The sequence below is a fragment of the Pseudomonas antarctica genome (assembly GCF_900624995.1).
Lineage (GTDB): Bacteria > Pseudomonadota > Gammaproteobacteria > Pseudomonadales > Pseudomonadaceae > Aquipseudomonas > Aquipseudomonas antarctica.
The window spans coordinates 1-54,828 of sequence record NZ_UYXQ01000027.1 but is presented as its reverse complement, the minus strand read 5'-3'; the positions used below and the strand labels follow the sequence as shown (position 1 = coordinate 54,828).

The 54,828-nt window shown below is 58.5% G+C and carries 47 protein-coding genes, 2 tRNA genes and 1 pseudogene; 31 read left to right on the top strand and 19 right to left on the bottom strand.

All coding sequences use genetic code 11. The annotated features are described in order from the left end of the window. Positions 1-130 (top strand): annotated as a pseudogene (locus tag E0F99_RS16090) (MFS transporter); the annotation flags it as partial. Positions 131-150: 20 nt separating this feature from the next. Here E0F99_RS16090 and E0F99_RS16085 read toward each other — a convergent pair. After that, on the bottom strand, positions 151-459 hold the full coding sequence (locus E0F99_RS16085) for a YhbY family RNA-binding protein (protein WP_017139256.1): 309 nt from the start codon (positions 457-459) through the stop codon (positions 151-153). Between the two features lie 106 nt (positions 460-565). Between E0F99_RS16085 and rlmE the strand changes: the two genes are divergently transcribed. The 16 genes from rlmE to E0F99_RS16005 all read left to right on the top strand — a co-directional run bounded on the left by rlmE (position 566) and on the right by E0F99_RS16005 (position 16,789). Then, positions 566-1,216: a 23S rRNA (uridine(2552)-2'-O)-methyltransferase RlmE gene (gene rlmE, locus E0F99_RS16080; protein WP_083356718.1), complete on the top strand. Its 651-nt coding sequence runs from the start codon at positions 566-568 to the stop codon at positions 1,214-1,216. A gap of 200 nt (positions 1,217-1,416) precedes the next feature. Further along, positions 1,417-3,327, top strand: a complete 1,911-nt coding sequence (gene ftsH, locus E0F99_RS16075) for an ATP-dependent zinc metalloprotease FtsH (RefSeq protein ID WP_083356719.1) — start codon at positions 1,417-1,419, stop codon at positions 3,325-3,327. Between the two features lie 8 nt (positions 3,328-3,335). After that, positions 3,336-4,187 carry a dihydropteroate synthase gene (gene folP, locus E0F99_RS16070; protein WP_083356720.1) on the top strand — a complete coding sequence of 284 codons (852 nt, stop codon included), beginning with the start codon at positions 3,336-3,338 and terminating at the stop codon, positions 4,185-4,187. A 16-nt stretch (positions 4,188-4,203) separates the two neighbouring features. Further along, positions 4,204-5,541 carry a phosphoglucosamine mutase gene (glmM, locus tag E0F99_RS16065; RefSeq protein ID WP_083356721.1) on the top strand — a complete coding sequence of 446 codons (1,338 nt, stop codon included), beginning with the start codon at positions 4,204-4,206 and terminating at the stop codon, positions 5,539-5,541. Positions 5,542-5,607: 66 nt separating this feature from the next. After that, positions 5,608-6,363, top strand: a complete 756-nt coding sequence (tpiA, locus tag E0F99_RS16060; protein ID WP_083356722.1) for a triose-phosphate isomerase — start codon at positions 5,608-5,610, stop codon at positions 6,361-6,363. A 4-nt stretch (positions 6,364-6,367) separates the two neighbouring features. Next, on the top strand, positions 6,368-6,751 hold the full coding sequence (gene secG, locus E0F99_RS16055) for a preprotein translocase subunit SecG (RefSeq protein WP_083356723.1): 384 nt from the start codon (positions 6,368-6,370) through the stop codon (positions 6,749-6,751). Positions 6,752-6,773: 22 nt separating this feature from the next. After that, positions 6,774-6,859, top strand: a tRNA-Leu gene (locus E0F99_RS16050). 96 nt (positions 6,860-6,955) lie between these two features. After that, positions 6,956-7,032: transfer RNA gene (locus E0F99_RS16045), tRNA-Met, on the top strand. Positions 7,033-7,172: 140 nt separating this feature from the next. Continuing rightward, positions 7,173-7,631, top strand: coding sequence for a ribosome maturation factor RimP (rimP, locus tag E0F99_RS16040; protein WP_003235029.1), 459 nt, complete (start codon positions 7,173-7,175; stop codon positions 7,629-7,631). A gap of 47 nt (positions 7,632-7,678) precedes the next feature. After that, positions 7,679-9,160, top strand: a complete 1,482-nt coding sequence (gene nusA, locus E0F99_RS16035) for a transcription termination factor NusA (protein ID WP_083356724.1) — start codon at positions 7,679-7,681, stop codon at positions 9,158-9,160. A gap of 27 nt (positions 9,161-9,187) precedes the next feature. Next, a complete protein-coding gene (infB, locus tag E0F99_RS16030) occupies positions 9,188-11,713 on the top strand; it encodes a translation initiation factor IF-2 (protein ID WP_083356725.1) in 2,526 nt (841 codons plus the stop codon). Between the two features lie 159 nt (positions 11,714-11,872). Then, positions 11,873-12,268, top strand: coding sequence for a 30S ribosome-binding factor RbfA (gene rbfA, locus E0F99_RS16025; RefSeq protein ID WP_057725021.1), 396 nt, complete (start codon positions 11,873-11,875; stop codon positions 12,266-12,268). A gap of 3 nt (positions 12,269-12,271) precedes the next feature. Beyond that, complete coding sequence (gene truB, locus E0F99_RS16020; RefSeq protein WP_083356726.1) at positions 12,272-13,189, top strand: tRNA pseudouridine(55) synthase TruB; 918 nt, start codon at positions 12,272-12,274, stop codon at positions 13,187-13,189. Between the two features lie 115 nt (positions 13,190-13,304). After that, entirely contained in the window at positions 13,305-13,574 is a 270-nt protein-coding gene (gene rpsO / locus E0F99_RS16015; RefSeq protein WP_003177875.1) for a 30S ribosomal protein S15, read from the top strand. A 194-nt stretch (positions 13,575-13,768) separates the two neighbouring features. Further along, positions 13,769-15,874: a polyribonucleotide nucleotidyltransferase gene (pnp, locus tag E0F99_RS16010; RefSeq protein WP_083356727.1), complete on the top strand. Its 2,106-nt coding sequence runs from the start codon at positions 13,769-13,771 to the stop codon at positions 15,872-15,874. A gap of 294 nt (positions 15,875-16,168) precedes the next feature. Beyond that, complete coding sequence (locus tag E0F99_RS16005) at positions 16,169-16,789, top strand: BON domain-containing protein (RefSeq protein WP_083356728.1); 621 nt, start codon at positions 16,169-16,171, stop codon at positions 16,787-16,789. Positions 16,790-17,020: 231 nt separating this feature from the next. Here E0F99_RS16005 and E0F99_RS16000 read toward each other — a convergent pair whose 3' ends face one another. From E0F99_RS16000 to dksA, 14 genes are all read right to left on the bottom strand, one after another. Continuing rightward, positions 17,021-19,954 (bottom strand): DUF748 domain-containing protein, encoded by a 2,934-nt coding sequence (locus tag E0F99_RS16000; RefSeq protein WP_083356729.1) that lies wholly within the window; start codon positions 19,952-19,954, stop codon positions 17,021-17,023. An 87-nt stretch (positions 19,955-20,041) separates the two neighbouring features. After that, positions 20,042-21,058 (bottom strand): class I SAM-dependent rRNA methyltransferase, encoded by a 1,017-nt coding sequence (locus E0F99_RS15995; protein WP_083356730.1) that lies wholly within the window; start codon positions 21,056-21,058, stop codon positions 20,042-20,044. A 60-nt stretch (positions 21,059-21,118) separates the two neighbouring features. Next, positions 21,119-21,988, bottom strand: coding sequence for an oxygenase MpaB family protein (locus E0F99_RS15990; RefSeq protein WP_083356731.1), 870 nt, complete (start codon positions 21,986-21,988; stop codon positions 21,119-21,121). Positions 21,989-22,003: 15 nt separating this feature from the next. Next, entirely contained in the window at positions 22,004-23,941 is a 1,938-nt protein-coding gene (acs, locus tag E0F99_RS15985) for an acetate--CoA ligase (RefSeq protein WP_083356732.1), read from the bottom strand. Positions 23,942-24,046: 105 nt separating this feature from the next. Further along, positions 24,047-25,711 (bottom strand): glucose-6-phosphate isomerase, encoded by a 1,665-nt coding sequence (gene pgi / locus E0F99_RS15980; RefSeq protein ID WP_083356733.1) that lies wholly within the window; start codon positions 25,709-25,711, stop codon positions 24,047-24,049. Between the two features lie 220 nt (positions 25,712-25,931). Next, a complete protein-coding gene (gene panC, locus E0F99_RS15975) occupies positions 25,932-26,804 on the bottom strand; it encodes a pantoate--beta-alanine ligase (RefSeq protein ID WP_083356734.1) in 873 nt (290 codons plus the stop codon). After that, positions 26,801-27,601 (bottom strand): 3-methyl-2-oxobutanoate hydroxymethyltransferase, encoded by an 801-nt coding sequence (gene panB, locus E0F99_RS15970; RefSeq protein WP_083356735.1) that lies wholly within the window; start codon positions 27,599-27,601, stop codon positions 26,801-26,803. Before panB ends, panC begins: the two co-directional genes overlap by 4 nt. Before the next feature lie 307 nt (positions 27,602-27,908). Further along, a complete protein-coding gene (gene folK / locus E0F99_RS15965; RefSeq protein ID WP_083356736.1) occupies positions 27,909-28,394 on the bottom strand; it encodes a 2-amino-4-hydroxy-6-hydroxymethyldihydropteridine diphosphokinase in 486 nt (161 codons plus the stop codon). Positions 28,395-28,396: 2 nt separating this feature from the next. Then, a complete protein-coding gene (locus E0F99_RS15960) occupies positions 28,397-29,800 on the bottom strand; it encodes a polynucleotide adenylyltransferase PcnB (protein WP_083356737.1) in 1,404 nt (467 codons plus the stop codon). Positions 29,801-30,509: 709 nt separating this feature from the next. Beyond that, positions 30,510-31,949: a sigma-54-dependent transcriptional regulator gene (locus E0F99_RS15950; RefSeq protein WP_083356739.1), complete on the bottom strand. Its 1,440-nt coding sequence runs from the start codon at positions 31,947-31,949 to the stop codon at positions 30,510-30,512. 22 nt (positions 31,950-31,971) lie between these two features. Continuing rightward, on the bottom strand, positions 31,972-34,926 hold the full coding sequence (locus E0F99_RS15945; RefSeq protein WP_162276181.1) for a sensor histidine kinase: 2,955 nt from the start codon (positions 34,924-34,926) through the stop codon (positions 31,972-31,974). Next, positions 34,910-35,086, bottom strand: a complete 177-nt coding sequence (locus tag E0F99_RS15940) for a hypothetical protein (protein ID WP_003176118.1) — start codon at positions 35,084-35,086, stop codon at positions 34,910-34,912. The genes E0F99_RS15945 and E0F99_RS15940 overlap by 17 nt, the downstream gene beginning before the upstream one ends. Before the next feature lie 62 nt (positions 35,087-35,148). Continuing rightward, positions 35,149-36,036, bottom strand: coding sequence for a tRNA glutamyl-Q(34) synthetase GluQRS (gene gluQRS / locus E0F99_RS15935; RefSeq protein ID WP_083356741.1), 888 nt, complete (start codon positions 36,034-36,036; stop codon positions 35,149-35,151). An 83-nt stretch (positions 36,037-36,119) separates the two neighbouring features. Beyond that, entirely contained in the window at positions 36,120-36,560 is a 441-nt protein-coding gene (gene dksA / locus E0F99_RS15930; protein WP_034100675.1) for an RNA polymerase-binding protein DksA, read from the bottom strand. Between the two features lie 321 nt (positions 36,561-36,881). Between dksA and E0F99_RS15925 the strand changes: the two genes are divergently transcribed. Together E0F99_RS15925 and sfsA are read left to right on the top strand one after the other, a co-directional pair. Further along, a complete protein-coding gene (locus E0F99_RS15925) occupies positions 36,882-38,054 on the top strand; it encodes a pyridoxal phosphate-dependent aminotransferase (protein ID WP_083356742.1) in 1,173 nt (390 codons plus the stop codon). Beyond that, entirely contained in the window at positions 38,054-38,767 is a 714-nt protein-coding gene (gene sfsA / locus E0F99_RS15920) for a DNA/RNA nuclease SfsA (protein ID WP_083356743.1), read from the top strand. Before E0F99_RS15925 ends, sfsA begins: the two co-directional genes overlap by 1 nt. Here sfsA and E0F99_RS15915 read toward each other — a convergent pair. After that, positions 38,764-39,081 carry a Rieske (2Fe-2S) protein gene (locus E0F99_RS15915; protein WP_083356744.1) on the bottom strand — a complete coding sequence of 106 codons (318 nt, stop codon included), beginning with the start codon at positions 39,079-39,081 and terminating at the stop codon, positions 38,764-38,766. The two genes, sfsA and E0F99_RS15915, sit on opposite strands and share 4 nt — an antisense overlap. 156 nt (positions 39,082-39,237) lie before the next feature. On the opposite strand from E0F99_RS15915, the gene E0F99_RS15910 reads away from it, so the two are divergent. The 3 genes from E0F99_RS15910 to E0F99_RS15900 are packed head-to-tail and all read left to right on the top strand — an operon-like array spanning position 39,238 to position 41,917. Beyond that, a complete protein-coding gene (locus E0F99_RS15910; RefSeq protein WP_083356745.1) occupies positions 39,238-40,116 on the top strand; it encodes a heme/hemin ABC transporter substrate-binding protein in 879 nt (292 codons plus the stop codon). Beyond that, positions 40,113-41,150, top strand: a complete 1,038-nt coding sequence (locus E0F99_RS15905; RefSeq protein WP_083356746.1) for a FecCD family ABC transporter permease — start codon at positions 40,113-40,115, stop codon at positions 41,148-41,150. Before E0F99_RS15910 ends, E0F99_RS15905 begins: the two co-directional genes overlap by 4 nt. Continuing rightward, positions 41,150-41,917, top strand: a complete 768-nt coding sequence (locus E0F99_RS15900) for a heme ABC transporter ATP-binding protein (protein ID WP_083356747.1) — start codon at positions 41,150-41,152, stop codon at positions 41,915-41,917. The genes E0F99_RS15905 and E0F99_RS15900 overlap by 1 nt, the downstream gene beginning before the upstream one ends. A 243-nt stretch (positions 41,918-42,160) precedes the next feature. On the opposite strand, the gene E0F99_RS15895 is transcribed toward E0F99_RS15900, so the two are convergent. The 3 genes from E0F99_RS15895 to E0F99_RS15885 all read right to left on the bottom strand — a co-directional run bounded on the left by E0F99_RS15895 (position 42,161) and on the right by E0F99_RS15885 (position 44,631). Next, on the bottom strand, positions 42,161-42,433 hold the full coding sequence (locus tag E0F99_RS15895; protein WP_083356748.1) for a TfoX/Sxy family protein: 273 nt from the start codon (positions 42,431-42,433) through the stop codon (positions 42,161-42,163). A gap of 203 nt (positions 42,434-42,636) precedes the next feature. Beyond that, complete coding sequence (locus E0F99_RS15890) at positions 42,637-42,981, bottom strand: pentapeptide repeat-containing protein (RefSeq protein WP_083356749.1); 345 nt, start codon at positions 42,979-42,981, stop codon at positions 42,637-42,639. A gap of 93 nt (positions 42,982-43,074) precedes the next feature. Further along, positions 43,075-44,631, bottom strand: a complete 1,557-nt coding sequence (locus tag E0F99_RS15885; RefSeq protein ID WP_083356750.1) for a bifunctional aminoglycoside phosphotransferase/ATP-binding protein — start codon at positions 44,629-44,631, stop codon at positions 43,075-43,077. 118 nt (positions 44,632-44,749) lie between these two features. On the opposite strand from E0F99_RS15885, the gene mrcB reads away from it, so the two are divergent. From mrcB to msrQ, 9 genes are all read left to right on the top strand, one after another. Then, positions 44,750-47,074 (top strand): penicillin-binding protein 1B, encoded by a 2,325-nt coding sequence (mrcB, locus tag E0F99_RS15880; RefSeq protein ID WP_083356751.1) that lies wholly within the window; start codon positions 44,750-44,752, stop codon positions 47,072-47,074. 16 nt (positions 47,075-47,090) lie between these two features. Further along, positions 47,091-47,825: a tetratricopeptide repeat protein gene (locus E0F99_RS15875; RefSeq protein ID WP_083356752.1), complete on the top strand. Its 735-nt coding sequence runs from the start codon at positions 47,091-47,093 to the stop codon at positions 47,823-47,825. Then, positions 47,825-48,154: a YqcC family protein gene (locus E0F99_RS15870; RefSeq protein WP_083356753.1), complete on the top strand. Its 330-nt coding sequence runs from the start codon at positions 47,825-47,827 to the stop codon at positions 48,152-48,154. The genes E0F99_RS15875 and E0F99_RS15870 overlap by 1 nt, the downstream gene beginning before the upstream one ends. Positions 48,155-48,585: 431 nt before the next feature. After that, entirely contained in the window at positions 48,586-50,310 is a 1,725-nt protein-coding gene (locus tag E0F99_RS15865) for an acetolactate synthase 3 large subunit (RefSeq protein ID WP_083360363.1), read from the top strand. A 2-nt stretch (positions 50,311-50,312) separates the two neighbouring features. Then, entirely contained in the window at positions 50,313-50,804 is a 492-nt protein-coding gene (gene ilvN, locus E0F99_RS15860; protein ID WP_083356754.1) for an acetolactate synthase small subunit, read from the top strand. Between the two features lie 46 nt (positions 50,805-50,850). Then, positions 50,851-51,867 (top strand): ketol-acid reductoisomerase, encoded by a 1,017-nt coding sequence (ilvC, locus tag E0F99_RS15855; protein WP_083356755.1) that lies wholly within the window; start codon positions 50,851-50,853, stop codon positions 51,865-51,867. Positions 51,868-52,011: 144 nt separating this feature from the next. Beyond that, entirely contained in the window at positions 52,012-52,869 is an 858-nt protein-coding gene (gene pssA / locus E0F99_RS15850) for a CDP-diacylglycerol--serine O-phosphatidyltransferase (RefSeq protein ID WP_083356756.1), read from the top strand. A 63-nt stretch (positions 52,870-52,932) separates the two neighbouring features. Further along, complete coding sequence (msrP, locus tag E0F99_RS15845; RefSeq protein ID WP_083356757.1) at positions 52,933-53,946, top strand: protein-methionine-sulfoxide reductase catalytic subunit MsrP; 1,014 nt, start codon at positions 52,933-52,935, stop codon at positions 53,944-53,946. After that, positions 53,946-54,566, top strand: coding sequence for a protein-methionine-sulfoxide reductase heme-binding subunit MsrQ (msrQ, locus tag E0F99_RS15840; RefSeq protein WP_083356758.1), 621 nt, complete (start codon positions 53,946-53,948; stop codon positions 54,564-54,566). Before msrP ends, msrQ begins: the two co-directional genes overlap by 1 nt. The last annotated feature ends 262 nt before the right edge of the window (positions 54,567-54,828 follow it).

Below are 54,828 nucleotides of genomic sequence, written 5' to 3'. Positions count from 1 at the left end.
GCGTGTGTGGCTTCCGCAAGCGTTGCGCTGGCAGCTATTCAGCTATCTTGTGCTAGGGTTCTGCGGCCTGGTGCTGGTTTTGCAACCGGCGCCGGGATGGAGTGGCGGGGCGCGCGAAGCGCGCCCGTGACCCTTGTTGTCATTTGAAAGCTACTTGAAGCGGTGTACGTTCGACAGTTGCTTGTTGACGCTGAAGTTCTTGCGATACAGCAGCGCCATCTTGCCGATGACCTGAACCAGGTCCGCTTTGCCGACCTTGCACAGTTCTGCGATGGCGGCCAAGCGCGCTTCGCGGTCAAGGATGTTGACCTTGATCTTGATCAGTTCGTGATCGCCCAATGCGCGTTCAAGTTCGGCTAACACACCTTCAGTCAAACCGTTGTCTGCCACAATCAGAACTGGTTTCAGATGGTGGCCAATGGATTTGTACTGTTTCTTCTGCTCTTGAGTGAGCGGCATAATCTGACCCCTGCGTCTGATCTTGTAAAAAGCGGCGGCCAGTTTACCCGAGCGAGTCCGGGACCGCCCAGTTAATCACGACCCGTTTTATTTTTCGAGGTGGCCCGTGGCCCGTTCCAAAACTAGCCTTAAGTGGCTGCAAGAGCATTTCAACGATCCTTACGTCAAAAAGGCGCAAAAGGACGGGTACCGTTCGCGGGCCAGCTACAAGCTGCTGGAGATCCAGGATAAGGACAAATTGATCCGTCCAGGCATGAGCGTTATTGACCTGGGCGCGGCCCCTGGTGGTTGGTCCCAAGTGACCAGTCGTCTGATTGGTGGGCAAGGCCGCTTGATCGCTTCCGACATCTTGGAAATGGATAGCATCCCGGATGTGACCTTTGTTCACGGCGACTTTACCCAGGACGCTGTGCTCGCTGAAATCCTGGAAGCTGTGGGAAATTCGCAGGTAGACCTTGTGATTTCTGACATGGCCCCCAATATGAGTGGATTACCGGCCGTCGATATGCCGCGCGCAATGTTTCTGTGTGAGCTGGCGCTTGATTTGGCGGGTCGGGTGTTGCGCCCTGGTGGTGATTTTCTGGTGAAAGTCTTCCAGGGTGAAGGCTTCGACGAGTACCACAAGAACATCCGCAAATTATTCGACAAGGTGCAAACGCGCAAGCCTGACTCTTCCCGGGACAGGTCCCGAGAGCAATACCTGCTGTGCCGCGGCTTTCGCGGTGTGGAAGGTGCGGAGAGTGAAGAGCGTTTTTGAGGAATTCGAAGAGGGCGATAGGTTTTTTTATATCGCTTTCGTCACGAAGCTTTACGAATATTGTGTAGTCAAAGTTTCACAAAGGGTTACAGACGGCGCCTGCCAGAGTTGTAGGTAATGTAGTAAGTTAGGCCGGTGAATATCATGCGAAGCGCGCGCCAGTAGCGGAGCTTGCTTCAGAGGGTAGTTAATTGAACGATATGGCAAAGAATCTGATCCTGTGGTTGATCATCGCGGCTGTCCTGGTGACGGTGATGAACAACTTCTCCAGCCCTAACGAGCCGCAGACCCTCAACTATTCCGACTTCATCCAGCAAGTTAAGGATGGCAAGGTCGAGCGCGTAGCGGTTGATGGTTACGTAATCACCGGTAAGCGCAACGATGGCGACAGCTTCAAGACCATTCGTCCGGCCATCCAGGACAACGGTCTGATCGGCGACTTGGTGGATAACCACGTGGTTGTTGAAGGCAAACAGCCTGAGCAGCAGAGCATCTGGACTCAACTCCTGGTGGCCAGCTTCCCGATCCTGGTAATTATCGCCGTGTTCATGTTCTTCATGCGCCAGATGCAAGGTGGTGCGGGAGGCAAGGGCGGGCCGATGAGTTTCGGCAAGAGCAAGGCGCGCCTACTCTCTGAAGATCAGGTGAAGACCACCCTGGCTGACGTCGCAGGTTGCGACGAAGCCAAGGAAGAAGTGGGCGAACTGGTTGAATTCCTGCGTGATCCGGGCAAGTTCCAGCGCCTGGGTGGCCGTATTCCTCGCGGCGTGCTGATGGTTGGTCCTCCGGGTACCGGTAAAACCTTGCTGGCCAAGGCCATTGCCGGCGAAGCCAAAGTACCTTTCTTCACCATTTCCGGTTCTGACTTCGTCGAAATGTTCGTCGGTGTCGGTGCCAGCCGCGTTCGCGATATGTTCGAACAGGCCAAGAAGCACGCGCCATGCATCATCTTTATCGACGAAATCGACGCCGTTGGTCGCCATCGTGGTGCCGGCATGGGCGGCGGTCATGATGAGCGTGAACAGACCCTCAACCAGTTGCTGGTAGAGATGGACGGTTTCGAAATGAATGACGGCATCATCGTCATTGCCGCCACCAACCGTCCGGACGTATTGGACCCGGCGCTGCTGCGTCCAGGTCGTTTCGACCGCCAGGTTGTGGTTGGCCTGCCGGACATCCGTGGTCGCGAACAGATTTTGAAAGTGCACATGCGCAAAGTGCCAATGGGCGAAGACGTGGCTCCGGCCGTAATTGCTCGTGGTACTCCAGGCTTCTCCGGTGCCGACCTGGCCAACTTGGTGAACGAGGCCTCGTTGTTCGCGGCTCGTACCGGCAAGCGCATCGTTGAAATGAAAGAGTTCGAGCTGGCGAAAGACAAGATCATGATGGGCGCTGAGCGCAAATCGATGGTCATGTCCGAGAAAGAGAAGCAGAACACCGCTTATCACGAAGCTGGTCATGCCATTGTGGGTCGCGTTGTGCCTGAGCATGACCCAGTCTACAAAGTGTCGATCATTCCTCGTGGTCGGGCGTTGGGTGTCACTATGTTCCTGCCGGAAGAGGACCGTTACAGCCTCTCCAAGCGTGCACTGATCAGCCAGATCTGCTCGCTGTACGGTGGTCGAATTGCCGAGGAGATGACCCTGGGCTTTGACGGTGTGACCACCGGCGCCTCCAACGACATCATGCGTGCCAGCCAGATTGCGCGGAACATGGTGACCAAGTGGGGCTTGTCGGAAAAACTTGGCCCGTTGATGTACGCCGAGGAAGAGGGCGAAGTGTTCCTGGGTCGTGGCGGTGGCGGTCAAGCGGCCAGCTTCTCGGGTGAGACGGCCAAGCTGATCGACTCCGAGGTGCGCAGCATCATTGACCAGTGCTACGGCACGGCCAAGCAGATCTTGACCGACAACCGCGACAAGCTGGATGCCATGGCTGATGCGCTGATGAAGTACGAGACCATTGATGCCGACCAGATCGACGACATCATGGCGGGTCGTACACCTCGTGAGCCTCGCGATTGGGAGGGCGGTTCAGGTACTTCTGGCACTCCACCAGTGGTTCAGAACGAACGCCCTGAAACCCCGATCGGCGGCCCGGCAGCTGACCACTAAGGTTTGAAATGACTTCTGCGTCGTCCTCCACCCGGTTGCCTTGCGGCAACCGGGTTCTTGATTTGGCCCATACACACGTCATGGGCATTCTTAATGTAACCCCCGACTCCTTTTCCGACGGTGGCCGTTTCAGCCAGTTGGATGCCGCATTGCGCCATGCCGAAGCGATGGTGGCCGCTGGCGCGACGTTGATTGATGTCGGTGGCGAGTCGACTCGTCCTGGCGCTCGTGTTGTTTCTCCTTTGGAGGAGCTGGAGCGTGTGGCGCCGATTGTCGAGCGTATCGCCCGTGAGTTGGATGTGATCATCTCGGTTGATACATCGACACCAGCGGTTATGCGTGAGACGGCGCGTCTGGGGGCGGGGCTGATCAATGATGTGCGCTCCCTGCAGCGCGACGGCGCCCTGGATGCCGCGGCGGCAACCGGTCTGCCAGTGTGCCTTATGCATATGCTGGGAGAGCCCGGCAACATGCAAGACAGCCCACACTATGACGACCTCGTTGGCGAAGTGAGCGGGTTCCTTGCAGAAAGGATCGCTCAGTGCGCCACTGCGGGGATCGCCGCCGACAAGATCATCCTTGATCCCGGGTTTGGTTTTGCCAAGACCCTTCAGCACAATTTAAGCCTGTTCAAACATATGCAAGCCTTGCATGTCCTGGGTCGGCCCTTATTGGTCGGCGTTTCGCGCAAGAGCATGATAGGGCTGGCCTTGAACCGTCCCGTAGGCGAGCGGCTGTACGGTGGGTTGGCGCTGGCAGCGCTTGCCGTGACCAAAGGTGCGCGTATTTTGCGCGTGCATGACGTCGCCGAGACGGTCGATGTGGTGCGTATGCTTGCTGCTGTAGAATCAGCCGAATAAGAATGATGGAGCACTTATGACTAAAAAATATTTTGGCACCGACGGTATTCGTGGTCGGGTCGGCGAATTCCCGATTACTCCTGATTTCATGCTCAAGCTGGGTTGGGCGGCAGGCATGGCGTTCCGCAGCATGGGCGCGTGCCGCATCCTGGTGGGCAAAGACACCCGAATTTCGGGGTATATGTTTGAATCGGCGCTGGAGGCGGGTTTGTCTGCCGCCGGTGCTGATGTAATGCTGCTGGGCCCTATGCCGACACCGGCGATCGCCTACCTGACGCGTACCTTTCACGCTGAAGCCGGTATCGTGATCAGTGCCTCGCACAATCCCCATGATGACAATGGCATCAAGTTCTTTTCGGGCCAGGGCACCAAGCTGCCGGACGAGATTGAGCTGATGATTGAAGAGCTGTTGGATGCGCCGATGACGGTGGTCGAGTCCAGCAAGCTGGGCAAGGTCTCGCGCATCAATGACGCCTCTGGCCGTTATATCGAGTTCTGCAAAAGCAGCGTGCCGTCCAGCACCAATTTTGCCGGGCTGAAGATCGTTGTCGATTGCGCACACGGTGCAACCTACAAAGTCGCCCCGAGTGTATTCAAGGAGCTCGGCGCCGACGTGACAGTGCTGTCGGCCCAGCCTAATGGTTTGAATATCAACGATAACTGCGGCTCTACCCACATGGAGCAGCTGCAGGCGTCCGTTCTGGCTGAGCATGCTGACTTGGGTATCGCCTTTGATGGCGACGGTGACCGCGTGTTGATGGTGGATCATACCGGTACCGTAGTTGATGGCGATGACCTGCTGTTTATCATTGCCCGCGACCTGCATGAGCGTAACAAGCTGCAAGGTGGCGTTGTCGGTACACTGATGAGCAATCTAGGGCTTGAGCTGGCCTTGGCGGAGCTGGGGATCCCATTTGTTCGCGCCAATGTCGGTGACCGCTATGTAATCGCCGAGCTGCTGGAGCGTAACTGGCTGGTGGGCGGTGAGAACTCCGGGCATGTTGTCTGCTTCCAGCACACCACCACGGGCGATGCCATTATTGCTGCGCTGCAAGTGTTGCTGTCCTTGCGTCGTCGCGAAGAGAGTCTCGCTCAGGCGCGTCAGGCGTTGCGCAAGTGCCCGCAAGTTCTGCTCAATGTGCGTTTCGCCGGTGGTGAAAACCCGATCGAGCACCCTGCTGTCAAAGACGCCTGCGAGCGCGTGACCCAGGCAATGGCGGGGCGTGGGCGCGTGTTGCTGCGCAAGTCCGGCACAGAGCCTTTGGTGCGTGTCATGGTCGAAGGTGAAGACGAAGCACAGGTTCGCGGCCATGCCGAGGACCTGGCAAAACTGGTAACTGAAATTTGCGCCTGAATTCGGCTTGCCAGTGATGATGTGGTTGGGTAACATCTGCGCCCACTTTGACCGACGAGGTACAGCATGCGTCGCACTATGGTAGCTGGTAACTGGAAGATGCACGGTACCCGCGCCAGTGTCGCTGAGCTGATAAACGGCCTTCGTCACTTGGCCTTGCCTAGCGGTGTTGATGTCGCGGTTTTTCCGCCTTGCTTGCATATCAACCAGGTGGTTGATGGCTTGAAAGGTAAGTCGATTCAGGTCGGCGCGCAGAATTCTGCGGTGGAGCCCATGCAAGGTGCGTTGACCGGTGAGATTTCGCCGAGTCAGCTGGTAGATGCGGGTTGTTCCTATGTGCTTGTCGGGCACTCCGAGCGCCGTCAGATGATGGGCGAACGTGATGGGACACTCAATCGCAAGTTCGCAGCAGCACAGGCTTGTGGCCTGATTCCGGTGTTGTGCATAGGGGAGACCCTTGAGCAGCGTGAGTCGGGCAAGACTCTTGAGGTTGTCTCGCGTCAGCTGGGCAGCATCATTGAGGAGTTGGGTGTTGGTGCATTTGCAAAGGCAGTAATTGCTTACGAGCCGGTCTGGGCCATTGGCACCGGGCTGACTGCTACACCGCAACAGGCGCAGGATGTGCACGCAGCCATCCGCGCGCAGTTGGCGGCAGAGAATTCTGAAATCGCACAAGGTGTGCGGCTTCTATACGGCGGCAGCGTGAAGGCGGCCAATGCGGTCGAACTGTTCGGCATGCCGGATATCGATGGGGGGCTCATTGGTGGAGCTTCCCTGAATGCAGATGAGTTCGGTGCGATCTGTCGCGCCGCGGGAAACTGAAAAAATGCTGGAAACAGTCGTAGTCGTTTTTCATCTGTTGGCTGCCTTGGGCGTAATTGCCCTGGTTTTGTTGCAACAGGGTAAAGGTGCGGATGCTGGTGCGTCTTTCGGTGCAGGTGCTTCAAATACTGTGTTCGGAAGCCAAGGTTCCTCTACCTTTCTTAGTAAGTTTACTGCTATACTTGCCGCCGGTTTCTTCATAACCAGCTTGGGGTTAGGTTACTATGCTAAAGAGAAAGCTCATGTGCTGACTCAAGTAGGCCTCCCAAACCCAGCAGTGTTGGAAGTACCAAAAGCAAAACCGGCTTCTGATGATGTCCCGGTGCTTCAAGAGCAAAAGTCGGCTACTCCAGCGACTGACGTACCTCCAGCTCAAGAGCAGAAGTAAGAAGGGTTGTAAACGCTGTATTGCCGAGGTGGTGGAATTGGTAGACACGCAACCTTGAGGTGGTTGTGCCCATAGGGTGTAGGGGTTCGAGTCCCCTTCTCGGTACCAATTATCAGGAGAGCCCGCTGTTGCGGGCTTTCTTGTAGGTGGAAGGTTACATTGACCCTGTAAGGGATCGGTCGTATACTTCCGCCCCAGCTTTGTCGCGGGGTGGAGCAGTCTGGTAGCTCGTCGGGCTCATAACCCGAAGGTCGTCGGTTCAAATCCGGCCCCCGCAACCAGTTTTAGCGGAGCCCCTTTTAAGGGGCTTTTTGTTAGCTGGACACTTTCAACGCCGCTGTTCGACGGCGTTTCAAGGATGGGCGTTTCGCCCATTTTTTTATTTTGCACAGCATGCACATACATGCACGAGGGGGTTCAGGTGTCGAGCAAGCTAGAAGAGTTGCAGGCCTTGTTGGCCCCGGTGGTCGTGGCCCTAGGCTATGAATGCTGGGGTATTGAGTTTTCGGCTCAAGGTCGCCACTCAATGTTGCGCGTTTATATTGATAAAGAGGGCGGCGTGCTGGTGGACGATTGTGCCATTGTCAGCCGTCAGATCAGCGGTGTGCTGGATGTTGAAGATCCGATCTCTGTTGAATACACCCTCGAAGTTTCCTCGCCTGGCATGGAACGCCCACTGTTCACTATTGATCAGTTTGCAAAATTTGCCGGTGAACAAGTGAAGATCAAGCTGCGCTCTCCCTTTGAGGGGCGACGCAACTTTCAGGGCCTTCTGCGCGGTGTAGAAGAACAGGATGTCGTGGTGCAGGTAGAAGACCATGAATTCCTGTTGCCGATCGATATGATCGACAAGGCCAACATTATTCCCAGTTTTGACTGAGACGCGGATCCCGCGGATCCAATGGCTTGCGAAAGGCGAGGCGTACGATGAGCAAAGAAGTACTGCTGGTTGTTGAGTCGGTATCCAATGAAAAGGGCGTACCGGCAAACGTGATTTTTGAGGCGCTGGAGCTGGCCCTGGCCACTGCTACCAAAAAGCGTTTTGAAGACGAAGTTGATCTGCGTGTGGAAATCAACCGCCACACCGGTGCCTATGAGACTTTCCGTCGCTGGACAGTCGTCGAAGAAGCCGATCTTGATGATCCGGCCATCGAAACCTGGCCAAGCAAGGTTGCGCAAACGCACCCTGGCGCCAATGTCGGTGATGTCGTCGAAGAAAAGATCGAATCGATCGAATTCGGCCGTATTGCTGCACAGACTGCCAAGCAGGTCATCGTGCAGAAGGTTCGCGAAGCCGAGCGCGCTCAGGTCGTTGACGCTTATCGCGAGCGCTTGGGTGAAATCATCTCCGGCACCGTGAAAAAAGTTACCCGCGACAACGTGATCGTCGACTTGGGCAACAACGCTGAAGCGTTGCTGGCTCGCGAAGACATCATCTCTCGCGAAACTTTCCGTGTCGGCGTGCGTTTGCGTGCGCTGCTCAAGGAAATCCGCACCGAGAACCGCGGCCCTCAGTTGATCCTGTCGCGTACCGCGCCGGAAATGCTGATTGAGCTGTTCCGTATCGAAGTGCCGGAAATCGCCGAAGGCCTGATCGAAGTCATGGCAGCGTCCCGCGACCCGGGTTCGCGCGCCAAGATCGCGGTCCGTTCCAAGGACAAACGCATCGACCCGCAGGGCGCTTGCATTGGTATGCGTGGTTCGCGCGTCCAGGCAGTGTCGGGCGAATTGGGCGGTGAGCGTGTGGACATCGTCCTGTGGGACGATAACCCGGCGCAGTTCGTGATCAACGCCATGTCGCCGGCTGAAGTGGCGGCAATTATCGTCGACGAAGATGCCCATGCAATGGACATCGCCGTTGGCGCAGACAATCTGGCTCAGGCCATTGGTCGTGGTGGTCAGAACGTGCGTCTGGCCAGCCAACTGACCGGTTGGACCCTGAACGTGATGACCGAATCGGACATCCAGGCTAAGCAGCAAGCTGAAACCGGTGACATCCTGCGCAACTTCATCGACGAGTTGGAAGTCGACGAAGACCTGGCACAGGTGCTGGTAGATGAAGGCTTCACCAGCCTGGAAGAGATTGCCTACGTACCGTTGGAAGAAATGCTCAACATCGACGGCTTTGACGAAGACACCGTCAACGAGCTTCGCGCTCGCGCCAAGGATCGTTTGTTGACTAAAGCCATCGCTACTGAGGAAAAGCTGGCAGACGCCCATCCGGCCGAAGACCTGCTCTCGCTTGAGGGTATGGACAAGGATTTGGCGATGGAACTGGCGGTGCGCGGCGTAATTACCCGCGAAGACCTGGCCGAGCAGTCTATTGACGATCTGCTCGACATCGACGGCATTGACGATGATCGTGCCGGCAAGTTGATCATGGCCGCCCGAGCCCATTGGTTCGAGTAACTAGGCGCGGCCTGAGGAGAGAAGTGCATGACGCAAGTCACGGTGAAACAACTGGCCGATGAGGTCAAAACACCGGTAGAGCGCCTGTTGCAGCAGATGCGTGAGGCAGGTCTGCCGCACACCGCCGCCGACGAAGGTGTGAGCGACAGTGAGAAGCAGTCTTTGCTGACTCACTTGAAGAGCAGCCACAAGGCGAAAGTGGAAGAACCGCGCAAGATTACATTGCAGCGCAAAACCACCAGCACCCTGCGTGTTGCTGGTAGCAAGAGCATTAGCGTTGAAGTACGCAAGAAGAAAGTCTTCGTACAGCGCAGCCCGGAAGAAATCGAAGCCGAGCGCAAACGCGAACTGGAAGAACGTCGCGCAGTAGAAAATGCTGCTCGTCAGAAGGCTGAAGAAGAATCCAAGCGTCGCGCCGAAGAAGAAGCGCGTCGCCAGCCTGCTGCTGCGCAACCTGCTGGTACTGAAGCGGTCGCCGCGCCTAGCGCACCTGTTGAAGCTGTGCGTGAGGCCGCTCCGGTTGCCGCCGCACCTGCTCCTGCAGCAGACGCTCGCAAGCGCGACGAGCCTCGGCGTCCGGACAAGCCACGTGCCGACGATAACAATCGTCGCGGTGGTGGTGGCGATGGCGAGCGTAAAAACGCTCCACACCGTGCCTCGGTCAAAGAGAAAGCGCCTGCTCCACGCGTTGCCCCACGTACTACTGACGAAGAAAGCGATAGCTTCCGTCGTGGTGGTCGCGGCAAGGCCAAGCTGAAAAAACGCAATGCCCACGGTTTCCAGAGCCCAACCGGCCCTGTCGTGCGTGATGTGCAGATCGGCGAGACCATTTCTGTTGGCGACCTCGCCAATCAGATGTCGGTGAAGGCTGCTGAAATCATCAAGTTCATGTTCAAACTGGGTACCCCAGCGACCATCAACCAGGTACTTGATCAGGAAACTGCTCAGCTTGTGGCTGAAGAGTTGGGCCATAAAGTGACCCTGGTGAGCGACACTGCCTTGGAAGATTCCCTGGCCGAGTCCCTGAAGTTTGAAGGTGAAACCTTCTCCCGTGCGCCAGTTGTGACCGTAATGGGCCACGTTGACCATGGTAAGACTTCCCTGCTCGACTACATCCGTCGTGCCAAGGTAGCTGCTGGCGAAGCCGGCGGTATCACCCAGCACATCGGTGCGTACCACGTTGAAACCGAACGCGGCATGGTCACCTTCCTCGACACCCCAGGTCACGCCGCGTTTACCGCAATGCGTGCCCGTGGTGCCAAGGCGACTGACATCGTGATCCTGGTAGTTGCAGCGGACGACGGCGTGATGCCGCAGACCATTGAAGCTGTCCAGCACGCTAAGGCCGCTGGTGTTCCACTGGTTGTTGCGGTGAACAAAATCGACAAGCCGGGCGCTGATCTCGATCGCATCCGTAGCGAGCTGTCGGTTCACGGCGTGACTTCCGAAGAGTGGGGCGGTGATACGCCGTTCGTTTCGGTTTCGGCGAAAGTCGGTACCGGTGTAGACGAACTGCTCGAAGCGGTTCTGCTGCAAGCTGAAGTACTCGAACTGAAAGCAACGCCATCGGCTCCTGGTCGCGGTGTTGTGGTTGAATCGCGTCTCGACAAAGGTCGTGGCCCGGTTGCAACGGTTCTGGTTCAAGACGGTACCCTGCGCCAAGGCGACATGGTGCTGGTCGGTTCGAACTATGGCCGTGTACGTGCCATGCTTGATGAGAACGGCAAGCCAATCAAAGAAGCCGGTCCTTCCATCCCTGTCGAGATTCTCGGCCTGGACGGTACCCCGGACGCTGGCGACGAGATGAGCGTGGTTGCCGACGAGAAGAAAGCCCGTGAAGTGGCTCTGTTCCGTCAAGGCAAGTTCCGCGAAGTCAAACTGGCCCGTGCTCACGCCGGCAAGCTGGAAAACATCTTCGAAAACATGGGTCAGGCAGAGAAGAAGACGCTCAACATCGTCCTCAAATCTGATGTCCGTGGTTCCCTCGAAGCGTTGAACGGCGCCTTGAATGGCCTGGGTAACGACGAAGTGCAAGTGCGTGTTGTCGGTGGCGGTGTCGGTGGTATCACCGAGTCCGACGCCAACCTGGCACTGGCTTCCAACGCTGTACTGTTCGGTTTCAACGTGCGTGCCGATGCTGGCGCTCGTAAGATCGTCGAGCAGGAAGGCTTGGACATGCGTTACTACAACGTCATCTACGACATCATCGAAGACGTCAAGAAAGCCCTTACCGGCATGCTTGGCAGTGACGTCCGGGAGAACATCCTGGGTGTTGCCGAGGTGCGTGATGTGTTCCGTTCGCCGAAGTTCGGCGCGATCGCCGGTTGCATGGTTATCGAAGGTGTTGTGCACCGTAACCGTCCAATCCGTGTACTGCGTGAAGACATCGTTATCTTCGAAGGCGAGCTGGAATCCCTGCGCCGCTTCAAGGATGACGCTTCTGAAGTACGTGCTGGCATGGAATGCGGTATCGGCGTCAAGAGCTACAACGACGTCAAGGCTGGCGACAAGATCGAAGTCTACGAGAAGGTTCAGGTTGCTCGCAGCCTCTAACTCGCGCACTTCCGGAGCCACGCAGCGTGTGGGCACACAAATGCCCCGCGTAGCGTACGGACTCTAAACGCAACGCCCGGTCTGGCTTTTGTCAGGCCGGGCGTTTGCCGCTTTCAGACCCCACGGGTTTCACCGTGTGGCAGTAACAGGTAACAAGACATGGCAAAAGAATACAGCCGTACCCAGCGTATCGGCGATCAGATGCAGCGCGAGCTGGCCCAACTGATCCGTCGCGAAGTCAAAGATCCCCGTGTTGGCCTGGTCACCATCACCGCCGTTGAAGTGAGCCGCGACGTTGGTCACGCGAAGATCTTCATCACCGTGATGGGGCAGGACAGCAGCGAAGAAATCGCGCAAAGCATCAAGGTGCTGAATGCGGCCGCAGGTTTCCTGCGTATGCAATTGGCCCGTGAAATGAAGCTGCGCAGCGTGCCTCAGTTGCACTTCCACTACGACGAAAGCGTCGTGCGTGGAGCGCACCTGTCGGCGCTGATCGAGCGCGCCGTGGCTGAAGACAGCCAGCACCCGTCCACACCTGAAGACGCCAAGGAGTAAGCGGTGGCTCAGGTCAAACGTATCCGTCGCAACGTCAGCGGCATCATTCTGCTCGACAAGCCCATTGGTTTTACCTCCAATGCCGCGTTGCAGAAAGTCCGCTGGCTGCTCAATGCCGAGAAGGCCGGGCATACCGGCAGTCTCGACCCGTTGGCCACCGGCGTGCTGCCGCTGTGCTTTGGTGAGGCGACCAAGTTCTCGCAATACCTGCTCGATTCCGACAAGGGTTACGAAACCCTGATGCAGCTTGGCAAGACCACCACCACGGCCGATGCCGAAGGTGATGTTTTGCAGGTTCGGGACGTGACCGTTGGTCGTGCTGATATTGAAGCTGCTTTACCCGGTTTTCGTGGGCAAATCAGTCAGATACCGCCGATGTACTCGGCGCTCAAACGTGATGGCCAGCCTCTATACAAGCTGGCACGTGCGGGTGAAGTAGTGGAGCGCGAACCGCGTTCTGTTACTATTGCGCGCTTGGAATTGCTCGCCTGTGAAGGCGACACTGCCCGGCTGGCCGTGGACTGCAGCAAAGGCACCTATATCCGTACCCTGGTGGAAGATATTGGTGAAAAGCTCGGTTGCGGCGCGTACGTTGCTGAGTTGCGACGCACTCAGGCCGGGCCTTTCTGCCTGGCCCAGACGGTTACGCTGGAAGAGTTGGAAGCGGTACATGCCGAAGGCGGCAATGAAGCAGTTGATCGCTTCCTGATGCCATCGGACAGCGGTTTGCTCGATTGGCCATTGCTGCACTTTTCGGAGCACAGCGCGTTCTACTGGCTCAATGGCCAGCCGGTACGTGCCCCGGACGCTCCGAAGTTCGGTATGGTGCGGGTACAGGATCATAACGGTCGCTTTATCGGTATCGGTGAAGTGAGCGAAGACGGGCGCATCGCGCCGCGTCGACTGATTCGGTCAGAATGACCGGACGAGTGTGGCTGTTAACAGGCACGGTCAACACTCATTTTTAGATACAGGGATTTGTCCCTGGCCTGTTGAAACTGCCCTTTGGGTGGTTTCCTGAAAAAAGGATTGCCTCATGGCTCTCGACGTTCAAGAAAAAGCACAAATCGTAGCTGACTATCAGCAAGCTGTTGGTGACACTGGTTCGCCAGAAGTGCAAGTTGCACTGCTGACCCACAACATCAACAAGCTGCAAGGTCACTTCAAGGCCAACGGTAAAGATCACCACTCCCGTCGTGGTCTGATCCGCATGGTAAACCAGCGCCGTAAGCTGCTGGACTACCTGAAAGGCAAGGATCTGGGTCGTTATCAGACTCTGATCGGTCGCCTGGGTCTGCGTCGCTAATCAGCGATTGCGCTAGAGGTTGGTTGTCTGCCGTGTGTCAGTGGGGTTCCCGCTGGCCCATGGCAGGCTCCCAGCCTCAAGTTTTATCTGGATACACGTTTTACCCTGGACCAGGCTCGGGCCGATTCCCGACATTGCCCAAGAATTTCGCAAGAAGACAAGTTCCCCAAGAGCCACAAAGAAGGTAGGACACCGTGAACCCGGTTATCAAAAAATTCCAGTTCGGTCAGTCGACCGTTACCCTCGAGACAGGCCGTATCGCCCGTCAAGCCTCCGGCGCAGTGCTGGTTACCGTTGATGACGACGTCACCGTATTGGTGACCGTTGTTGGCGCCAAGACCGCTGACCCAAGCAAAGGCTTCTTCCCTCTTTCCGTTCACTACCAGGAAAAGACTTACGCTGCCGGTAAGATCCCTGGCGGTTTCTTCAAGCGTGAAGGCCGTCCTTCCGAAAAAGAAACCCTGACTTCCCGACTGATCGACCGTCCGATCCGTCCGCTGTTCCCAGAAGGCTTCATGAACGAAGTGCAGGTTGTCTGCACCGTCGTTTCTACGAGCAAGAAAACCGATCCGGACATCGCTGCGATGATCGGTACCTCGGCTGCCCTGGCCATCTCCGGTATTCCTTTCGATGGTCCAATCGGCGCCGCCCGTGTTGCTTTCCACGAAAGCACCGGCTACCTGCTGAACCCGACTTACGAACAACAGAAAGCGTCGAGCCTGGACATGGTCGTTGCCGGTACTTCGGAAGCCGTGTTGATGGTTGAATCGGAAGCCAAAGAGCTGACCGAAGACCAGATGCTGGGTGCGGTACTGTTTGCTCACGATGAGTTCCAGGTTGTGATCAACGCTGTTAAAGAACTGGCTGCTGAAGCTGCCAAGCCAACCTGGACCTGGGCCCCACAGCCTGAAGCCACTGCTCTGCTGGGCGCTATCCGTGCCGAGTTCGGCGACGCGATCTCCCAGGCTTACACCATCACCATCAAGGCCGATCGTTACGCTCGCCTGGGTGAGCTGAAAGACCAGGTTGTTGCCAAGCTGTCCGGTGAAGAAGGCCAGCCTTCTTCCAGCGAAGTCAAAGCAGCTTTCGGCGAAATCGAATACCGCACCGTTCGCGAAAACATCGTAAACGGCAAGCCACGTATCGACGGCCGCGACACCAAAACTGTACGCCCTCTGAACATCGAAGTCGGTGTTCTGCCTAAGACCCACGGTTCGGCTCTGTTCACCCGTGGCGAAACCCAGGCCCTGGTTGTTGCAACACTGGGCACCGCCCGTGACGCACAGCTGCTGGACACCCTGGAAGGCGAGAAAAAAGACCCGTTCATGCTGCACTACAACTTCCCTCCGTTCTCGGTAGGTGAGTGTGGTCGCATGGGTGGCGCTGGCCGTCGCGAAATCGGTCACGGCCGTCTGGCTCGTCGTTCGATTGCAGCCATGCTGCCTGCTGCTGACGTGTTCCCGTACACCATCCGTGTTGTGTCGGAAATCACCGAGTCCAACGGTTCCAGCTCCATGGCTTCCGTTTGCGGTGCTTCCCTGGCGCTGATGGACGCTGGTGTGCCGATGAAGGCGCCGGTTGCCGGTATCGCCATGGGCCTGGTTAAAGAAGGCGAGAAGTTTGCCATCCTGACCGACATCCTGGGTGACGAAGACCACCTGGGCGACATGGACTTCAAAGTAGCCGGTACCGCTAAAGGTGTTACCGCGCTGCAGATGGACATCAAGATCAAAGGCATCACCGAAGAGATCATGGAAATCGCTCTGGGCCAAGCCCTGGAAGCGCGCCTGAACATCCTCGGTCAGATGAATCAGATCATTGGTCAGTCCCGTACTGAACTGTCGGAAAATGCTCCGACCATGATCGCGATGAAAATCGACACCGACAAAATCCGTGATGTCATCGGTAAAGGCGGCGCGACCATTCGTGCAATCTGCGAAGAGACCAAGGCTTCGATCGATATCGAAGACGACGGCTCGATCAAGATCTTCGGCGAAACCAAAGAAGCAGCAGAAGCGGCGCGTCAGCGCGTTCTGGGTATCACTGCTGAAGCAGAGATCGGCAAGATCTACGTCGGTAAAGTTGAGCGCATCGTCGACTTCGGCGCATTCGTCAACATCCTGCCGGGCAAAGACGGTCTGGTTCACATCTCCATGCTGAGCGATGCTCGCGTTGAGAAAGTGACCGACATTCTGAAAGAAGGCCAGGAAGTGGAAGTGCTGGTACTGGACGTGGATAACCGCGGCCGTATCAAGCTGTCCATCAAGGACGTAGCAGCAGCCAAGGCTTCGGGCGTTTAATCACCCGCACGCTTCACGCTGAAAAAGGACTCTTCGGAGTCCTTTTTTTATGGCGATGGGAAAATGCCGGTAAATCAGTCGCTTAGTAAATATCAAAAGCCGCAACTTGCACGCAGATACGATCGACTTCATGCAACTTGCACGATTCCGGGAATTGCGTTTTTTTATAAGTTGTTGTTTTATAAAGAAAATATTCGATAGAAGAACTTGGCACACTGTCTGCAATAACCCTGTTAACGCTGCAGCATCAAGGTTCACACACTGCAGACTTTCAATAAAACAGGAGTTACTCGTATGAAGAAGTTCGCTCTCGCTACTGCTACCGCTCTGACCCTGGCCATGGGTGCTAACGTGGCCTTTGCTCAGACTTCCCAAGCTCCAATGACGCTGGCCGCTGGCGAAATGACCAAGGCTAAAGAGTCCACTTCGGATACTTGGATCACCACCAAAGTCAAAGCTGACCTGCTGACAGAAAAAGGCATTCCTGGTTCGGACATCAAGGTTGAAACCAACAAAGGTGTGGTTTCCCTGTCTTCGACAGTCGCTATCTCTGACTCGCAGAAAGCCACTGCCGTAGCGATCACCAAGAAAATCAAAGGTGTGACCGCCGTTTCCGCTGACGGCCTGATGGCTGGCGGTGCCACTAAGGCAGATAACGTCGACAAAACCAAAAGCGCCGCTGCTGACGCCAAAGAGACCACGTCCGACACCTGGATTACCACCAAAGTGAAAGCTGACCTGGTAACCGAGAAAGGCATTCCTGGTACCGACATCAAAGTCGAAACTAACAAGGGCGTAGTTTCCCTGTCTTCGACTGCAGCCGTTACCGAAGCACAGAAAACCACCGCGGTGAATATCACCAAGAAAATCAAAGGCGTTAAAGCTGTATCGGCCGATGGCCTGAAAGCAGAGTAATGCCTCACCTTTCGTCTGAACTGAATGGCGGCGGCTTAGGGTGAGTTAGATATCCACCCAACGCACCTCTGGAGTTCATGCGATCGACCACACGGATGTGGTCATTACAGGCCCCGGCACTTGTGTCGGGGCCTGTTCTATTGGGGGTTGGACTACATTTGCAGGGCAGATGAAGGTCAAAAAATGTGAGAGCGGACTTGCTCCCACATTTAGATTGAAGTTGCTTGCCGGTTACTCCGCATCCAGATGCATCGGTGTCACCACTCGACCATCTTTCTGCGCCTGACCCAGGTTGGCATCAATGAAGTACACCCTGTCATCTTCCAGTTGGCCCTTATCCACCAAGTAGTCCTTGATGGCACTGGCACGATCTTGCCCCAGTTGGCGCAGCAAGACGTCACTGGCGCCCCAAAACTTGATCAAACCATCGCGCAATTTGGCGCTGCGGTCATCGCTGCTCAAGTCTTTCCATTCGGCCGGTGGTTGTTGTTTCAGGCGCGTGCGGTAGATGCCCTCAAGCAACGGTGCCTTTTCCTTCTCTGGGACGACCAGCAAGGAAGCCTGGGCCGGAACCTTGTCGCCCCGGCGCTGGAGTATTTTGTAGTAGTTGTATTGGTATTCACGTTCCAGGCGCTCTGCGGCCAGGAACGGCCCGTCACTGCTGGCAGCCGCCGTGCCTTCGATTTCCAGGCGCAGGGTAGGGCGCTCTTTCAGCGCTTTGGCCAAGGTGTTCAGGGCGCCTTCGGCATCTTTGTTCAATTCACTTGAGCCTGCGGCGAACGATACATTGCCCAGGTCTTCCGAGCCTCCGCCAGTCACCAGCCCACCGATGAACTTGAACGGCGCGGTCGCCGCGCGCACGACCAGATTACGCAGTGTCTGCCACACGATTGGCATCACACTGAATTGCGGGTTATTAAGGTCGCCTGTCACCGGCAGCTCGATGGAGATCTTGCCGTCGGAGTCTTTGAGCAGGGCGATTGCCAGGCGAATCGGCAAATCCACGGCATCGGCGCTGTCGACTTTCTCACCCAGTTGCAGTTGTTCAACCACCACTTTGTTTTCAGCCTTCAACTGGCCTTTGGTGATTACATAGTGCAGGTCGAGGTTAAGGCGGCCCTTGCGGATGCGGAAACCGGCGAACTTGCCGGAGTACGGCGTCAATGTGGTCAGCTCGACGCGTTTGAAACTGGTGGCGATATCCAGCGCCGCCATCGGATCAAAGGGGTTCACGCTGCCTTTAATGGTCACTGGCGCATAGCGATCCACCTTGCCCTTGATGTCAACGCTGGCCGGTTTGGCCTGGCGACTGTCAATGGTGCCGATCTGCCCATTGAGCTGTTGAATGGCCGTGGCGAAGTTCGGTGTTAGGCTGAAATCGGCGAAGTTAGCCGAGCCGTCGTTGATCGCGATCTGGCCGATATGAATGCCCAGGGGCTTGTCTTTGCTGGCCGCTGGTTTGGCCGCTGACTTGGCGCCGCTATTGGCTGGCTGTGGGATCAGCAAGTCGTCGATGTTGGTGGTGCGGTCATCATTGATCATGAAGCGCGCGTACGGCTGCAGCAGGTTGACCTTGTCGATCGACAAGCTGTCGCCGTGTTGATAATTCACGCCTTCGAGCACCAAGCGTTGCCATTTGAGGAAGTCACGAGTCTTGAGCGTGTCCAAGGTGTGCAATTGATCAACCTGAGCGCGGCCGGTGATCTGCAGCGCCAATGGCTCAGTGCTTTTCAGGTTCACATCCAAGTTACTGCCGAGCATGCCGCTGCGCAGTTCCAGGCGAATAAATGGGCTGATATAGGACTGTGCGACCCGTAGGTCAATGTCCTGGGTATTCACTTTGAGTTTGGCACTGACCGGGTTGAGGTTGACCTGGCCGCTTGCCTGGATCTTACCCTGCTTGCCCAGGCCGGTGTCGACCTTCAGGGTAAAGGGGCTTTGGTTGAGGCTGTCGAAGTTCTGCACGTCGACATTCAGCGGGCCCAGCTCCAGCGCTACAGCAGGTTTTGCCTGGCGGTCGGCCAAGTGCACCTGATAGTTACGCAGTTGCACATCCTTGAGCAGCACCTGCCAAGGTTTGCTTGGCGCTGCCGGTGCGGCTTTTGGGGAGTCGGCGGTGGCTGGCGCAGTAGCAGGTTCCGGCGCCTTGGTCGGTTTGCTCGGTTGGCTGGCGAACAGTTTCTGCCAGTCCAGCTGCCCATCGGCCTCGCGGGCGGCCCAGGTTTCCAGCTTGTTGCTGCGAATCTTGCCGACCACTACCTGCTGCTTGGCCAGGTCCACCGTGGTTTCGCTGACGTCCAGGCGTTCCAGGCGCACCAATGGGCGGCCGTCCGGTGCCTTGATTGCAAACGGCGCGATGCTGGCGGCGGTGTTGGTCAGGTTCAGTTCGGTTTCTTTGGCCAGGCTGAATTTGTAGTCGGTGCTGAAATTCAGCACACCGTCTTCAAGCACTAACGGCACGGCGTCCCGCACATACGGCCACCAGGCTTTCATCTTGCCGTCGGTGACTTTCAGCGTGCCCTCGGAGGTAATCGGTACCAGGCTGAAATGGCCTTTCCAGTCGATCTGCCCACCTTGAGGGCCGGCGGCCACCAGCGTCATGTTGGCATTGTCTTCTGGCAGCGTGCTGAGGTTTTTCAACTCGAAGTCGAGTTTGTCGTAGAGGAATTCGATGGGTTCGCTGGGGCGCAAATCTTGAAAATGCACGTAACCGCCAGCCAGCTTGATGCTGTCGATGCGCAACGGGAACGGCTTGGCATTGGGGTCAGTCGGAGTGGGCTCACTTGGCGGCAGTTTGAATAACTGCGCCAGGTTCAGTTGGCCGGATTTATCGAACAGTAGCTCGGTCTTGGGCTGGTCCAACTGTACATCGGCCAGGTGCAGGGCGCGGGTCCATAGGCTGTCGATCTGCAGGTTGGCGTAGAGACGCTCGAAACCTACTTGTTCTTTGCCCGGTTCGCCAATCTTCAAGCCCCATGCCGTCACTTCCAGGCTGAACGGGTTGAGCTCGATTCGCTCGATGCGTGCCGGCACCGTGGCGTAATTGGCCAACTGTTGGTTGGCAATGCGAAGGGCGATGCCCGGCAGAATCAGAAAGCCCAGCAAGCTGTACAGAGCCAGGGCGGTCAACAAGGCGCCAGCGGCGCGGATCAATCCTTTGGGCATGAGTGACGCCATCTATATCGAACAAGAGTGCCTTGGAGTATGGCACGGGATTTCGGTTCCGAAGTACCGGGCTGCTTGGGAAAAGTACTACAGCTGCAGGATCAGGGTTTTCAACGGCGGCTGCTGGTCCTGGGAAGGGAAGTCGGCTCCCGGCGCCATAATTTGCCAGTCGCGTACCGGGCGGCCGGCTTTTTCGGCGCAACGCAGCACCTGTTCGCGCCAGTCATCCATGCTGACTTTCGCCAAGTTGTTGCAGCAGATCAGCACACCATTGTCGGCGGTAGCGAGCAGTGCAGGCTTGAGCAGGCTCTGGTAGTCGCGCAGCAGGTCGACGGTGCCAAACGCGCTCTTGGCCCAGGCCGGCGGGTCGAGCAGCACCAGATCATATTGGCGTTGCTCGAGGCGCGGATAGCTCGGCAGCTTTTGGCCGCGGCGCTGGGTGATCGGCAAGCCCGCCAGTTGGCGAATCGCGGGGAAGTAGTCGGACTGCACGAAATCCATGGTCGGTAATAGCGGGTTGAGCAGACCGTTTTCGCGGCCTACTGCAAGGTTGCCCTCGGCGAAGTCCAGGTTGCACACCTCACGTGCGCCACCGGCTGCCGCGCTCAGGCCTACGCCACAGGTGTAGGCAAACAGGTTGAGCACACGCTTGCCGGCGCTGTGTTCCCTGACCCAGCCACGGGTGTTGCGCAGGTCGAGAAACAGCAGCGGGTCCTGCCCGGCATGGCGCCCGCGCACGCGGTAATTGAGGCCCCATTCGTGGCCGACCAAGTCTTCCAGTGCCGCCGGTTCGGCGCGGTACACCGTGTCTTCACGGTCGATCCGTGAGTTGCCACGCGAGCGGTCGTTGTACACCAGCAGCAATTCCAGGCCTATGAACTGGTTGATCTGTTGGTGCAACTCCAGCAGCTCTGCTGTTTCCAGCGGCTGGTGGAAGCTTTGCACCAGCAGTTGCGGGCCATAACGGTCGATGGTCAGGCCGCCGGCGCCTTCCTGGCTGCCGTGGAACAGCCGGTAGCAGTCGGTGCTGTGGGCATGCAGCTCGTTGATCAAATCTTGGCGATGATCGAGTGCGGCGCGCAGCGCCTGATTCAAGGGAGTCATGGAGCGCGCCTTGCTTGCGAGTCAATATGGGCGCGGAGTTTAACAGTTATGGCGCGCCGGCTACATCAACCCCATCCGCCGATGGGCGCGCTGCACCGAACCATTGCGCATCGCCCAGCGTAGCAATGGCGCGCTGCGCTTGACCCCGGCGCGGATCATCTGGCGCTGCAGCGGGCTTTGGTGTTGTTCGAGCATGGCGCTTGCCCAATCCGGCAGCAGGTCTATGCCGGCCTGCATCATCAAGCTGCCAAAAGGTTTGGCCAAGGTGCTGGGCGCGGGCGCATTGACCAGCAGGCGCAGCACCTCGCGGCTACGCTCGTCACACAGCAGTTGCGGACGAATGCGCGCCAGGTAATCCGAAACTTCCTGCCGTGAACGCGGAACATGCCGAGCGCCCAAGCGCTCGGCGACCAAGGCGATTTCACTGTAATAACGGTCTTGGTCCCGACCCGAGAGGCTCGGGTTGCGATAGCGCAGGTGGGCCGCCAGGAAGTTGCTGACTTCCGCCACATGCACCCACGTCAGCAACTCCGGATCGCTGGCCGCATAAGGCCGCCCGTCCGGGGCATGCCCCGTCACTTGCAGGTGGATGGTGCGCACTTTTTCGATCAGCCATTCGGCGTCTTTGCGCGAACCGAAGGTGGTACCGGAAATAAATTGCGAGGTGCGCCGCAAGCGCCCGAGCATGTCCTGGCGAAAATTGGAGTGGTCCCACACGCCGGCCAGGGCCAGCGGGTGCAAGGCTTGCAGCATCAAGGCGCTGATGCCGCCAATGAGCATGCTGCTGAAGTCGCCATGCACTTGCCAACTGACCGAGTCCGGCCCGAACAGGCCTGGATCGCCCTTCGGGTTTTCCAGGTCCAACTGACCCAGTGACAAGCCGGTAAGGCTCATCAACTGGGTTTCGATACGGCTGCGGATAAATTCCATCGTGACTCGGTGTTCCTATCGGTTCAGGCGTTTGTCGATCAGGCCGTCGACGACGCTGGGGTCGGCCAGGGTTGAGGTATCACCCAGGCTGTCCAGTTCGTTGCAGGCAATTTTGCGCAAAATCCGCCGCATGATCTTACCGGAGCGGGTTTTCGGCAGGGCCGGGGCCCATTGGATCAGTTCCGGCTTGGCAAAGCTGCCGATTTCCTTGCTGACCAGCTCGAGCAGGTGCTTTTTTAATGCATCGCTGGGCTCGACGCCATTCATTGGCGTGACGAAGGCATAAATCCCCTGGCCTTTGACATCGTGGGGGTAACCCACCACTGCGGCCTCGGCCACTTGGTCATGCAGCACCAGGGCGCTTTCTACTTCGGCGGTACCAATACGGTGGCCGGACACGTTGATCACGTCATCGATGCGCCCGGTAATCCAGTAGTCGCCGTCTTCATCGCGTCGTGCGCCGTCGCCGGTGAAGTAATAGCCGGGGTAGGGTTTAAAATAGGTGTCGATCATGCGTTGCGGGTCGCCGTAGACGCTACGAATCTGCCCGGGCCAGCTGGCTTTGATCGCCAGTACGCCACTGCCGGCGCCGCTGATTTCCTTGCCTTGCTCATCCAGCAGCACGGGTTGTACGCCAAACATCGGTTGGGTCGCGCAACCGGGCTTGATCCGCTGGGCGCTGACCAATGGGCTGAGCATGATGCCGCCGGTTTCGGTCTGCCACCAGGTATCGACAATCGGGCAGCGTTGTTCGCCCACGGCGTTGAAGTACCAGTCCCAGGCTTCCGGGTTGATCGGCTCGCCGACGCTGCCCAACAGGCGCAAGCTGGCGCGGGAGGTATTTTCCAATGGCCCGTGGCCCTCACGCATTAAGGCGCGTAGCGCAGTGGGCGCGGTGTAGAAGATATTCACCTGATGTTTGTCGATCACCTGCCAGAAGCGCGAGCTGTCCGGGTAGCTCGGTACGCCTTCGAACATCAGCGAGGTGGCGCCATTGGCCAGCGGGCCATACACGATGTAGCTGTGCCCGGTAACCCAACCGACGTCGGCGGTGCACCAGAACACTTCGCCGTCGCGGTAATCGAGCACGTATTTGAAGGTCATCGCCGCTTGTAATAGATAGCCGCCGGTGGTGTGCAACACGCCTTTGGGTTTGCCGGTGCTGCCCGAGGTGTAGAGGATGAACAGCGGGTCTTCGGCGTCCATCGGCTCGGGCGGGCAGTCGTCGCTGGCGGTGTCCAGGGCTTGCTGGTACTTGAGGTCGCGGTCTTTGACCCAAATAAGGTCGGCCCCCGTGCGTTGCACCACCAGCACCGTGCTGACGTCCGGGCAACTGGCCAGGGCCTTGTCGACATTCTTTTTCAACGCCACCGGCTTGCCGCCGCGCATGCCTTCATCCGCGGTGATCACGGTGCGGCAGTCAGCGTCGAGAATGCGGTCGCGCAGGGCGTCTGGTGAGAACCCACCAAACACCACCGAATGCACCGCGCCTATCCGCGTGCAGGCCAGCATTGCGTAGGCCGCTTCCGGGATCATCGGCATGTAAATGCACACCCGGTCGCCTTTCTTCACGCCACGGCTTTTCAGCACATTGGCTAGGCGGCTGACGTTTTGGTGCAGTTGGCGGTAGGAGATTTTGGAAGATTTTGCAGGATCATCGCCTTCCCAGATGAAGGCCGGCTGATCGGCGCGTTGCGCCAGGTGACGGTCAATGCAGTTGTAACTGACGTTGAGTTGGCCGCCGGCAAACCATTGGGCGGCGCCAGTCTTGATGTCTGACTGTTGGACGGTGTGCCAGGGTGTTATCCAGTCGAGAAAGCCCTTGGCCTGTTCGGCCCAGAAGGTGTCAGGTTGCTCAATGGATTGGCGATAGAGGCGCTGGTAGTCGGCTTGACTGAGCTGCGCGGCAAGACGGACGGCATCGGCGGCGGGAAACGTGCTGATATCGAACATGAGCGGTCCTTATTCTTGTTTTCGGGACAAGGCATAAAGATGCACGCTGTAGGGAGAGGGTTCAAGGCCAACGTCCAAACGGACGTTGGCCTTAGTGTATCGGCTTCAGCCGCGGTGACGACCGCGGAAGTAGTTGATCAGGCCTTGGGTCGACGCGTCGTCAGCCAGGGTTTCTTCGGCGCCGGTCAGGCGGTTGTAAACGCCCTTGCCCAGTTCCTTGCCCAGCTCCACGCCCCATTGGTCAAAGGCGTTGATGCCCCAGATCACGCTTTGCACGAACACTTTGTGCTCATACATGGCCACCAGCGCGCCGAGGCGACGTGGGCTGATGCGCTCCACCACAAGGGTGTTGCTCGGACGGTTACCCGGGATCACCTTGTGCGGTGCCAGCTTCTGTACTTCGGCTTCCGGCATGCCCTTCTCGCGCAGTTCGGCTTCGGCTTCGCTGCGGGTTTTGCCGAGCATCAGGGCCTGGCTTTGGGAAAGGCAGTTGGCGTACAGCCATTGGTGGTGGTCGGAGACCGGATTGAAGCTGACGATTGGCACGATGAAGTCGGCCGGGATCAGTTGAGTCCCTTGGTGCAGCAACTGGTGGTAGGCGTGCTGACCGTTGCAACCTACACCGCCCCAGATAACCGGGCCGGTATCGGTGGAAACCGGTGTGCCGTCCTGGCGCACGCTCTTGCCGTTGGATTCCATGTCCAGCTGTTGCAAGTGTTTGGTGATGTTACGCAGGTAGTGGTCGTACGGCAGGATCGCATGGCTCTGCGCGCCCCAGAAGTTGCCGTACCACACGCCCAACAGGCCCAGTAGTACGGGCATGTTCTGTTCGAACGGGGCGTTCTGGAAATGCTGGTCCATGGTGTAGGCACCGGACAGCAGTTCCTTGAAATTGGACATGCCGATGGCCAGGGCGATTGGCAAGCCGATGGCCGACCACAGCGAGTAACGGCCGCCGACCCAGTCCCACATCGGGAAGATGTTTTCTTCGCGGATACCGAAGGCCACGGCCGCCGCGTTGTTGCTCGAGACTGCGATAAAGTGGCGGTACAGCTCGGCTTCCGAGCCACCCTGTGCCAGGTACCAGGCGCGGGCGGCCTGGGCGTTTTTCAGGGTTTCCAGGGTGTTGAAGGATTTCGACGAGACGATGAATAACGTGGTCTCCGCACGCAGCTTCATGGTCAGTTCATGGAACTCGCTGCCGTCGATGTTCGCCAGGTAGTGGCAGCGCACGCCTTTATGGGCGTAGGACAACAGTGCCTCAGAGACCAGCTCTGGGCCGAGGAACGAACCACCGATGCCGATGTTCACCACGTCAGTGATCGGCTTCTCGGTGTAGCCACGCCACAGGCCATCGTGGATCCGCCCCACGAGGTCGGTGATCTGGTTCAGCACTTTGTGCACGTCCGGCATGATGTTCACGCCGTTGACCGATAACTTGTCACCCACAGGGCGGCGCAAGGCGGTGTGCAGGGCTGGGCGGCCTTCGGAGGAGTTGACCGGTTCGCCAGCGTAGAGCGCGTCGATCGCGGCTTTAAGGTCGACTTCCTTGGCCAGCGCCACCAGCAGGTCGCGGGTTTCGGTGGTGATCAGGTTTTTCGAGTAATCGAGGAAAAGCCCGCAACTGCTCAAGGTGAACTCGGAAAAGCGCTGGGGATCGGCATTGAACGCGTCGCGCATGCTGAAATCCTGCATGGCTTGGCGATGTTTGTTGAGCGCTTGCCAAGCGGGCAGAGCGGTAACGTCATGAGGAGTGCGGTAATACGCCATCGCTGCGGGTTTCCTTTTTATTACGGGGGGCTTGCCTTTAGGACACTTCTAAATCCGGAACGTCCAGTCTTTGATCAAGCGTTGGGTTCCGGTCAGCGCCAACACTGGCGCAGGGCGTTTACATTAAACCTAGCGTGTCGATATGTCTTGGCTTTGTCTGCGCTGTGGCCGGTACTTTTTTATACCGGCACAGCGGGGAGGGCAACAGGTGCGGTGTTTTTCAATGAGAAAAAGCGGGGGGGCAGGCCAGGTTCAGGTGCACGTTATCGATCAGGCGAGTCGCCCCCAGATACGCGGCAACCAGGATCACCACGTCGCGATCCTCAGCCGTGGCCGGGCGCAAATGCACGCCTTGGCGCACTTCGAGGTAATCCATGCGCAGGCCGGCGGCTTCGATGTGCTGGATTTGATCGGCACGCAGCTTGGCGAAATCGTGGTCACCGGCTTTGATTGCCGTGGCAATCTGGCTGAGGCTGCGGTACAGCACCGGCGCGATGGCACGTTGCTCGTCGGTGAGGTAGCCGTTGCGCGATGACAGCGCGAGGCCGTCTGCGGCACGTACGGTCGGCTCGCCGATGATCTGGATCGGCATGTTCAGGTCATGCACCATGGCGCGGATTACCGCCAGTTGCTGGTAATCTTTCTGGCCAAACACGGCCATGTCTGGCTGGACCATATTGAACAGCTTGCTCACTACCGTGGCCACGCCTTCGAAATGGCCAGGACGGCTCGCGCCGCACAGGCCTTCGGACAGTTGCGGAACACTGACGCGGGTCTGGCCGGTCATGCCGCCGGGGTACATTTCTTCGACGGTCGGCGCGAACAGCAGGTTGCAACCGGCTTGCAGCAGCTTCTCCTGATCGGCCGCTAGCGTGCGTGGGTACTTGTCCAGGTCTTCGCCTGCGCCGAATTGCAGCGGGTTGACGAAGATACTCGCTACCACGAAATCCGACTGTTGCGCGGCCTTGGTCACCAGGGTGGCGTGGCCGCTGTGCAGGTTGCCCATGGTGGGCACAAAACCTATGCGTTTGCCGGCACTGCGGGCGTGGGCGACGGCGGAACGCAGTTCTCGTACGGTCTTAACGGTGTTCATGCAGAAAATCCGTGTTCGGCGCCTGGGAAAGTAACGGCTTTGACCTCGGTGACGTAAGCACTCAAGGCGGCCTGGATGCTGTCTTGGCCGGCCATGAAGTTTTTCACGAATTTCGGCGCACGGCCGGTCAGCGACAAGCCGAGCATGTCGTGCAACACCAAAACCTGGCCGTCCGTGTCGGGGCCCGCACCGATGCCGATGACCGGCACTTTGACGGCTTGCGTGATCTCTGCCGCCAGCTCGCTCGGCACGCATTCGAGCAGGATCATCGCGGCTCCGGCTTCTTCCAGGGCAATGGCATCTGCGCGCATCTGCCGCGCCTGGGCTTCATTGCGGCCTTGTACTTTGTAGCCACCGAGGATGTTCACCGATTGCGGCGTCAGGCCCATGTGCGCACACACCGGCACACCACGCTCAGCCAGCAGTCTAATTGACTCGGCGAGCCATACAGCGCCTTCTACTTTGATCATGTGCGCACCGGCTTGCATCAGTTTGCCGGCGTTTTGAAAGGTCTGTTCGAGGGTGGCGTAGCCCATGAACGGCAGGTCAGCGATGATGAAGGCGCCGTCGTTACCGCGCTTGACGCTGGCAGTATGGTAGGCGAGCTCATCGGTAGTGACGGGCAGGGTGCTGTCATTCCCTTGAAGAACCATGCCAAGTGAGTCACCCACCAGTAGCACGTCGACGCCGGCCTGGCAGCTGGCCTGAGCGAAAGTGGCGTCATAGCAGGTCAGCATGGCTATTTTTTCACCTTTGAGCTTGAGGCTCTGCAAGGTGGTCAGGGTAATGTCTGGCATGAAAAGGGTCCTCGTTCAGGCGCTTGGAAACAGCGAGTAACGCGCGTGAGTCTTCGTTTATACAGGCGCACTGTCTTGAGAGCAGTGCTTATAAGGCCTGGATTGCGCCCTTAAGCGCCGGTTGGCGGCAGCGGGACGCCTATAGTCGTGATGAGGGCTCGGTAAGTCAATTGGATGTGTTACCGCATTGTTACGAGTGCGGTGTTACCGCTGTTACTGACGCGATTCAGCACGATGAACGCCGCTTTTGATGGCGTGTGAGATCGCCTGTGGGAGCGAGCAAGCCGACTCCCACAGGCGGGCCGCGTCAAGCAGTGGGGATGCGTTCCAGGCCGACAAACGGGCAGGCCGTCAACAGCTCCTCGAGCGTACGCCCGCCGGGCAGTTGCAGTTCGGCAGGGGCCAGTTCGGCCAGCGGGTAAAGCACGAACGCACGCAGGTGCATCTGGTAGTGAGGCACTTTGAGGCGCGGTTCGTCGATCAAGCGATCGCCAAACAGCAGGATATCCAGATCAAGTGTACGCGGGCCCCAACGCTCAAGGCGCTCGCGGCCCTGGCCGTTTTCGATGGCTTGTAGCGCATCGAGCAGTGCCAGTGGCGCGAGGCTGCTCTCCAGGGCTGCGACCGCGTTGGTGTAGCGCGGTTGCCCCGGAAGCAGGGAATCACTTTGATAGAAGGCGGAAACGCCCACGAGGGTGGTGCCTGGCAATAACGCCAACGCTTGGACGGCGCTGCGCAACTGCTGGACGGGGGCCGCGAGGTTGCTGCCCATGCCGATGTAGATGCGTTCCACGTTTATTCGCCCGCAGCGCCCGAGGCGTCGGCAGACGTGCGTTTACGCTTGCTTGAGCTACGACGACGTTTTTTCGGACCATCGCCAGCGCCATCGCCTTTGCTGCCAAGGTCACGAATCATGTCGCGGCGTTGGCTGTCATTAGCGTCCTGGTAGTCGGTCCACCATTCGCCCAGGCCGTCGGTCTGCTCGCCGGCGCTTTCGCGCAACAGCAGGAAGTCGTAGCCCGCGCGAAAGCGCGGATTGTCCAGCAGCAGGTCGGCGCGTTTGCCGCTGCGCCGTGGCAGGCGTTCCTGCATGTCCCAGATCTCGCGGATCGGCATGGTGAAACGTTTTGGAATAGCAATGCGCTGGCACTGCTCGGCGATCAGCTCGTGAGCGGCCTCTTGCATGGCCGGAATCGGCGGCATGCCACGGTCTTGCAAGCGCAGTACGCGCTTGGGCAGGGCCGGCCACAACAGGGCAGCGAACAGGAACGCCGGGGTCACCGGTTTGTTCTGCTTGATGCGCAGGTCGGTGTTGATCAAGGCTTCGCTGATCAGCGTGTGTGTATACGTCGGGTTGTATTCCAGGGCCTCGGCGCTGGCCGGGAACAATGGGTCGAACAGCTGCAGGTCGACAAGCATTTCGAAGGTGTCGGCGGCATATCCTGAGAGGAATAGCTTGAGCACTTCTTCGAACAGGCGTGCCGAGGGAATCTCCCGCAGCATCGGTGCCAGTTCGCGAATCGGCGCGGCGGTGTGTTTCTCGATACCGAAGTTCAGCTTGGCGGCAAAGCGCACCGCGCGCAGCATGCGCACCGGGTCTTCCTGGTAGCGCTGGGTCGGGTCGCCGATCAAGCGGATCAGGTTGTTGCGAATGTCGTGTACGCCGTTGGCGTAATCGAGGATGCGCTCGCTGACCGGGTCGTAATACAAGGCATTGATGGTGAAGTCGCGGCGTTGCGCGTCTTCTTCCAGGGTGCCGTAGACGTTGTCGCGCAGGATGCGGCCGCTCTCGTTGCGGGAAGACTGGTTGGTGTCTTCCTCTTCATCGTTTTGCGGGTGGCCGGCGCGGAAGGTCGCGACCTCGATGATTTCGCGACCGAAGTGGATATGCACCAATTTAAAGCGGCGACCGATGATTCGCGCATTGCGAAACTCGGCACGCACCTGCTCGGGCGTGGCGCTGGTGGCGACGTCGAAATCCTTGGGTGTGATATTGAGCAACATGTCACGTACGCAGCCGCCCACCAGATAAGCCTGGTAGCCAGCGTTCTGCAACCGTTCGACGATGTTCACCGCATAACGGCTGAATTGAGCACGCTGCAATGAATGCTGATTGCTGTTAAGCACTTCAGGCGTGCTGCGAATGTGTTGCGTACGACGCAAGGGAGAACGGAATGACTGGAACAACTTCTTCAGCATGGGATGCACTGTTTGAAGGAATGTTCGGCCATAACGAAGAATGACCGCATGATGGGCCGGGATTCTAGCATTTAGTCGAGGGATGGTGTAGGAACAAGCTGCAGGCCTTGCGCCATAAGCTTAAAAGAAGCGATGAGCCGGTCAAATCCCGGAAACTACAAGGGGAGCCGAAGCTCCCCCAGAAGTAGTTGCGTGCTCTATTTTTATTATTGATTTCGGGCTTCTTGTTTTTGTTGATCGCCCTCGCCATGAAGCTTCACCTTCAAGACACTCCCAATCGGGAGTCAAGAGCAAACGGATTGCTTTGGTCGCTGTGTTGCTGATCTACGATCCAACCAGTTCAGGCTCTGCCTTAGGGCAGTTTTTGTTGTTCTCGGCCTGGTTGCGGGGCAAGCCCCAAATGCAACGCCTCTCCAAAAGAATCAATTAGCTGCGCCTCCGCCGTGTTGTTTTTATTATGCGTGAGTCGATTCGTCTTATTTTTATTGTCTGGTACTAAGCTTGTTATTGTTTTTGTACTAAGCATATAGCAGGGTGCGTGCCAACTTTTGTGTCGCCCAGCAAAACCGGGGGGTTGAGGCGCTTTCGGGTTTTTTTGAGGCCAAAAAAAGCCGGGGCTTCGTTACCGTAAGCCCCGGCTTTTGTTACGCGAAAAAGCTGCGGTAACAGTTTTTTCACATCTGAGGGTGTTACCTATCGGGGCGCACCCTCAACTCTCGCTGGCCACCCCAGTCTTGCGTCGCGGAATACCCAGGCGCTGGCGACGTTCCCACAGGCACTTGCGGCTCACGCCCAGTTTGCGGGCCAGCTCGGTCTCGGTCATGTGGTCCTGATGCTCAAGGACGAAGTGCTGGAAGTAATCTTCCAGTGACAAGTCCTCGGTCGGCTCATGGCTGGTATTGCTAGCGCCGCCCTGTTGCGGGGCCAAGCCGATAAAATCATCGTCTTCCAGGTCGCTGAGTTCAATGTCGATGCCCAGCAGTTCGGCGGAAATTTCCGGGCTCTCCGACAGAATGACCGCTCGCTCGACCGCATTCTCCAGCTCTCGCACGTTACCCGGCCACGAGTAGTGCCGAATCGCCTGCTCGGCGTCCGGGGCAAACGTGAGGTCGGTACGGTTGATGCGCGCGCTCTGGCGCAACAGGAAGGCGCTGGCGATCTCGTTGACGTCGGCGCCACGCTCACGCAGGGCTGGCAGCTTGAGAGCAATCACGTGCAGGCGGTAATACAAGTCTTCACGGAACTGGCCGATTTTAGCCAGGCTCTTCAGGTCACGGTGGGTCGCTGCGATCAGGCGAACATCGACCTTTTGCGATTGCACCGAACCTACGCGGCGAATTTCGCCTTCCTGCAACACGCGCAGCAAACGTGCCTGGGCTTCCAGGGGCAGCTCGCCGATTTCGTCGAGGAACAGGGTGCCGCCGTCCGCCGCTTCGACTAGGCCCGCGCGCCCGGCGCTGGCGCCGGTAAACGCACCTTTCTCGTGGCCGAACAGCTCGGACTCGATCAGGGATTCAGGGATTGCCGCGCAGTTCACCGAAATCATTGGCGCCTTGGCGCGCTTGGACAGGTTGTGCAGGGCGCGGGCCACCAGTTCTTTACCGGTGCCCGACTCGCCCTGGATCAATACATTGGAATCGGTGGGCGCCACTTTGCGGATTTTGCTGTACAGGTCCTGCATCGGTGGGCAGGAGCCGATGATGCCGATTTCGCCATTGCTGTTGTCGGCGCCTGGCTTATCCGCACCGTTGGCAACCTTGCCGGCGGGCCGCTGTTCGGCGGGCGCGCCGTTGGCTGACTGACGGTCGCGCAGGATACGGGCCACGGCCTGGAGCATCTCGTCGTGGTCGAAAGGCTTGGCGATATAGTCCACCGCGCCCATCTTCATCGAGTCCACGGCTGAGCGCAGGCTGGCATAGCTGGTCATGATCAGCACCGGCGTGCCCTGGCCAAGCTTGATCAGCTCAGTGCCTGGCGCGCCGGGCAGGCGCAGGTCGCTGACAATCAGGTCGAACGTGGGAATGCTGAATCGCTCTTGGGCTTCCTGCACCGAGCCGGCTTCGCTGACCTGATACTGATTACGTTCAAGCAGGCGACGCAAGGCAGAGCGGATAATTGTTTCGTCTTCGACGATCAAAATGTGCGGCATTGATTCAATTCTCTCGACGGTCTCAGTTCACAGCGGACGTCGCTTCGACATGACGCGGCAAGGTCACCCGAATACGGGTGCCGCGTTGGCTTTCGGTGTCAGCCGGGCTGTCGATGGTGATTTGTCCATAATGCTCTTCAACGATGGAATAGACCAGTGCAAGGCCCAGACCCGTACCTTCGCCTGGGTCCTTGGTGGTGAAGAAGGGTTCGAACAATCGGTCCATGATGTTCTGTGGAATACCGCTGCCTTCGTCCTCCACGATCAGATCGATCGTATGCTCGAAAGCCTCGCTCTTGACGCGTACCGCACTGTGCGGCGGGGAAGCATCGCGGGCGTTGGACAGCAGGTTGATCAACACCTGCGCCAAGCGTTGGGAGTCGCCGTCGACCCAGTGGTCGGGGTCGCACAGATTGAAGAACTGTACTTCGAAATTGCGCCGGTTCAAGGCCAGCAGCCCAATGGCATCCTGCGCGACTTCGGCCAGGCACACAGCCTCGTCCTGGTTCTGATGAGCGCCGGCATGGGCGAAGCTCATCAACGACTGCACGATGCGGGAAACGCGCTTGGTCTGCTCGAGGATCTGCCCGCTGATTTCGGTGATTTCGCCGTCCTCTTCACGCTCTTCGCGCAGGTTCTGCGCCAGGCACGCGATACCGGTGATCGGATTGCCAATCTCGTGAGCCACACCCGCCGCCAAGCGGCCAATACTGGCCAGGCGCTCGGAGTGCACCAGCTTGTCTTCGAGCATTTGCGTGTCGGTTAAGTCTTCGACCAGCAGCACCAGGCCGCTGTTGCCGGGCGCCAACGGCTCGTCGATGGCCGCTTTGTGCAGGTTGAGCCAACGGGTCTGGCCGTCGAGCGCCAGGTGTTGTTTGTGCAAATGCTCGTCGGGCAGGTTGATAAAGCCTTGCAGCAGTTCTTTCCATGGATCGCCCAGGGTATTCAGGCGCGAGCCCACAACCCGCTGGGCGGCGATGCCGGTGAGTTCCTCCATGGCTTTGTTCCACATCAGGATTTCTTGATCCTTGGCCAGGGAGCACACGCCCATCGGCAGTTCCTGCAGGGTCTGGCGATGGTAGCGACGTAATGCATCGAGTTCGGCGGCAAGACCGGTGAGGCGTGAGTGGTAGTCCTCCAGCCGACTCTCGATGAAATGGATGTCTTCGGTGACATAATTCTCGCCGCCGGCCTTGTAGGGCAAGAACGTTTCGACCATGTCCTGGGACACGCTCGGCCCCATCAGGCCGGAGAGGTTGGCTTCGATCCGGTCACGCAGACGGCGCAGCGCATACGGGCGGCGCTCGTCGAACGGCAAATACAAGTCGCGTAGTGCCTGTTCGACTTCCTTTTGCGCGGCTTTTGCACCCAGTGGCTTGGCCAGTTGCGTGGCGAACTCCTGGGGCGAGGCGGCATGCAATTCGCGGCGTTGCGGGCGGCGCACGTTATCTACCGCGCAGGCTTCGGCCGCACTGGTTTCTTCGGGGCTGGCGTTGGTGAACAGCGAGATCAAGGTGAACATCAATACGTTGGCTGCCAGGGAAGCAATGGCCGCCATGTGCCAGCTGGTGTCGTCCAGCACGTAAATCATGTTCAGCAGCGGGATGTAGAAACCCTGTAAGTTGCCAACCAGCGGCAGCAGCATGGTGACCATCCACACCAGGATCCCCGCCAGCAGGCCGGCGATAAAACCGCGCCGATTAGCGGTCGGCCAGTACAGCACCGACAACACGCCCGGCAGGAACTGCAAGGTGGCGACGAACGCGACGATGCCGAGGTTGGCCAAGTCTTGCCCGGCGCCCAGCAGCAGGTAGAAGCCATAGCCGGCCATGATGATCGCGACGATCAGCGCGCGGCGTGTCCATTTCAGCCAGCGGTAGATATTGCCTTCAGCCGGCGGCTGATACAGCGGCAACACTAGGTGATTGAGCGCCATGCCCGATAGCGCCAGCGTGGTCACGATGATCAAGCCACTGGCCGCCGACAAACCGCCGACGTAAGCCAATAACGCCAGGGATTTGCTGTTGGCGGCAATGCCGACGCCGAGGGTGAAGTATTCCGGGTTGGTGGTCGCTCCCAGCTTGAGGCCAGCCCACAGGATCAACGGCACCGCCAAGCTCATCAGCAGCAGGAATAGCGGCAGGCCCCAGCTGGCGCTGACCAGTGAGCGCGGGTTGAGATTCTCGGTGAATGTCATGTGGTACATGTGCGGCATCACGATCGCCGAGGCGAAGAACACCAGCAACAGCGTGCGCCATGGGCCTTCCTGCAACGGTGTGTGCAGGGCGGCGAGGGCGGTCTGGTTTTGCAGCAGCCACAGTTCCAGTTGTTGCGGACCGTCGAACACGCCATAGAGTGCATACAGGCCGACACCGCCGATGGCGATCAGCTTGATCACCGACTCAAAGGCAATCGCGAACACCAGGCCTTCGTGTTTTTCACGGGTGGCGATATGGCGTGAACCGAAGAAAATCGTGAACAGCGTGATCAGCGCGCAGAAGGCCAGCGCGACGCGATGCTGCACAGGCTCGCGGGTGAGGATGCTGATGGAGTCCGCCACGGCCTGGATTTGCAAGGCCAGCAGCGGCAGCACGCCGAGCAGCATGAAAATCGTGGTCAGCGCGCCGGCCCAGGTGCTGCGGAAGCGGAAGGCAAACAGGTCCGCCAGGGACGACAGCTGGTAGGTGCGGGTGATTTTCAGGATCGGGTACAGCAACACCGGCGCCAGCAGAAATGCGCCGGACACCCCGAGGTAACTGGAAAGAAAGCCGTAGCCGTACTGATAGGCCAGGCCGACGGTGCCATAAAACGCCCAGGCGCTGGCGTAGACGCCCAGGGACAAGGTGTAGGTCAGCGGATGGCGAATGATCGCCCGCGGGATCATTCCGCGCTCACTGATCCAGGCCACGGCGAACAGTGCACCCAGGTAGGCGGCGCTGATCAGCAGCATCTGGGTGAGGCTAAAGCTCATCGGCATCTTTTTGGCTCTGCAGGATGAAGGTCACGACGATCAGGATCAGCCACAGCAGATAAGGGCGGTACCAGGCGCCCGTGGCGTCGATCCACCAATCCATGATGGCGGGGGAAAACAGGTAGATCCCGACGACCAGCAGCAGGACCAATCGATAGATGTACATGTTGGCCTCTGATTAAAAAACTGCGGCGATGGTAACGGATGGCTGGCAACCTGCAAGCGCCTTCAGCTCAATTGCGCTTCGGCCAGCGTGAGTGTGCGCGGGATCCTGGTGGCGTCCCAGTGCGCAATGCCCCAGTCCAGCAGTTCCCGCGGGCTGGCGTGCAGCAGTTCAGCGCTCGCCGGTTGACCGAGTGCGCGCAATGCTCTTAACAGCAAAGGCGTGGCTTGGTCAGGTGTCAACGGCGCTGAACGGTAGGTTTTGCCCAGCTTGTTACCGTCCGGCTGGACGATCAACGGCACGTGCAAGTAGCGCGGTTGGCGCAAGCCCAGCAGTTCTTGCAGGTACAGCTGGCGCGGCGTGGAATCGAGCAGGTCGGCGCCGCGCACAATATCGGTCACACCTTGCCAGGCATCGTCGAGCACTACGGCCAATTGATAGGCATACAGGCCGTCGCGGCGACGGATGACGAAATCGCCTACATCACGACCCAAGTGCTGTCGGAATTCGCCCTGGACGCGGTCGGTGAAGTGGTATTCCAACTCAGGCACGCGCAGACGCATGGCAGCGTCGTGCTGATCATGCCCGGCATTGCGGCACAAACCTGGGTAAATCCCGTGGTAGGGCTCCAGTTGTTTGCGCGAACAGGTGCAGGCGTAGGCCAGGCCGTGGTTGAACATGCCGTTGAGGACTTCGGCGTAGGCGTCATGCCGTTCGCTTTGTCGGACCAGTTGACCGTCCCATTCAAAGCCATAGCTTTCCAGGGCGTGCAGGATCGCTGCCTGGGCGCCGGGCTCTTCGCGGGGTGGGTCGAGGTCTTCCATGCGCATCAGCCAGCGGCCGTGATTGGCGCGGGCATCGAGGTAGGAGGCGAGGGCGGCAACCAGCGAGCCGAAATGCAAATGGCCGCTGGGCGTTGGGGCGAAACGCCCGATATAGGTAGAGGCTGTCATGGACCGGATACTACTGGAAAATCGGTAAACGCCAGAAACAAAAATGGGGCGTTTGCACGCCCCATTCGTTCAGCTCGGCAGGATTACTTGCCGACCTGTTTTTCCTTGATTTCAGCCAAGGTCTTGCAGTCTACGCACAGGTCCGCGGTTGGGCGGGCTTCCAGGCGGCGAATACCAATCTCGACGCCGCAGGATTCGCACCAGCCATATTCCTCGTCTTCGATCAGTTGCAGCGTTTTGTCGATTTTCTTGATCAGCTTGCGTTCACGATCACGGGCGCGCAGTTCGAGGGCGAATTCCTCTTCCTGGCTGGCACGGTCTGCCGGGTCCGGGAAGTTGGCGGCTTCGTCCTTCATGTGGTCAACGGTGCGGTCGACCTCTTGCATCAAGTCCTGCTTCCACTTTTGCAGGATCTTGGTGAAGTGCTGGCGCATGGGCTTGCCCATGTACTCCTCACCTTTCGTTTCGACGTAAGGTGTGAAGCCACTGAGGCTCTGCTGCTGTTGCTTTGCTTGGGTGGACATGAATAGACCGCCTCTCACTCTTCTAATCCATTGCGCAGGATTGCAACGTCACCGACACCTGCCGGCCCTGCGGCTGCAAGCGGGCGAACTTACCAGATAGATTCAGGGTGCGCCACTCCCGGTTGTCGAGGTCCAGCGCGGCGGGGTTGCAAACAGCAGCAGCCCGCCATGGCTGGGTATAGCGTGTCTCGACTGTTGATTTTAGTCGTTTTGCAAGCGCGTGCTGGGTTCATCGTGGACGGCCGAGCAGGCAATAGAGCATGTTTTACCGTGAGGGTTCGGTAGAATCCTGATTTTGTCCTCACCGTTGAAGGAAGGCTAATGGCTCAGCCCTACAGTGCGCGCAGTCGCGCCATCGAACCGTTTCATGTCATGGCGTTGCTGGCGCGAGCCAATGAACTGCAGGCAGCCGGTCATGATGTGATCCATTTGGAGATCGGCGAGCCGGACTTCACCACCGCCGAGCCGATCATCCAGGCCGGCCAGGCGGCATTGGCCAGCGGCAAAACCCGTTACACCGCGGCCCGTGGGCTGCCCGAGTTGCGCGAGGCCATCAGCGGGTTTTACCAGCAGCGCTACGGGCTGAGCATTGATCCTGGGCGCATCCTGATCACGCCCGGAGGCTCTGGCGCCTTGCTGCTGGCGAGCAGCTTGCTGGTCGACCCCGGCAAACATTGGTTGCTCGCCGACCCAGGCTACCCGTGCAACCGACATTTCCTGCGCTTGGTGGAAGGCGCGGCGCAACTGGTGCCGGTCGGCCCGGACGTGCGCTATCAACTGACCACCGACCTGGTGGCCAAGCATTGGGACCAGGACAGCGTGGGCGCACTGGTCGCGTCTCCGGCTAACCCGACTGGCACCATTCTCACGCGGGACGAATTGGCGGGGTTGTCGGCCGCGATCCAGGCACGCGACGGTCACTTGGTGGTGGATGAGATCTATCACGGCCTTACTTACGGCACCGATGCCGCCAGCGTTCTGGAAGTCGACGATGACGCTTTTGTCCTAAATAGTTTTTCGAAGTATTTCGGCATGACCGGCTGGCGCCTCGGTTGGTTGGTGGCGCCGCCTGCCGCCGTAGGCGAGTTGGAGAAGCTGGCACAGAACCTCTACATCAGCGCGCCGAGCATGGCCCAGTACGCGGCGTTGGCCTGCTTTACCCCGCAAACCTTGAGCATTCTGGAAGAGCGCCGCGCCGAATTCGGTCGCCGTCGCGACTTCCTCCTGCCCGCCCTGCGCGAGTTGGGCTTCGGCATTGCCGTAGAGCCGGAAGGCGCGTTCTATTTGTATGCCGATATCAGCGCGTTCGGCGGTGATGCCTTCGCGTTCTGCGGTCATTTCCTCGAAACCGAACACGTAGCCTTCACGCCGGGGCTGGATTTCGGCCGCTATCAAGCCGGTCACCATGTGCGTTTTGCCTACACGCAAAACCTCGATCGGCTACAGGAGGCGGTGGAACGCATCGCCCGTGGTTTGCGGAGCTGGCAAGGCTGATGCGTTTTCATCCTCCTCTCGAAGCAGCGCGGCTGATTCGCCGCTACAAGCGCTTTCTCACCGATATCGAAACCGTTACCGGCGAGCTGCTGACTATTCACTGCCCGAACACCGGTTCGATGCTCAATTGCATGGTGGAGGGCGGCCAGCTCTGGTTCAGTCGCTCCACCGACCCCAAGCGCAAATTGCCAGGCACTTGGGAGATTGCCGAAACGCCCCAGGGCAGGCTGGCGTGCGTCAACACGGCGCGCGCCAATCAGTTGGTTGAGGAGGCGTTGCATGCCGGGGTTATCACCGAGCTCAATGGCTTTACCGCCTTGAAGCGCGAAGTGCCTTACGGTCAGGAGAAAAGCCGCATCGATTTTCGCCTGGACTACCCGCAAGGCGCGGCGTATGTCGAAGTCAAAAGCGTCACTCTGGGCTTTGATGGCACGGCGGTGGCAGCTTTTCCCGACGCTGTAACCCAGCGCGGCGCCAAGCACTTGCGTGAGCTGGCACACCTGGCGCGCGATGGCGTGCGGGCGGTGCAGTTGTATTGCGTCAACCTGTCAGGGATCGAAGCGGTGCGCCCGGCCGTGGAAATCGACGCCGGTTACGCTGCAGCGTTGCGTGAGGCTAAGGCTGCTGGCGTGGAAGTGCTGGCCTACGGTGTACACGTCACGGCTGAGGAAATTTACGTCGACCGCCGCTTGGATGTGCTGATCGGCGACTAGAGTTCCACCCACAAGCCCTGCGCGTCTTCGCGGCCGGGCAGGGCGGTGAGGCTCTGGCCCGCGCAGGGGCCGGCGATGCATTCGCCGCTCTCGATCAGGAACAATGCGCCGTGGGTGGCGCACTGGATCAGGCTGGCGCTGGTGTCGAGGAACTGGTCGGGCTGCCATTCCAGCGGGATACCGCGATGCGGGCAGCGGTTGATATAGAAGTAGGCAACGCCGTCCCGGCGTACGGCCAACAGCTTGCAACCGTCGATCTCAAAGCCGAGGCTGCTGTTGGGCGCGAGGGTATCGGAGGAGCAGAGAAACTTCATTTCAATCCTTAAGTGCCTTGACGTTCAAATGCAAACAATTATCAAATGCCGGCTTCGCCCGTTAGCTGATTGGGCGCTCAGTACGATGCCAGGCAGGCTTAATCTGTCACATCGATGAGCGTTTGAGTGGCCCTGCCCTTGGAAGGAAACCCTGTTATGCGCCTGAGTACCAGCGCTATTGCGCTTGTTGCCTCACTGCTGGTCAACCACGGGGCGCAAGCCTCTGAACTGCCACAACGCTGGGTGAGTGCCGGTGGTGCGTTGTCGGAATGGGTGACGGCCTTGGGCGGCGAGTCGAAGTTGGTGGGCGTGGATACCACCAGCCAGCACCCGCAATCGCTGACGGCGTTACCGAGCATCGGTTACCAGCGGCAGCTATCGGCTGAAGGCATCCTCAGCCTGCGCCCGCAAGTACTCGTGGGTACCGAAGAGATGGGGCCGCCGCCGGTGCTTGCGCAGATTCGTGGGGCGGGCGTGCAGGTGGAGATGTTTTCGGCCGAGCCGGATCTTGCGACGTTGGAAGGTAATCTGCAGCACTTGGGCAAGTTGCTGGGCAATGAGGCGAAAGCCGACGAATTGTTTGCCGGGTATGAACAAGCGCTCAAGCAGCAGAAGCGTTGGGTCACACAGGCCCAGGCCACGCAAAAGGCGCCAGGTGTGCTGTTGTTGCTCGGCCATGCAGGCGGAAAGCCGCTGATTGCGGGTAAAGACACCGCCGCCGATTGGCTGTTGCAACAGGCGGGCGGGCACAACCTGGCAACCCACACCGGCTATAAACCGTTTTCGGTGGAGTCGTTGGCAGGGTTGAGTCCTGATGTGCTGGTGTTTGCTGATCGCGCCCTGACCGGTGATGCGGCGCGTGCGGCTTTGTTCAAGGAAAACCCGATTTTGGCCGCAACCCCTGCGGCCAAGAATGGCCGGGTGTTTGAGCTGGACCCGACCCTGCTGGTTGGCGGTCTGGGACCACGTTTGCCGCAAAGCCTGGTGAAACTGTCTGCCGGGTTTTATCCGTCTCAGGCTAAGCCTGCCCCATGACCACTCTGGTTAAACCTAAAACGCTATTTATCGGGCTGGCACTGTTGTGTGTATTGGCAACCTGGCTCTCATTGGCCCTGGGGCCGGTCAGCCTGCCGTTGCTGGATACGCTGCGGGCCGCCTTGCGCTTGATGGGCGTGCCAATTGAAGCCCAGGGCCTGGAGCAAGCCGAATTGATCCTGGGGCAGATTCGCCTGCCACGCACATTGCTCGGCCTGGCGGTCGGCGGCGTGCTGGCCTTGTCGGGTGTGGCAATGCAGGGGTTGTTTCGTAACCCGCTGGCTGATCCGGGGTTGGTCGGGGTGTCCAGTGGTGCGGCGCTGGGGGCAGCGGTTGCGATTGTGGGTGGTTCGTTGTTTGGCGGTCTGCCGGATGCGGTTGGGCCTTACTTACTGTCGTTATGTGCCTTTCTGGGCGGGTTGGGGGTCACGGCCCTGGTCTATCGCCTGGGGCGTCGTAACGGCCAAACTAATGTCGCGACGATGCTGCTTGCCGGCATCGCCCTTACAGCCCTCGCCAGTTCGGCGGTGGGGTTGTTTACCTATCTGGCGGACGATGCCACCTTGCGTACTCTGACCTTCTGGAACCTGGGCAGCCTCAATGGCGCGAGTTATTCGCGGTTGTGGCCGCTGCTGCTGGTGAGCGCCGGTGTGGCGCTGTGGTTGCCGCGTCGGGCCAAGGCGCTAAATGCACTGTTGCTGGGTGAGTCCGAGGCCAGTCACCTTGGGGTTGATGTGGAGAGGCTTAAGCGTGAACTGGTGTTCTGCACCGCGCTGGGCGTGGGGGCGGCAGTGGCGGCGGCGGGCATGATTGGGTTTGTCGGGCTGGTAGTACCGCACTTGGTGCGGTTGCTGGCGGGCCCGGATCATCGGGTGCTGTTGCCGGCTTCGGTGCTGGCGGGCGCGAGTTTGTTGCTGTTTGCTGACCTGGTGGCGCGTTTGGCTCTGGCGCCGGCTGAATTGCCGATCGGCATCGTGACGGCGTTTATCGGTGCACCCTTTTTTCTCTATCTGTTGTTACGGGGGCGTGCCTGATGCTGCGAGTGGAAGCGCTGCAGATCCGGCGCGGTCGCAAGAGTGTGTTGGCCGATGTCAGCCTGGACCTTTTGCCGGGCGAAGTGCTCGGCGTGCTAGGGCCCAATGGTGCCGGCAAAAGTACCTTGCTCGGCGCGCTGTGCGGTGAGTTGCATCCGGATCAGGGCAAGGTATGGCTTGATCAGCAAGAGCTGAAGAGCTGGAGTGGCTCGCAGCGTGCACAACGCCTGGCGGTCCTGCCGCAAACGTCGACCCTGGACTTTGCCTTTCGGGTCGAAGAGGTCGTCGGCATGGGGCGTTTGCCGCATCAGACCGGGCGAGTGCGCGATGACGAGATCGTCAACGCAGCGTTGCAAGCGGCGGATGTCGGGCACTTGAGTGGTCGCAGTTACTTGGCGTTGTCTGGCGGCGAGCGCCAACGTGTGCACCTGGCGCGGGTGTTGGCGCAGTTATGGCCAGGTGAAGCGGGGCAGACGTTGCTGTTGGATGAGCCGACGTCAATGCTTGACCCGTTGCATCAGCACACAACCTTGCAGGCCATCCGCAGCTTCGCTGATCGAGGCGCAGCGGTGTTGGTGATCCTCCATGACCTGAATCTGGCAGCCCGCTACTGTGATCGAATTCTGTTACTGGAGGATGGGCGTCCACATGCCTTGGATACGCCTGCAGAAGTCTTGCGACCTGAGCCGCTCAAGGCTGTGTTTGGTCTGGATGTGTTAGTGCAACCGCATCCGGAGCGTGGGCATCCGTTGATTATCACGCGCTGAGGTTAGCTTTTTTATCGGCAAAAAAAGACCCGGCAAGAGCCGGGTCAAATAACCGTGATTAGCCTGATGAGGAGATAATCTGAGAGTCCGAACCAATGGTCTTTCAGTTATCGGCTGATCTCGCGATCAGTTGTGATAATCATAACGATTCTCATTTGAGAGTCAACATTTGTTTTCGTCGTGCTGCTGGTTTTCTTGAATACTTGTTTTAAGGGCCCGAAAACACTGGGCTTGATCGCTGAGCTAATTCTTCGGGCGTGCTGAAATAGCATCCAGCTGTCGGTTCAACGCTTCCTTGCGCTCCGTCGGAATGTCATTCCAGTGCACATCCATCAACGCGCCTTCAATTGCATACAGCAATACCTTCGATGCCCGGAACCCGCGAGTCCGCACGGCTCGGTAGGCATCAACCGCCCCCAAGCGGCGCAAGTCGGACGCACTGTGGATGCCCACCGCGTGCAGCCACTGCGCCGACGTCTTGCCAAGGTTTTTCAGGTGTTGCAGCTCATCGTTCATCAAGCCTCCTTGCGACGGCCGAATGGTGCGGTGGGTATCGTGACCAGGCAAGCCTGAAAAGGAGTGTAGCGCTCAGTAGGAAAAGCGTACTTCTTTGGTCGGGAACGGCTGAAAAGATTATAAGAATGTTTTATTGGGGGGGAGGGCAGGCAGGCGCGAATCACCCGGTACGCGTGACGCGTAGCCGGGTCCGATGGGTGACATCACTTGGTGCGGTAGCGCAGGCGAGTGCCGAAATTGACTGACATCAGGATTTCGTCGGCAGTCAGTTCAGGTGGGAAATAGGTGCCCGATATCTGTGCATGGGCAAGGCTGGCGCCTTCCAATGAGCAGTCACGTAAATCCAGGCCACGCAGGTCGGTAGAGCGGAAGTAGGCGTCGGTGAAATCGACGCCGCTGGCGTTCAAATCACGCAGGTCCAGCCCACGGAAGTCGCCACCGCGCATGTCGACAGTCCCGTCTTTAGGGCGTTCCTGGTTGAAGCCTCGAATGTCGTCCTTGTGCAGGAGCGCATAGAGCGGGGTATCAAGAAGCTTGGGGTGACTCATGACGGCGACTCCTGTTGGAATTATGACGCCAGTATAGTGCCACTATTGCAGGGTCGTGCACCGTAGATAGGTGACACGACCAAGAAATATTTCTTACAGGCCAGGCAGGCGCTGGCGAATGTGCGCCACCAGAGCATCCAGAGTCCCACTCTCATTGGTCTCTACGCGCTTGCTGAGGAGCAGCTCTTCGGCTGTCAGCGGATCGCGATTGGCCTGCTGCTCTTCGATGACGGTCAGCGTCGCGTCGGACGGATCGTTTCTGTCCGCCTGACGTTGTGCCAGCCAGCTGGCGATAACGGCTTGTGGTGCGTTGCAGTCCAGGATCAGGAAGGGCGCGCCGGTGGCCTCGGCAATCTTGGCTGCCGCGTCGCGCTGCTCGCGCTTCAAGAAGGTCGCATCCAGCACGACCGGGTAGCCGGCACGCAAGACGGTATCGGCGATTTCATTCAGGCGAGCGTAGGTTGCGGCGCTGGCATCGGCCGCATAGATGCCGGCCTGTGGCGTGTTCTCTACTTGCTGCTGGCCAAACAGGCGTTTGCGCTCCACGTCCGAACGCAGGCGCACAGCGCCCAATGCTTCCACCAGGCGCATGGCAACGTGGCTTTTGCCGACTGCCGATACGCCGTGGGTAATTGCCAGGAAGCGCGAAGGAATGGTGCTGTAGCTTTCCGCCAGGTTGGCGTAGTTGCGGTACTGGCGCAGGGTGGTGGCGCGTTGCACCGGGCTGGCTTCGCTCGGCATGCTGAACAGCGCAATCTTGGCGCGTACCAACGCTCGGTAGGCTTTATAGAAGTTCAGTACTTCGAGGCCTTGGTAGTCGCCAGTCAATTCCAGGTACTGGCTGATAAAGCGACGTGCCAGGGATTTGAGGCCACGGTCTTCCAGGTCCATCGCCAAGAAGCCGGTGTCGGCCCATACATCGGTGAAGCGGAACGGTTCGTTGAACTCAATGCAGTCGAAGATCACCACCTGGCCGTCTATCAGCGTGGCGTTGCCCAAGTGGATATCGCCGTGACATTCGCGGGTGAAGCCGTCGAGCTTGCGCTGTACCAGCAGCGGCTTGAGGCGTTCGAAGCTGCTTTCAGCCCAGGCTTGCAGGGCTTCCAGTTGTGCCAGGTCAGCCTTGTCGCTGAGGAACGGGCGGATCTGCTCGAAGTTCTGGCTGATCGGCGCCATCACCTCGTCCGGCGTGCCGGCCAAGTGCTCCTGGGGAACCTTCGGCGCGGTGAGATGGAAATGCGCAATCTGCTTGGCCATTTGATCAATGTGCGCGCTGGTCAGTTCGCCGTTGGCTTGCAAGGTGCTGAGCAGTTGGCTTTGCGGGAACTGGCGCATTTTCAACGCGTACTCGATCACCGGACCTTCGCCGCCCAGTTGCGGGGCTTCGGCGGTGCCGGTAATCGGCAACACTTCAAGATACAAATCTTCGGTCAGGCGTTGGTTGAGGCGCAGCTCTTCATTGCAGAAATGGCCTCGATCATCCAGTTGGGTGAAATCCAGGAAGCCGAAGTTCATCGGTTTCTTCAATTTATAAGCGAAGGGACCCGTCAGAATGACCCAGGAAATATGGGTCTCGATAACTTGAAACGCTTCAACCGGGTGGGGATACAAAGCCGGGTTTTGCAGGGCAGCGATCAGGGACTGGCTCACGGGCGATCCTTCAAAGTCTGGGGGAAATCATGGCGGGCATTATGGCTGTTACAGCCGGTCGTGCAAACCGCTGTCCGGCTCATGTTGATCATCAATAAAGTGCGTATAATCCGCCGCCATGACTCGAACCCGATCTCCCCGTTCCCGTAAAAAACCTCCTTCGCGCGGCCTGCGCCCGTGGCTGGGCTGGGCGCTCAAGCTCAGCCTGGTGGGCTTTGTGGTGCTCGCCGGCTTCGCGGTGTACCTCGACGCCGTGGTCCAGGAGAAGTTCTCCGGCAAGCGCTGGACCATTCCGGCCAAGGTGTACGCACGCCCGTTGGAACTGTTCACCGGCCAGAAGCTGAGCAAGGATGACTTCCTTACCGAGCTCGATGCCTTGGGCTACCGCCGCGAACCTGTGAGCAACGGCCCGGGCGCTGCAGCCGTCAGTGGCAATACGGTCGACTTGAACACCCGTGGCTTCCAGTTCTATGAAGGCCTGGAAAAAGCCCAGCCGGTACGTGTGCGCTTCTCCGGCGATTATGTCGCCGAGCTCTCGTCGCTCAACGGTTCGAAGCTGCCAGTGGTACGCCTGGAGCCGCTGCTGATTGGCGGCATTTACCCGAAGAACCTTGAAGACCGCATCCTGATCAAGCTCGATCAGGTGCCGCCGTATCTGCTCGAAACCCTGGTTGCGGTAGAAGATCGCGATTTCTACAGCCATTGGGGGGTTTCGCCGAAGTCGATTGCCCGTGCTATTTGGGTCAACACCTCCGGCGGCAAGATGACTCAGGGCGGCAGTACGCTGACGCAACAATTGGTCAAGAACTTCTACCTGACCAACGAGCGCAGCCTGACCCGTAAACTCACCGAAGCCATGATGGCGATGTTGCTGGAGCTGCATTACAGCAAGCAGGAAATCCTCGAGGCGTACCTGAACGAGGTATTCGTCGGTCAGGATGGCCAGCGCGCAGTCCACGGGTTTGGCTTGGCCAGCCAGTTCTTCTTCGGTCAGCCATTGTCCGAGTTGAAGCTGCATCAGGTCGCATTGCTGGTAGGGATGGTCAAGGGGCCTTCCTATTACAACCCGCGTCGCAACCCGGAGCGTGCACTCGAACGTCGTAACTTGGTGCTTGATGTACTTGAGCAGCAAGGTGTTGCTAGCGCTGAACAAGTGGCCGCCGCGAAGAAGATGCCACTGGGTGTGACAACCCGCGGCAAGCTTGCCGACAGCTCCTTCCCGGGCTTTATTGACCTGGTCAAACGCCAGTTGCGTGAAGACTATCGCGACGAAGACTTGACCGAAGAAGGCTTGCGGATCTTCACCAGCTTCGACCCGATTTTGCAGATGAAAGCCGAGGCGTCGGTCAACGACACCTTCAAGCGCCTGAGCGGCCGTAAAGGTTCGGATGAGGTCGAAGCCGCGATGGTCGTGACCAACCCGGAAACCGGTGAGGTCCAGGCCATGATCGGCAGTCGCCAAGCCAGCTTTGCCGGTTTCAACCGCGCGCTGGATGCGGTGCGGCCGATTGGCTCGCTGGTCAAGCCAGCGGTTTACCTGACGGCCCTGGAAAAACCGAGCAAATACACCCTTACCAGTTGGCTCTCGGATGACCCGCTGTCGGTCAAAGGCGCCAATGGCCAGGTGTGGACGCCGCAGAACTTTGATCGTCGCTCCCACGGTACGGTGTTCCTGTACCAGGGGATTGCGCACTCCTATAACATTTCCACCTCACGCCTTGGGCTGGAGGTGGGTGTGCCGAATGTATTGAAAACCATCGCGCGCCTGGGTGTCACTCGTGAGTTTCCGGCCTTCCCGTCGATTCTGCTCGGTGCTGGCGCCATGACACCGATGGAAGTGGCGACGATGTACCAGACCCTCGCTAACGGCGGCTTCAATACACCGATGCGCGGCATTCGCAGTGTGCTGACCGCCGAGGGCGAGCCGCTCAAGCGTTATCCGTTCCAGATTCAGCAGCGCTTCGACGCGGGTTCCATCTACCTGATCCAAAACGCCATGCAGCGCGTAATGCGTGAAGGTACCGGGCGCTCGGTCTACAGCGTGCTGCCGTCGAACCTGACGCTGGCGGGCAAGACCGGCACCAGTAACGATTCGCGTGACAGCTGGTTCGCCGGCTTCGGCCAGGATGTACTGGCCGTGGTGTGGCTGGGGCGTGACGACAATGGCAAGACGCCGTTCACCGGTGCGACTGGTGCGTTGCAGGTCTGGACCAGTTTCATGCGCAAGGCCGACCCGCTGCCGCTGAACATGCCGCAGCCGGACAACATCGTGCAGGCCTGGATTGATCCGCACACGGGGCAGGGCTCCGATGCCAACTGTCCGGGCGCGGTGCAGATGCCGTATATTCGCGGCAGCGAGCCACCACCCGGAGCTGCATGCGGTGGCAGTGCCCCCGCTGACGCGGACTCGGTGATGGATTGGGTCAAGGGCTGGATGAATTAAGCAAAGAGGGTTTCAAGTGAACAAGTGGTTGATTCCAGCTATTACAGCGCTAGCGGTGCTCAGCGGTTGCTCAAGCGTGCAGCGCGGCTCAATTCCCGTAGTGGACTCGAGCACTGCCGTCTCGAATAACGATCGCATCTCGGCTAACGGCGGTTTCCGCCAGACCGTGGTCAAGCGTCCTGCACAAGCCACGCCTCAATCCATCCCGCAGGATTCGGGTGTGGTGGTGATGGTGCCGGGCGGTGGTGCTGCCACCTCGGCGCCTATCAGCGCCGAGCCATGGACCCCAGGGCCAAGCACGTCGGGGCCGATTGATGCCGCGCCGATCCAGACGGCGCCGGTCAATCAGGGCACCTACAATATGCCGTCGACGCCTAGCGGCATTCCATCGGCGTCCAGCGCTGGCGGCCTTTCGGCTGATGAACAGTTGGACGGGCCGGTACTCGCGTTGCTGACTACCGCCCAGCAGCAACAGGCCGGTGGGGACCTGAACGGTGCATCGTCGAGCCTCGAACGCGCCCAGCGCGTTGCACCGCGCGAGCCGCAAGTGTTGTATCGCCTCGCTCAAGTGCGCATGGCCCAGGGCGATGCGCCACAAGCCGAACAGTTCGCCCGTCGTGGCCTGAGCTTGGCCAACGGTCGTCCCGACTTACAAGCCAGCTTGTGGGCCCTGATTGGTGATGCGCGCGCCGCACAAGGCGATGCTGCCGGTGCCGCTCAGGCTCGGCAAAAAGCCAAGGTCAGCCTCTGATGGATGGGCGTTTCCCAGCGATTGCCGAACAGCTATTGCTGATTGAGCGCGAGTTGCGCGTGCAAGGGTGGTGGGACCCGGTGCCCCCGAGCGCCGAGGCGCTCAACAGCGTCGAGCCTTTTTCGGTTGATACCCTGGATTTCCACCAGTGGCTGCAATGGATCTTTCTGGTGCGCATGAAGCAGATCCTCGAGCAGGATCTGCCGTTGCCAAATGCATCGGGGATCATGGAGATGGCTGAAATGGTTTACGCCGATCGGCCGCTGGAGAGCCTTGGCTTGCGTAATGCGCTGAAAAAGTTCGACCAACTCATCGTCGACGCTCGTTAATTGCCTGACTGTCGGTTTTTCCGGCAGCCTTGCGCACATTTCTACCGCTTGACGACATTCAGGCGAGTTTTATCCCTTCTCAAACACCTTTCTTATGCGTTCTCATGCGCTTAGTTGGAAAAAAGCGCAATTATTGCTTGACTTGAGAGAGCTGAAACAGAAGAATCCAAAGTCCGCTGTATCGGGACTGCCAGAAGCAGGCCCGCTCAGCAGATCATGAGGCGCACATCCGCGCCGACCTGTAACACCCGCAACGCGTTACCTCGCGCTGGGTGGGAAAAGCCCGCAACACTTGGGACGATCCCAATACTTGCTCAGTCAGTGCTGACGTAGTCGGCGACCACCGTCGCTCATGCTCTGTTGAGAAGTAAACCTATTAAGACCCGTCGGTTTTTAACGGACGGTATTCTGGCGTTTTAGAGGTGAACAACGTGGAGCTTTTATCTGGCGGTGAGATGCTCGTCCGCTTTTTGCGTGACGAAGGCGTCGACTATATCTACGGGTACCCTGGTGGTGCTCTGCTGCATGTCTACGACGCACTGTTCAAGGAACCGGCTGTTACCCACATCCTGGTTCGCCACGAACAAGCTGCTACCCATATGGCTGACGGCTACGCCCGTGCCACCGGTAAAGCCGGCGTGGTACTGGTAACCTCCGGCCCAGGCGCAACCAATGCCATTACCGGCATCGCGACTGCTTATATGGACTCCATCCCGATGGTGATCATTTCCGGCCAGGTCGCAAGCACCATGGTGGGGACCGATGCATTCCAGGAAACCGACATGATCGGTATCTCCCGGCCGATCGTGAAACACAGCTTCATGATCAAGCATGCGTCGGAAATCCCGGAAGTCATGAAAAAGGCGTTCTACCTCGCGCAGTCCGGTCGTCCGGGCCCTGTCGTGGTCGATATCCCGAAAGACATGACCAACCCGGCCGAGAAATTCGAATACATCTTCCCGAAGAAAGCCAAGCTGCGTTCCTACAGCCCGGCCGTTCGCGGGCACTCGGGGCAAATCCGCAAGGCGGCAGAAATGCTCCTGGCGGCCAAACGCCCAGTGCTGTACTCGGGCGGTGGCGTGATTCTGGGTGGCGGTTCCGCGCCGCTGACCGAGCTGGCCAAGATGCTCAACCTGCCAGTCACTAACACCCTGATGGGCCTCGGTGCGTTCCCAGGTTCGGACCGTCAGTTCGTCGGTATGCTCGGCATGCACGGCAGCTACACCGCCAACCTGACCATGCACCATGCTGACGTAATCCTCGCCGTCGGAGCGCGGTTCGATGATCGGGTGATCAACGGCGCGAGCAAATTTTGCCCGAATGCCAAGATCATCCACATCGATATCGACCCGGCATCCATCTCCAAGACCATCAAGGCCGACGTGCCTATCGTAGGTCCTGTAGAGAGTGTGTTGACCGAAATGGTTGCTGCGCTCAAGGACATCGGCGAAACACCGAACAAGGAATCGGTTGCTAGCTGGTGGAAGCAGATCGACGAATGGCGCGGCGATCGCGGCCTGTTCCCTTACGACAAGGGCGACGGCAGCATCATCAAGCCACAAACCGTGATCGAGACCTTGTGCGAAGTGACCAAGGGCGACGCCTTTGTGACCTCCGACGTGGGCCAGCACCAGATGTTCGCCGCGCAGTACTACACGTTCGACAAGCCTAATCGCTGGATCAACTCCGGTGGTCTGGGAACGATGGGCTTTGGTTTCCCTGCGGCCATGGGTGTGAAGTTGAGCTTTCCGGACACTGACGTCGCGTGCGTCACCGGTGAAGGCAGTATCCAGATGAACATCCAGGAACTGTCGACGTGCTTGCAGTACGGCCTTCCGGTGAAGATCGTCTGCCTGAACAACGGCGTGCTGGGCATGGTTCGTCAATGGCAGGACATGAGCTACGGTAGCCGCCACTCCCATTCCTACATGGAATCGCTGCCGGATTTCGTCAAGTTGGTTGAAGCCTATGGCCACGTCGGCATTCGTATCACCGATTTGAAAGATCTGAAGCCGAAGATGGAAGAGGCGTTCGCCATGAAGGACCGCCTGGTGTTCCTCGATATTCAAGTGGACACCAGCGAGCACGTCTACCCGATGCAGATCAAAGACGGCTCTATGCGCGACATGTGGCTGAACAAGACGGAGCGTACTTAATCATGCGGCACATTATCTCCCTGCTTCTGGAGAACGAACCCGGCGCTCTGTCTCGTGTTGTCGGCCTGTTTTCGCAACGCAACTACAACATCGAAAGCCTGACCGTGGCCCCAACCGAAGACCCGACCCTGTCGCGCCTGACGTTGACCACCGTGGGCCACGATGAGGTGATCGAGCAAATCACCAAGAACCTCAACAAGCTGATCGAAGTGGTCAAACTGGTCGACCTGTCGGAAAGTGCCCACATCGAGCGCGAGCTGATGCTGGTCAAGGTTAAGGCCACGGGGGGCCAACGCGCCGAGATCAAACGCACGACTGACATTTATCGCGGGCAGATCGTCGATGTGAGCGCCAGCGTTTATACCGTTCAACTGACCGGTACGAGCGACAAGCTGGACAGCTTCATCCAGTCGATCGGGACGGCCTCGATTCTGGAAACTGTACGCAGTGGCGTCACCGGGATTGCTCGTGGCGACAAAGTACTCAGCATCTAACCCAATTAGTGAATGGCCTAAGGGCCTGGATATATAGAGGAACCTCATGAAAGTTTATTACGAAAAAGATTGTGATCTGTCGATCATCCAGGGCAAAAAAGTCGCCATCATCGGCTACGGTTCCCAAGGCCACGCTCAAGCGTGCAACCTCAAAGACTCCGGCGTTGACGTGACTGTTGGCCTGCGCAAAGGCTCGGCCACTGTTGCCAAGGCTGAAGCCCATGGCCTGAAAGTGACTGACGTTGCTTGCGCCGTTGCTGCTGCCGACCTGGTCATGATCCTGACCCCGGACGAATTCCAGTCCGCGCTGTACAAGAACGAGATTGAGCCGAACATCAAGAAGGGCGCCACCCTGGCCTTCTCCCACGGCTTCGCGATCCACTACAACCAGGTTGTGCCACGCGCTGACCTCGACGTAATCATGATCGCGCCGAAAGCACCGGGCCACACCGTGCGCTCCGAGTTCGTCAAAGGCGGCGGTATTCCTGACCTGATCGCGATCTACCAGGACGCTTCGGGCAATGCCAAAAACGTTGCACTGTCCTACGCAGCGGGTGTTGGTGGCGGTCGTACCGGCATCATCGAAACCACCTTCAAGGACGAGACCGAAACCGACCTGTTCGGCGAACAAGCCGTTCTGTGCGGCGGTACCGTTGAGCTGGTTAAGGCCGGTTTCGAAACCCTGGTTGAAGCTGGCTACGCGCCGGAAATGGCCTACTTTGAATGCCTGCACGAACTGAAGCTGATCGTTGACCTCATGTACGAAGGCGGTATCGCCAACATGAACTACTCGATCTCCAACAACGCCGAATACGGCGAGTACGTGACCGGCCCTGAAGTCATCAACGCCGAGTCCCGTCAGGCTATGCGCAACGCCCTGAAACGTATTCAGGACGGCGAATACGCCAAAATGTTCATCAGCGAAGGCGCAACCGGCTACCCTTCGATGACCGCCAAGCGTCGTAATAACGCCGCTCACGGTATCGAGATTATCGGCGAGCAACTGCGCTCCATGATGCCGTGGATCGGTGCCAACAAGATCGTCGACAAAGCCAAAAACTAAGTCGTACGCATCAAGAGAAAACGCGGCTTAGGCCGCGTTTTTTCGTTTGAGGGGCTTGTTCTGGTATAAAGCTGCATCGTTTGCGGGCGAACACTGGCCGCAAGTACTTGTCGAATTTTTTCACACCGTTGCAAGGTAAAGTCCATGAGCGAACGTCCCGAAGAGCCACACCAGGCCTCTGACGCCGAAAGCCTGCTACCCATCGATGAACATGTCGAGGAAGGGCATGATGCGGAAGGTCGCAAGGTCCGGCATCGTGGCATCTATCTTCTGCCCAACCTGTTCACCACGGCGAATCTGTTTGCCGGGTTCTATTCCATCATCAACTCCATGAGCGCTCAAAGTGCGTTGGCGGCGGGTGATGCGGCGAGTGCCAGCAAATATTTCGGCTTTGCTGCCATCGCGATTTTCGTGGCTATGGTGCTCGACGGCCTGGATGGTCGTGTGGCGCGCATGACCAACACGCAAAGTGCCTTCGGTGCCGAGTACGACTCGTTGTCGGACATGGTTGCCTTCGGTGTCGCGCCTGCATTGCTGGCGTTTGCCTGGGCGCTGGGTGATATGGGCAAGGTGGGCTGGATGGTTGCCTTCATCTATGTCGCCGGTGCCGCTTTGCGTCTGGCGCGCTTCAACACCCAGGTAGGCACTGCTGACAAGCGTTACTTCATTGGCCTTGCCAGCCCGGCGGCTGCGGGCGTAGTGGCAGGTATTGTCTGGGCATTCAGTGACTACGGCATCCAGGGTTCGAAGATGTCGTTCTTGGTGGCTTTGATGGTGGCGGCCGCCGGCATGCTGATGGTCAGCAACATCAAGTACAACAGCTTCAAGGAGTTCGACCTCAAGGGGCGCGTGCCTTTCGTGGCGATCCTGGTGGTGGTGCTGGTGTTCGCGGTCGTCTTCAGCGATCCGCCGCGTATCCTGCTGCTGGCGTTCCTGGTCTACGCCGCTTCGGGGCCGATTCAGTACCTGCTGCATCTGCGCCGGGACAAAACATTGCCTTAATGTAATGTTCCCCATACTCCGCAGTCTATTGGTGCATCAGTCCTCCAAAGCTGCGGAGTTGCCATGTTAATCAAGATCCCCAAAGCGTCCGATTGTCACGAATCGGATGTCACGCCTGAATCCTTCTATCTCTCTCGCCGCAGCCTGCTCGGTGGTGCGCTTGCCGGAGTGGCTGCCAGCGCCTTGCCGCGCTGGGCCAATGCCGACAATGCTGCGCGTTATGCCGATGTTGAACCGGGCAAGGCGCCGAACTGGTTTGCCGAGAAATTGCCAAGTACTAAATGGCAGGCGGTTACCGTGAAGGACGAGGCCATCACGCCCTTCAAGGACGCGACCCACTACAACAACTTCTATGAGTTCGGTACAGGCAAGGGCGACCCGGCGACGAATGCCGGTTCACTCAAGACCGAGCCGTGGAGTGTCGTAATCGATGGGGAGGTTGCGAAGCCGGGGCGCTATGCCTTGGAAGACTTCATGAAGCCTTACCAGTTGGAAGAGCGGATCTACCGTTTGCGCTGTGTTGAGGCGTGGTCGATGGTCATTCCATGGATGGGCTTTCCGATCTCGGCCTTGCTCAAGCAGGTTGAACCGACCACCAAGGCCAAGTACATCCGCTTTGAAACCCTGCAGGACCCCAAAAGCATGCCGGGCCAACGCTCAAGTTTTGGCTTGATTGACTGGCCCTATGTAGAAGGGTTACGTCTGGATGAGGCGATGAATCCTTTGGCGATCCTTGCAGTGGGCATGTATGGGCGGGAACTGCCTAACCAGAATGGCGCGCCGTTGCGTTTGGTGGTGCCGTGGAAGTATGGCTTTAAAAGTGTGAAATCCATTGTGCGGATCAGCCTGGTGAGTGAACAGCCCAAAACCACTTGGCAAAGTATTGCTGCGGATGAGTATGGGTTCTACGCAAACGTGAACCCTACGGTCGATCATCCTCGTTGGACTCAGGCGCGGGAGCGTCGCTTGCCGAGTGGTTTGTTCAGCCCGAATGTGCGCGAGACGCAAATGTTCAATGGCTACTCGGATGAGGTTGCCTCCCTTTATACCGACCTCGATCTGCGGAAGAACTACTGATGCGGTACCCGATCTGGCGCATTGGCGTCTTTATAGCTGCTGCGGTGTGGCCATTTTTCTGGCTGTATGAGGCGTGGAGTTCTGTTCTCGGACCTGATCCAGGCAAAGTGCTGATGGATCGGTTGGGGCTTGGCACGTTAATTCTGTTGCTTATTACACTGGGCATGACGCCGCTGCAGAAGCTTAGCGGGTGGGCAGGGTGGATTGCCGTTCGCAGGCAGCTGGGGCTCTGGTGCTTTGCGTATGTAGTTTTGCACTTGGCAGCTTACTGCGTATTTATCCTTGGGCTGGATTGGTCGCAATTAGGGGTGGAGCTGCGTAAACGGCCTTACATTATTGTTGGCGCGCTGGGTTTCCTTTGCTTATTGGTGCTGGCGGTGACCTCCAATCGCTATAGCCAGCGCCGACTGGGTAGTCGTTGGAAAAAGCTGCACCGCTTGGTGTATGTGATTGTCGGGCTCGGTTTGCTCCACATGTTGTGGATTGTGCGGGCCGATCTGAAAGAGTGGGCTATCTATGCAGCTATAGGGGCGCTGCTTTTGATCCTGCGGATTCCGCCTGTCATGCGCCGGATTCCCCGCCTTATCGCGAAAAAACCACTTTCTGCAACAAAAGCGTAATTAAGGCTTGACGGCAGATTCTGGAAGTCTATAATTCGCCCCACTTCCGGCGCAGTCGAAACGGAAAACTCCTTGGTAAACAAGGAGTTACGCAAGATTCGACAGCGAGTTGCTTCAGTTCATCGAAGCCCAGAGGGAGTTGGTAGGGCAGTGTTGTTTGGCTCTATTAACGTTTCGATCTTCTCGGTCGAAAGCGGAGAAAAAGAGGTGTTGACAGCAGCGTGTAACGCTGTAGAATTCGCCTCCCGCTAACGAGAGATCG

Bases quoted from the DNA above. Each gene is read 5' to 3' on its own strand.
- E0F99_RS16000 (WP_083356729.1), bottom strand. From the start codon at position 19,954: ATGCCCAAAGGATTGATCCGCGCCGCTGGCGCCTTGTTGACCGCCCTG.
- ftsH (WP_083356719.1), top strand. From the start codon at position 1,417: ATGGCAAAGAATCTGATCCTGTGGTTGATCATCGCGGCTGTCCTGGTG.
- E0F99_RS16085 (WP_017139256.1), bottom strand. From the start codon at position 459: ATGCCGCTCACTCAAGAGCAGAAGAAACAGTACAAATCCATTGGCCAC.
- mrcB (WP_083356751.1), top strand. From the start codon at position 44,750: ATGACTCGAACCCGATCTCCCCGTTCCCGTAAAAAACCTCCTTCGCGC.
- E0F99_RS15870 (WP_083356753.1), top strand. From the start codon at position 47,825: ATGGATGGGCGTTTCCCAGCGATTGCCGAACAGCTATTGCTGATTGAG.
- panC (WP_083356734.1), bottom strand. From the start codon at position 26,804: ATGAACACCGTTAAGACCGTACGAGAACTGCGTTCCGCCGTCGCCCAC.
- folP (WP_083356720.1), top strand. From the start codon at position 3,336: ATGACTTCTGCGTCGTCCTCCACCCGGTTGCCTTGCGGCAACCGGGTT.
- E0F99_RS15995 (WP_083356730.1), bottom strand. From the start codon at position 21,058: ATGACTCCCTTGAATCAGGCGCTGCGCGCCGCACTCGATCATCGCCAA.
- ilvC (WP_083356755.1), top strand. From the start codon at position 50,851: ATGAAAGTTTATTACGAAAAAGATTGTGATCTGTCGATCATCCAGGGC.
- glmM (WP_083356721.1), top strand. From the start codon at position 4,204: ATGACTAAAAAATATTTTGGCACCGACGGTATTCGTGGTCGGGTCGGC.
- E0F99_RS15890 (WP_083356749.1), bottom strand. From the start codon at position 42,981: ATGAGTCACCCCAAGCTTCTTGATACCCCGCTCTATGCGCTCCTGCAC.
- E0F99_RS15910 (WP_083356745.1), top strand. From the start codon at position 39,238: ATGCGCCTGAGTACCAGCGCTATTGCGCTTGTTGCCTCACTGCTGGTC.
- nusA (WP_083356724.1), top strand. From the start codon at position 7,679: ATGAGCAAAGAAGTACTGCTGGTTGTTGAGTCGGTATCCAATGAAAAG.
- msrP (WP_083356757.1), top strand. From the start codon at position 52,933: ATGTTAATCAAGATCCCCAAAGCGTCCGATTGTCACGAATCGGATGTC.
- E0F99_RS15905 (WP_083356746.1), top strand. From the start codon at position 40,113: ATGACCACTCTGGTTAAACCTAAAACGCTATTTATCGGGCTGGCACTG.
- msrQ (WP_083356758.1), top strand. From the start codon at position 53,946: ATGCGGTACCCGATCTGGCGCATTGGCGTCTTTATAGCTGCTGCGGTG.
- tpiA (WP_083356722.1), top strand. From the start codon at position 5,608: ATGCGTCGCACTATGGTAGCTGGTAACTGGAAGATGCACGGTACCCGC.
- E0F99_RS15895 (WP_083356748.1), bottom strand. From the start codon at position 42,433: ATGAACGATGAGCTGCAACACCTGAAAAACCTTGGCAAGACGTCGGCG.
- secG (WP_083356723.1), top strand. From the start codon at position 6,368: ATGCTGGAAACAGTCGTAGTCGTTTTTCATCTGTTGGCTGCCTTGGGC.
- E0F99_RS15990 (WP_083356731.1), bottom strand. From the start codon at position 21,988: ATGGAATTTATCCGCAGCCGTATCGAAACCCAGTTGATGAGCCTTACC.
- sfsA (WP_083356743.1), top strand. From the start codon at position 38,054: ATGCGTTTTCATCCTCCTCTCGAAGCAGCGCGGCTGATTCGCCGCTAC.
- E0F99_RS15945 (WP_162276181.1), bottom strand. From the start codon at position 34,926: ATGCCGATGAGCTTTAGCCTCACCCAGATGCTGCTGATCAGCGCCGCC.
- E0F99_RS15900 (WP_083356747.1), top strand. From the start codon at position 41,150: ATGCTGCGAGTGGAAGCGCTGCAGATCCGGCGCGGTCGCAAGAGTGTG.
- E0F99_RS15925 (WP_083356742.1), top strand. From the start codon at position 36,882: ATGGCTCAGCCCTACAGTGCGCGCAGTCGCGCCATCGAACCGTTTCAT.
- rbfA (WP_057725021.1), top strand. From the start codon at position 11,873: ATGGCAAAAGAATACAGCCGTACCCAGCGTATCGGCGATCAGATGCAG.
- dksA (WP_034100675.1), bottom strand. From the start codon at position 36,560: ATGTCCACCCAAGCAAAGCAACAGCAGCAGAGCCTCAGTGGCTTCACA.
- rpsO (WP_003177875.1), top strand. From the start codon at position 13,305: ATGGCTCTCGACGTTCAAGAAAAAGCACAAATCGTAGCTGACTATCAG.
- E0F99_RS15950 (WP_083356739.1), bottom strand. From the start codon at position 31,949: ATGCCGCACATTTTGATCGTCGAAGACGAAACAATTATCCGCTCTGCC.
- E0F99_RS15960 (WP_083356737.1), bottom strand. From the start codon at position 29,800: ATGCTGAAGAAGTTGTTCCAGTCATTCCGTTCTCCCTTGCGTCGTACG.
- infB (WP_083356725.1), top strand. From the start codon at position 9,188: ATGACGCAAGTCACGGTGAAACAACTGGCCGATGAGGTCAAAACACCG.
- E0F99_RS15940 (WP_003176118.1), bottom strand. From the start codon at position 35,086: ATGTACATCTATCGATTGGTCCTGCTGCTGGTCGTCGGGATCTACCTG.
- panB (WP_083356735.1), bottom strand. From the start codon at position 27,601: ATGCCAGACATTACCCTGACCACCTTGCAGAGCCTCAAGCTCAAAGGT.
- gluQRS (WP_083356741.1), bottom strand. From the start codon at position 36,036: ATGACAGCCTCTACCTATATCGGGCGTTTCGCCCCAACGCCCAGCGGC.
- pssA (WP_083356756.1), top strand. From the start codon at position 52,012: ATGAGCGAACGTCCCGAAGAGCCACACCAGGCCTCTGACGCCGAAAGC.
- acs (WP_083356732.1), bottom strand. From the start codon at position 23,941: ATGTTCGATATCAGCACGTTTCCCGCCGCCGATGCCGTCCGTCTTGCC.
- E0F99_RS16005 (WP_083356728.1), top strand. From the start codon at position 16,169: ATGAAGAAGTTCGCTCTCGCTACTGCTACCGCTCTGACCCTGGCCATG.
- E0F99_RS15915 (WP_083356744.1), bottom strand. From the start codon at position 39,081: ATGAAGTTTCTCTGCTCCTCCGATACCCTCGCGCCCAACAGCAGCCTC.
- pgi (WP_083356733.1), bottom strand. From the start codon at position 25,711: ATGGCGTATTACCGCACTCCTCATGACGTTACCGCTCTGCCCGCTTGG.
- ilvN (WP_083356754.1), top strand. From the start codon at position 50,313: ATGCGGCACATTATCTCCCTGCTTCTGGAGAACGAACCCGGCGCTCTG.